Annotated in this window: 44 protein-coding genes, 2 tRNA genes and 1 pseudogene; 38 read left to right on the top strand and 9 right to left on the bottom strand. The window is 72.6% G+C overall.

The features are described 5' to 3' along the window. Positions 1-127: 127 nt before the first annotated feature. Positions 128-541 (bottom strand): SsgA family sporulation/cell division regulator, encoded by a 414-nt coding sequence (locus ABZY91_RS20825; RefSeq protein ID WP_030056266.1) that lies wholly within the window; start codon positions 539-541, stop codon positions 128-130. A gap of 194 nt (positions 542-735) precedes the next feature. Between ABZY91_RS20825 and ABZY91_RS20820 the strand changes: the two genes are divergently transcribed. From ABZY91_RS20820 to ABZY91_RS20810, 3 genes are all read left to right on the top strand, one after another. Beyond that, complete coding sequence (locus tag ABZY91_RS20820; protein ID WP_355404257.1) at positions 736-1,260, top strand: TIGR02611 family protein; 525 nt, start codon at positions 736-738, stop codon at positions 1,258-1,260. Positions 1,261-1,416: 156 nt separating this feature from the next. Next, positions 1,417-1,488, top strand: a tRNA-Val gene (locus ABZY91_RS20815). Between the two features lie 209 nt (positions 1,489-1,697). Further along, positions 1,698-1,769, top strand: a tRNA-Val gene (locus tag ABZY91_RS20810). A 94-nt stretch (positions 1,770-1,863) separates the two neighbouring features. Here ABZY91_RS20810 and ABZY91_RS20805 read toward each other — a convergent pair. After that, a complete protein-coding gene (locus ABZY91_RS20805) occupies positions 1,864-2,631 on the bottom strand; it encodes an exonuclease domain-containing protein (protein WP_355404255.1) in 768 nt (255 codons plus the stop codon). Positions 2,632-2,784: 153 nt separating this feature from the next. On the opposite strand from ABZY91_RS20805, the gene ABZY91_RS20800 reads away from it, so the two are divergent. The 4 genes from ABZY91_RS20800 (at position 2,785) to ABZY91_RS20785 (ending at position 7,263) form a co-directional block, all read left to right on the top strand. Then, positions 2,785-3,339 (top strand): DUF4365 domain-containing protein, encoded by a 555-nt coding sequence (locus ABZY91_RS20800; protein WP_329882274.1) that lies wholly within the window; start codon positions 2,785-2,787, stop codon positions 3,337-3,339. Positions 3,340-3,371: 32 nt separating this feature from the next. Further along, positions 3,372-4,544, top strand: coding sequence for a hypothetical protein (locus ABZY91_RS20795; RefSeq protein ID WP_355404253.1), 1,173 nt, complete (start codon positions 3,372-3,374; stop codon positions 4,542-4,544). A gap of 99 nt (positions 4,545-4,643) precedes the next feature. Next, on the top strand, positions 4,644-6,623 hold the full coding sequence (thrS, locus tag ABZY91_RS20790; RefSeq protein WP_355404251.1) for a threonine--tRNA ligase: 1,980 nt from the start codon (positions 4,644-4,646) through the stop codon (positions 6,621-6,623). A gap of 79 nt (positions 6,624-6,702) precedes the next feature. Then, positions 6,703-7,263 (top strand): HIT domain-containing protein, encoded by a 561-nt coding sequence (locus ABZY91_RS20785; RefSeq protein ID WP_329882271.1) that lies wholly within the window; start codon positions 6,703-6,705, stop codon positions 7,261-7,263. Between the two features lie 67 nt (positions 7,264-7,330). Here ABZY91_RS20785 and ABZY91_RS20780 read toward each other — a convergent pair whose 3' ends face one another. Then, complete coding sequence (locus ABZY91_RS20780) at positions 7,331-8,977, bottom strand: hypothetical protein (protein ID WP_329882270.1); 1,647 nt, start codon at positions 8,975-8,977, stop codon at positions 7,331-7,333. Between the two features lie 204 nt (positions 8,978-9,181). On the opposite strand from ABZY91_RS20780, the gene ABZY91_RS20775 reads away from it, so the two are divergent. Then, complete coding sequence (locus tag ABZY91_RS20775; protein ID WP_329882269.1) at positions 9,182-9,649, top strand: DUF393 domain-containing protein; 468 nt, start codon at positions 9,182-9,184, stop codon at positions 9,647-9,649. 75 nt (positions 9,650-9,724) lie between these two features. Here ABZY91_RS20775 and ABZY91_RS20770 read toward each other — a convergent pair whose 3' ends face one another. Beyond that, the gene (locus tag ABZY91_RS20770; RefSeq protein ID WP_329882268.1) at positions 9,725-11,779 is read right to left on the bottom strand and encodes an elongation factor G-like protein EF-G2; all 2,055 of its coding nucleotides are present in this window, start codon (positions 11,777-11,779) and stop codon (positions 9,725-9,727) included. A 257-nt stretch (positions 11,780-12,036) separates the two neighbouring features. On the opposite strand from ABZY91_RS20770, the gene pgsA reads away from it, so the two are divergent. The 16 genes from pgsA (at position 12,037) to ABZY91_RS20690 (ending at position 28,348) form a co-directional block, all read left to right on the top strand. Further along, positions 12,037-12,684, top strand: a complete 648-nt coding sequence (gene pgsA / locus ABZY91_RS20765) for a phosphatidylinositol phosphate synthase (RefSeq protein WP_327683718.1) — start codon at positions 12,037-12,039, stop codon at positions 12,682-12,684. A 15-nt stretch (positions 12,685-12,699) separates the two neighbouring features. Continuing rightward, positions 12,700-13,662 (top strand): phosphatidylinositol mannoside acyltransferase, encoded by a 963-nt coding sequence (locus tag ABZY91_RS20760; RefSeq protein ID WP_355404247.1) that lies wholly within the window; start codon positions 12,700-12,702, stop codon positions 13,660-13,662. 31 nt (positions 13,663-13,693) lie between these two features. Then, positions 13,694-14,878: a glycosyltransferase family 4 protein gene (locus ABZY91_RS20755; RefSeq protein WP_355404263.1), complete on the top strand. Its 1,185-nt coding sequence runs from the start codon at positions 13,694-13,696 to the stop codon at positions 14,876-14,878. Between the two features lie 102 nt (positions 14,879-14,980). Then, positions 14,981-15,349: an isomerase gene (locus ABZY91_RS20750; protein WP_355404245.1), complete on the top strand. Its 369-nt coding sequence runs from the start codon at positions 14,981-14,983 to the stop codon at positions 15,347-15,349. Positions 15,350-15,378: 29 nt separating this feature from the next. After that, entirely contained in the window at positions 15,379-15,924 is a 546-nt protein-coding gene (locus ABZY91_RS20745) for a hypothetical protein (RefSeq protein WP_329882264.1), read from the top strand. A 324-nt stretch (positions 15,925-16,248) separates the two neighbouring features. Continuing rightward, positions 16,249-17,160: a pyridoxal 5'-phosphate synthase lyase subunit PdxS gene (gene pdxS, locus ABZY91_RS20740; protein ID WP_329882263.1), complete on the top strand. Its 912-nt coding sequence runs from the start codon at positions 16,249-16,251 to the stop codon at positions 17,158-17,160. A gap of 89 nt (positions 17,161-17,249) precedes the next feature. Then, complete coding sequence (gene pdxT, locus ABZY91_RS20735) at positions 17,250-17,867, top strand: pyridoxal 5'-phosphate synthase glutaminase subunit PdxT (protein WP_329882262.1); 618 nt, start codon at positions 17,250-17,252, stop codon at positions 17,865-17,867. A gap of 108 nt (positions 17,868-17,975) precedes the next feature. Beyond that, positions 17,976-18,734, top strand: a complete 759-nt coding sequence (locus tag ABZY91_RS20730) for a YebC/PmpR family DNA-binding transcriptional regulator (protein ID WP_329882261.1) — start codon at positions 17,976-17,978, stop codon at positions 18,732-18,734. Between the two features lie 157 nt (positions 18,735-18,891). After that, entirely contained in the window at positions 18,892-19,491 is a 600-nt protein-coding gene (ruvC, locus tag ABZY91_RS20725; protein ID WP_355404242.1) for a crossover junction endodeoxyribonuclease RuvC, read from the top strand. After that, entirely contained in the window at positions 19,488-20,099 is a 612-nt protein-coding gene (gene ruvA / locus ABZY91_RS20720; RefSeq protein WP_329882259.1) for a Holliday junction branch migration protein RuvA, read from the top strand. The genes ruvC and ruvA overlap by 4 nt, the downstream gene beginning before the upstream one ends. A gap of 162 nt (positions 20,100-20,261) precedes the next feature. After that, entirely contained in the window at positions 20,262-21,338 is a 1,077-nt protein-coding gene (gene ruvB, locus ABZY91_RS20715) for a Holliday junction branch migration DNA helicase RuvB (RefSeq protein ID WP_329882258.1), read from the top strand. Positions 21,339-21,585: 247 nt separating this feature from the next. Beyond that, positions 21,586-21,993, top strand: coding sequence for a preprotein translocase subunit YajC (gene yajC / locus ABZY91_RS20710; protein WP_355404240.1), 408 nt, complete (start codon positions 21,586-21,588; stop codon positions 21,991-21,993). Positions 21,994-22,227: 234 nt separating this feature from the next. After that, complete coding sequence (secD, locus tag ABZY91_RS20705; protein WP_355404261.1) at positions 22,228-23,967, top strand: protein translocase subunit SecD; 1,740 nt, start codon at positions 22,228-22,230, stop codon at positions 23,965-23,967. A 4-nt stretch (positions 23,968-23,971) separates the two neighbouring features. Then, positions 23,972-25,078 carry a protein translocase subunit SecF gene (secF, locus tag ABZY91_RS20700; protein ID WP_329882255.1) on the top strand — a complete coding sequence of 369 codons (1,107 nt, stop codon included), beginning with the start codon at positions 23,972-23,974 and terminating at the stop codon, positions 25,076-25,078. A gap of 26 nt (positions 25,079-25,104) precedes the next feature. Beyond that, a complete protein-coding gene (locus tag ABZY91_RS20695; RefSeq protein ID WP_355404238.1) occupies positions 25,105-25,656 on the top strand; it encodes an adenine phosphoribosyltransferase in 552 nt (183 codons plus the stop codon). Positions 25,657-25,930: 274 nt separating this feature from the next. Continuing rightward, the gene (locus ABZY91_RS20690) at positions 25,931-28,348 is read left to right on the top strand and encodes a bifunctional (p)ppGpp synthetase/guanosine-3',5'-bis(diphosphate) 3'-pyrophosphohydrolase (protein WP_329882377.1); all 2,418 of its coding nucleotides are present in this window, start codon (positions 25,931-25,933) and stop codon (positions 28,346-28,348) included. 101 nt (positions 28,349-28,449) lie between these two features. Here ABZY91_RS20690 and ABZY91_RS20685 read toward each other — a convergent pair whose 3' ends face one another. Next, positions 28,450-29,679 (bottom strand): DUF349 domain-containing protein, encoded by a 1,230-nt coding sequence (locus ABZY91_RS20685; RefSeq protein WP_329882253.1) that lies wholly within the window; start codon positions 29,677-29,679, stop codon positions 28,450-28,452. Between the two features lie 264 nt (positions 29,680-29,943). After that, positions 29,944-30,780, bottom strand: a complete 837-nt coding sequence (locus ABZY91_RS20680; RefSeq protein WP_329949839.1) for a peptidylprolyl isomerase — start codon at positions 30,778-30,780, stop codon at positions 29,944-29,946. Between the two features lie 273 nt (positions 30,781-31,053). Here ABZY91_RS20680 and ABZY91_RS20675 point away from each other — a divergent pair, with 273 nt between their 5' ends. The 4 genes from ABZY91_RS20675 (at position 31,054) to ABZY91_RS20660 (ending at position 35,431) form a co-directional block, all read left to right on the top strand. Next, entirely contained in the window at positions 31,054-31,761 is a 708-nt protein-coding gene (locus ABZY91_RS20675; RefSeq protein WP_329949840.1) for an MBL fold metallo-hydrolase, read from the top strand. A gap of 11 nt (positions 31,762-31,772) precedes the next feature. Further along, positions 31,773-33,035, top strand: a complete 1,263-nt coding sequence (gene hisS / locus ABZY91_RS20670; protein WP_355404235.1) for a histidine--tRNA ligase — start codon at positions 31,773-31,775, stop codon at positions 33,033-33,035. Further along, positions 33,032-34,822 carry an aspartate--tRNA ligase gene (gene aspS, locus ABZY91_RS20665; protein ID WP_355404232.1) on the top strand — a complete coding sequence of 597 codons (1,791 nt, stop codon included), beginning with the start codon at positions 33,032-33,034 and terminating at the stop codon, positions 34,820-34,822. The genes hisS and aspS overlap by 4 nt, the downstream gene beginning before the upstream one ends. Positions 34,823-34,924: 102 nt before the next feature. Then, positions 34,925-35,431 (top strand): N-acetyltransferase, encoded by a 507-nt coding sequence (locus ABZY91_RS20660; protein WP_329882246.1) that lies wholly within the window; start codon positions 34,925-34,927, stop codon positions 35,429-35,431. Between the two features lie 90 nt (positions 35,432-35,521). Here ABZY91_RS20660 and ABZY91_RS20655 read toward each other — a convergent pair whose 3' ends face one another. Beyond that, positions 35,522-36,427 (bottom strand): LysR family transcriptional regulator, encoded by a 906-nt coding sequence (locus ABZY91_RS20655; RefSeq protein ID WP_355404230.1) that lies wholly within the window; start codon positions 36,425-36,427, stop codon positions 35,522-35,524. 295 nt (positions 36,428-36,722) lie between these two features. Here ABZY91_RS20655 and ppk2 point away from each other — a divergent pair, with 295 nt between their 5' ends. The 4 genes from ppk2 to rpsD all read left to right on the top strand — a co-directional run bounded on the left by ppk2 (position 36,723) and on the right by rpsD (position 40,759). After that, a complete protein-coding gene (ppk2, locus tag ABZY91_RS20650) occupies positions 36,723-37,511 on the top strand; it encodes a polyphosphate kinase 2 (RefSeq protein ID WP_329882375.1) in 789 nt (262 codons plus the stop codon). A 248-nt stretch (positions 37,512-37,759) separates the two neighbouring features. After that, a complete protein-coding gene (locus ABZY91_RS20645) occupies positions 37,760-38,380 on the top strand; it encodes a hypothetical protein (protein ID WP_355404228.1) in 621 nt (206 codons plus the stop codon). A gap of 99 nt (positions 38,381-38,479) precedes the next feature. Continuing rightward, positions 38,480-39,829, top strand: a complete 1,350-nt coding sequence (locus ABZY91_RS20640) for a replication-associated recombination protein A (protein WP_329882243.1) — start codon at positions 38,480-38,482, stop codon at positions 39,827-39,829. Positions 39,830-40,144: 315 nt separating this feature from the next. Next, entirely contained in the window at positions 40,145-40,759 is a 615-nt protein-coding gene (gene rpsD, locus ABZY91_RS20635) for a 30S ribosomal protein S4 (RefSeq protein ID WP_063346792.1), read from the top strand. A 108-nt stretch (positions 40,760-40,867) separates the two neighbouring features. Here the strand turns inward: rpsD and ABZY91_RS20630 are convergent, their stop codons facing one another. Next, a complete protein-coding gene (locus ABZY91_RS20630; protein WP_329882373.1) occupies positions 40,868-41,161 on the bottom strand; it encodes a tetratricopeptide repeat protein in 294 nt (97 codons plus the stop codon). A gap of 179 nt (positions 41,162-41,340) precedes the next feature. Next, on the bottom strand, positions 41,341-43,533 hold the full coding sequence (locus ABZY91_RS20625; RefSeq protein WP_355404226.1) for an AAA family ATPase: 2,193 nt from the start codon (positions 43,531-43,533) through the stop codon (positions 41,341-41,343). A gap of 229 nt (positions 43,534-43,762) precedes the next feature. Here ABZY91_RS20625 and ABZY91_RS20620 point away from each other — a divergent pair, with 229 nt between their 5' ends. The 6 genes and pseudogenes from ABZY91_RS20620 to ABZY91_RS20595 all read left to right on the top strand — a co-directional run. Continuing rightward, positions 43,763-44,239: a DUF948 domain-containing protein gene (locus ABZY91_RS20620; RefSeq protein ID WP_329882241.1), complete on the top strand. Its 477-nt coding sequence runs from the start codon at positions 43,763-43,765 to the stop codon at positions 44,237-44,239. A 4-nt stretch (positions 44,240-44,243) separates the two neighbouring features. Further along, entirely contained in the window at positions 44,244-44,684 is a 441-nt protein-coding gene (locus ABZY91_RS20615; protein ID WP_329882240.1) for a DUF6167 family protein, read from the top strand. Further along, positions 44,684-47,353 (top strand): alanine--tRNA ligase, encoded by a 2,670-nt coding sequence (alaS, locus tag ABZY91_RS20610; protein ID WP_329882239.1) that lies wholly within the window; start codon positions 44,684-44,686, stop codon positions 47,351-47,353. Before ABZY91_RS20615 ends, alaS begins: the two co-directional genes overlap by 1 nt. Then, the gene (gene ruvX, locus ABZY91_RS20605) at positions 47,353-47,838 is read left to right on the top strand and encodes a Holliday junction resolvase RuvX (RefSeq protein ID WP_355404223.1); all 486 of its coding nucleotides are present in this window, start codon (positions 47,353-47,355) and stop codon (positions 47,836-47,838) included. Before alaS ends, ruvX begins: the two co-directional genes overlap by 1 nt. A 107-nt stretch (positions 47,839-47,945) precedes the next feature. Next, complete coding sequence (mltG, locus tag ABZY91_RS20600; protein ID WP_355404221.1) at positions 47,946-49,187, top strand: endolytic transglycosylase MltG; 1,242 nt, start codon at positions 47,946-47,948, stop codon at positions 49,185-49,187. Between the two features lie 285 nt (positions 49,188-49,472). Continuing rightward, positions 49,473-50,028 (top strand): annotated as a pseudogene (locus tag ABZY91_RS20595) (hypothetical protein); the annotation flags it as partial.

Raw genomic sequence — 50,028 nt, 5'->3', positions numbered from 1 at the left:
ACGGCACGCCGCTGCGCTACATGGACAAGCCCTCCAGGGACGGCGGATCGGCCGACTCCTGGTCCTCGGGCGTCGGCAGCCTGGACGTCCACTACCGACAGCGGGGCGTGACCGCCTCCGGTCGGGGTCAGCTTTCGGCGAGGATGTGGGACAGCTCCCGGTCGAGGTCGAAGTGACGGTGTTCGGTGCCGGGGGGTACGGCGGCGTCCGTCCGCTTGAGGAACGACTCAAGCGCTCGGGCCGGGGCCTCCAGCAGGGCTTCTCCTTCCGGAGAGCTCAGCGCGATGCAGACCACCCCTTGCCCGTGGCTGCGCGACGGCCAGACCCGGACGTCGCCGGTACCCGTGGGTCGGTGCAGCCCCTCCGCAAGGAGATCTCGGGCGAACACCCACTCCACGGTCTCGTCGGCGCCGGTGTGGAACGTGGCGTGCACGGCATAGGGGTCGGCGGTGTCGTAGCGCAGACCCGCGGGGACGGGCAGTGAGGACTCGCTGGACACGATGAGGCGCAGGTGCAGCTCGCAGCTGACCGTGGTGTTCATAAGCGCCATGGCCTTTCGCTCAGTGTGCGCTCGGGGAATCGCACGTCGGCGAACGGACCATCCCACCTCCAAGACCGATGTAAACCCCTCTGTCCCGATTCGGGCGCGAGTCGTACCCCTTACGGCGCATTGCGGAATCGCCACAGAGTGCCCCGCAGGGCATTACCGGCCCGCTTCTCGGTTAGTTTCCTGGCATGACTGTGCGAAGCGACAAGGCACGCGGTGACGCGGGCGGGAACACGGGAACGGGGGATGTGATCGTGCCGGACGACACGGGGGTGCCGACGGGGTCGGGGAACGACGACGGCGACGGTGGGGGTACGGGGGCGGACACGGACGGTGGCCGGCCGCTGGGCTCACGCGCGCCGCACTTCATCCGCCGCTCCCGCCCGCTGCACCTGAGCTGGCAGGTGGCCGTCTTCCTGATCGGCCTGGCGGTGGTGGTGCTCGGCGTGATCATGCTGCCGTTGCCCGGGCCCGGCTGGGTGGTCATCTTCCTGGGCATGGGCATCTGGGCGACCGAGTTCGTCTGGGCCCAGCTGGCGCTGCGCTGGACCCGGCGGAAGGTGGCCGAGGCGGCCCAGAAGGCCCTGGACCCGCGGGTCCGCCGCCGCAACATCACGCTCACGGTGATCGGCCTGACGGTGATCGCCGGGATCGGCGGCTGGTACCTGTGGAAGTACGGGCTGGTCATGCCCTGGAAGATCGACGAGGACTGAGCGGGGGTCCGTCGCGGACCGGGTACGGACCGTGTGCGGTCCGGCCGGGGAGCGGGGGCCGGCCGGTGCGCCGTCCGGGTGAGGCGGCCGTTCCGGGGGCCGGGGTGAGCGTGTTCGGACCACCCCGTGGGATGCGGTAATGTTTTCCCTGCACCCGGGCGATTAGCTCAGCGGGAGAGCACTTCGTTCACACCGAAGGGGTCACTGGTTCGATCCCAGTATCGCCCACCGGAATGCATTGTGATATGTGAGGCCCAGCCGATTATCGGCTGGGCCTTACATGTATTTCCACAATCCGGTGAACATCGTCCGAGAATGAACTGAGGCGCAGTCATCTTCCGTGCGGAGTGCGAGTTCTGCGGATGTGTCGACCGGCACCCCGGGGAAGCGAGTTGTACCGCACCCCCCGAATGGTGCTACAGTTCTTCTCGTTGCCCGGGCGATTAGCTCAGCGGGAGAGCACTTCGTTCACACCGAAGGGGTCACTGGTTCGATCCCAGTATCGCCCACCGGACAGCATGCAGGCCCCGACCGGAGACCGGTCGGGGCCTGCGGCGTTCGCGCGCACACCGAGCGCCGGGCGCCCGGACCGGCCCCGCCGCGCTACGCCGCCATCTCGCACCTGTGGTCCGGGGACAGCCGTCGCCCGCATCCGCACCGGGCCGGCCGCAGCGGCCAGGACAGGTCCACCCGCTCGTCCGCCCCCGACTGGTCGAACCACGCCTGCAACCCCCGGGCCTGTGCCGCGTGCCAGACCGCCTGCCGCAGGTGCAGCTCCGCCACCGTCAGCCCGCCCAGCGCGGCCGGATGGCGCGCACCGATCGTCCGGACCACCGCCAGCGTCGCCGCCGCGTCCGCCGCCGCGTCGTGCGCCCCGGCCAACTGCACCCCGTAGTGCGCGCACAGGTCGGTCAGCGTCCGGCGGCCCTTGCGGTACCGGTCCACGTGCTTGTCCAGCACCCGGGGATCCAGTATCAGCAGGCCGGCCGGGCCCACCGCGTCCGTCAGCGTGACCCCGCGGTGCCGGCGCAACTCCCGGTCGAGCAGGGTCAGATCGTAGGGCGCGTTCATCACCGCGACCGGGCGGCCGGCCCGGGCCTGCGCCGCCAGTGCGGCGGCGATCTCCGCCACGACCGTCCGCGCCGGGCGGCCGAACGCCCGGACCCGTTCGTCGGTGATGCCGTGCACCGCGCGGGCACCGTCCGGTATCGGCACGCCGGGGTCGGCCAGCCAGGTGGTCGCCTGCGGGGCGGCGCCCGGGGCGAGTTGGACCACCAGGGCGGCCGACACGATGCGGTCGGTCTCGACGTCCACGCCGGTGGTCTCGGTGTCGAAGGAGGCGATCGGGCCGGTGAACCAGTGCTGCTGCATGACTGCCCCTCGGATACAGCGCGTTCCCGCCCTGGTGATACCCGCTCCTGACGTCCCCTCAACCGTTTGGCGCACCACCGGTCGGGCACCCTGCCGACAGGTGCCCTGTTCGAATCGGGACGGGCCCGGGGGGACGGGGGGAGGAACCCGGCGATGGCACTGACCCAGCCGCAGCCCGACGAGGCGGAGGCCGCCCTGCGGGGCAACCTGGCGGTGACCGCCTGCATGGAGACCCTGCAGGTCGGCTACCTGCACGCGGTCGCCGCCGCGGCCGGCTGCTCGCTCTCCCAGCCGTTCCCCGACAACGGCATCGACTGGCAGGTCAGTCACGGCTCCCGGGTCCACGAGATCGACGACGAGGTGACCGTCAAGATCCAGCTGAAGGCCACCCAGCAGATCGCCCCCGATCCGCGCGGCCCGTACTTCAGCTTCACCCTCGACAACGACCACCTGCGCAAGCTCGCCCGCCCCCGGGTCGCGGTGCCCCGCATCCTCGTCGTCATGCTGCTGCCCCGCCGGGTCGACCACTGGCTCGCGGCCCGGCCGGACGCGCTGGAGCTGCGGCACTGCTGCTACTGGGTCAACCTGGCCGGCCACCCGGTCACCGGGCAGCGCCGGACCAACGTCCGGGTACCCACCGCGAAGGTCTTCGACGACCGCGCACTGTGCGACATCATGGCCAGGGTCGGCGCGGGCGGCAGCCCGTGACGGCCCGGCCCCCGGCCGGGAGGAGCCGCACCATGACACTGCCCCACGGGCCACTGCGCCCCGGTCCCGGCGAGCCGCAGGCCCGGGCGCTGCCCGACCCGGCCGCCGTCGACCCCGCGGTGCTCGCCACCCTGCTGGCCCGGCACGGCTGGGTCCGGCGCGGCGGGCCCTCCGCCCGGTACGGCCGCTGGACGCCCCCCGACGGCACCGACCCCGGCACCAGCCTGATCGTCCCCGCCGGTGACGGCTTCGACGACGCCGTCGACCTCCTCGCCGACGCCGTCACCGCGCTCTCCCGCTCCGCCAGCCCCTCCGCCCGCGCGATCCTGCTCGCCCTGGCCGTCCCCGGCGACGAGCTCCAGTGGCGCCGTGACCTCGCCGGCCCGCCGGGCTCCGCTCCCGCGACGGTGCCCTGGGACGACACCGAACGGCTCCAGCGGGCGGCGCGCGCCATGCTCGCGGCCGGCGCCAAGGCCGGACGCACCCGGGCCGCGTACTTCGGAGCCCGCCTCGACAGCTGGGCCGGGGACTTCCTCGACCGCGTCCTGGTGGTCTCCGGCGGGCCCGGCCTCACCGCCTACACCCCCGCCCCCGAGGGCCGGGCCGCGGTCACCACCCTGGTCCGCGCCCTGGAGGCGCTGCGCGACGCCGTCGACTACCGCCGGGTCAGCGGCGGCGCGGAGGCCTTCGAGAACGCCGTCCAGTCCGGCGTCAGCCGCGAGCTGGTCGAATCCGTCGAGGAGCTGGTGCGCGGCGCCACCGCGAGCCGGCTCACCGTCGCCTGGTCGGCCGCCGCCGGGACCCCCGGCGGTTTCGGCGACCGCCGGATCGCCCTGGAGTTCTCGCCCGGCGACCTGCCCGCCCTTGCGGAGGCCGCGGAGCTGCTCGAACGCATCGAGCCCGCCGTCGCCGTCACCGTCGTCGGCGTCGTCGTCCGGCTCAAGCGCGCCGACCCGGCGGGCCCCGGCAGCGTCCGCCTGCGGGTGCTCGGCGGCGCCGAGGTCGACGAGGTCAAGGTCCGCCTGCCCGATCCCGCCTACCGGCTGGCCGCCGAGGCCCACCTGGCCGGCACCCCGGTCAAGGTCAGCGGCCGGCTCGAACGGCGCGGCGGCTTCCGCCGGCTCACCCGGCCCACCGGCCTGGAGCCCTGCGGGCTGGAGGAGGCGGAGCGGGAGCGGCTGCTCAAGACGCTGGGCGACGGGTAGGGAGGATACGGAGGTGACGGCGGGGCCACCGGTCTCGGTACCATCGTCACGCGCAGCGAAGTGTTGCGTCCTATGAATCCAGCACGTCAGGAGAGACCGGTGACGGACGTCCGGGTAATCATCAGCCGCGAACCCGATCGGGAAGAGCGCGTGGTGACCACGGGTACCACGGCCGCCGAGCTCTTCGCCGACGACCGTTCGATCATCGCCGCCCGCGTCGGCGGCCAGCTCAAGGACCTCGCGTACGCCGTCCAGGACGGCGACGAGGTCGAGCCGGTCGAGATCGGCAGCAAGGACGGCCTCGACATCCTGCGCCACTCCACCGCGCACGTCATGGCGCAGGCCGTGCAGCAGCTCTTCCCGGAGGCCAAGCTCGGCATCGGCCCGCCGGTCAAGGACGGCTTCTACTACGACTTCGACGTCGAGAAGCCGTTCCACCCCGACGACCTCAAGGCCGTCGAGAAGAAGATGCAGGAGATCATCAAGCGCGGGCAGAAGTTCTCCCGCCGGGTGGTCACCGACGAGGCCGCCCGCGAGGAGCTGGCCGGCGAGCCGTACAAGCTGGAGCTGATCGGCCTCAAGGGCTCCGCCGCCACCGCCGGCGAGGGTGCCGACGTCGAGGTCGGCGCCGGCGAGCTGAGCATCTACGACAACCTGGACCCGAAGTCCGGCGAGCTGTGCTGGGGCGACCTCTGCCGCGGCCCGCACCTGCCGTCGACCCGGATGATCCCGGCGTTCAAGATCATGCGCTCGGCCGCCGCCTACTGGCGCGGCAGCGAGAAGAACCCCATGCTCCAGCGCCTCTACGGCACCGCCTGGCCGACCAAGGACGCGCTCAAGGCGCACCTGGAGTTCCTGGAGGAGGCCGCCAAGCGCGACCACCGCAAGCTCGGCAGCGAGCTCGACCTCTTCTCCATCCCCGAGGAGATCGGCTCCGGCCTCGCCGTCTTCCACCCCAGGGGCGGCATCATCCGCCGCGCCATGGAGGACTACTCGCGCCGCCGGCACGAGGAGGAGGGCTACGAGTTCGTCTACACCCCGCACGCCACCAAGGGGAAGCTCTTCGAGAAGAGCGGCCACCTCGACTGGTACGCGGACGGCATGTACCCGCCCATGCAGCTCGACGAGGGCGTGGACTACTACCTCAAGCCGATGAACTGCCCGATGCACAACCTGATCTTCGACGCGCGTGGCCGCTCGTACCGCGAACTGCCGCTGCGTCTCTTCGAGTTCGGCACGGTGTACCGGTACGAGAAGTCCGGCGTGGTGCACGGCCTGACCCGCGCCCGCGGCTTCACCCAGGACGACGCGCACATCTACTGCACCCGTGAGCAGATGGCCGACGAGCTCGACTCGACGCTCACCTTCGTGCTCAACCTGCTGCGCGACTACGGCCTGAACGACTTCTACCTGGAGCTGTCCACCAAGGACCCGGAGAAGTTCGTCGGCTCGGACGACGCGTGGGAGGAGGCCACCGCCGTCCTCGCCGCCGTGGCCGAGAAGCAGGGCCTGCCGCTGGTGCCGGACCCGGGCGGCGCGGCCTTCTACGGCCCGAAGATCTCGGTGCAGGCGAAGGACGCCATCGGCCGCACCTGGCAGATGAGCACCATCCAGCTGGACTTCAACCTGCCCGACCGCTTCGACCTGGAGTTCACCGCGGCGGACGGCTCGCGCCAGCGGCCGGTCATGATCCACCGGGCGCTGTTCGGCTCGATCGAGCGGTTCTTCGCGGTGCTGCTGGAGCACTACGCCGGTGCCATGCCGCCGTGGCTGGCCCCGGTCACGGTGACCGGCATCCCGATCACCGACGAGCACGTGCCGTACCTGCTGGAGGTCGCGGCCGAGCTGAAGAAGCGCGGCATCCGGGTCGAGGTCGACACCTCGGACGACCGGATGCAGAAGAAGATCCGCAACGCCCAGAAGAGCAAGACCCCGTTCATGCTGATCGCCGGCAACGACGACGTCGAGGCGGGTGCGGTGTCCTTCCGCTACCGCAACGGCGAGCAGAAGAACGGCGTCCCGGTGGCCGACGCGGTCGCCGAGATCGTGGACGCCGTGGAGCGCCGCATCCAGGTGTGACACCACGGTCACGCGTGAGCGCGGGGCGGGCTCCTCGGGAGTCTGCCCCGCGCTGCTTTGCAAGAACGGCCGGGCGAATATGCTGATCAGCATGACGACTGAGCCGGAACTGCAGCGGGGCGTCGGCGAGCCGGACGGCTTCCGCCGCCTGTGGACCCCCCATCGGATGGCCTACATCCAGGGCGAGAACAAGCCCACCGGCCCGGCTCCGGACGACGGTTGCCCGTTCTGCTCGATTCCGTCGCTGAGTGACGAGGACGGGCTGGTCGTCGCACGCGGCGGCTCCGTGTACGCGGTGCTCAACCTCTACCCGTACAACGGCGGTCACCTGATGGTGGTCCCGTACCGGCACGCGGCGGACTACACCGAGCTGGACGAGGCGGAGACGGCCGAGCTGGCGGTGTTCACCAAGAAGGCGATGACGGCGCTGCGCGCGGCCTCGGGCGCGCACGGCTTCAACATCGGGATGAACCAGGGGACGGCGGCAGGTGCCGGGATCGCGGCGCACCTGCACCAGCACGTGGTGCCCCGCTGGGGCGGGGACACCAACTTCATGCCGGTGGTCGGCCACACCAAGGTGCTGCCGCAACTGCTGGCGGACACCCGCAAGATGCTGGCGGAGGCCTGGCCGCAGGACTGAGCCGGGACGGACCGGGGCCCCTGCCGACCGTGTGTCGGCAGGGGCCCCGTCGTGCCCGGTGCGGCCGTCAGCCGGCGTCGTAGTGGTCGACCTTGAACGGGCGGCTGCCCTGGGCCTCGGCCTTGAGCCCGGCGGCGCGGCCCTTGAAGGCGCGGTCGGTGTCCAGGTCGTGCTCGGCGAGGAACTCCAGGGTGGCGGTGTGGACGGCGCCGAGCACCGGGTGGGCCGAGTTGAGCGCGTTGTCGGCCATGGTGCGGGTGCCCCACGGCAGGCCGGCCCAGATGTGCCGCAGGCCGAAGGGCTCGGGCAGGCCGAGGCCGCCGCCGAGCCAGCCGAGCAGGGCGGGCATCCGGTAGAAGGGCGCGCGGACGGCCTGCCGGACGACCTCGTCGTTGTCGATCAGCGGGAGCTTGACCGTGCGCTCCTCCCAGAACCGCACGGTCTTGGCGACCGACTTCTCCTTGGCCTTGGGCTTGTCGAAGAAGAAGCCGTTGATCGGGCCGAGGGCGTAGCCGGCGACGGTGATGTTGAGGGTGTTGGCGAGCAGCACCACGGTGACGGTGAAGGTCAGGACGAGCTTGCCGTCGTGGGTGATGAACTGGGTGGCGAGGTAGTGGCGGGGGCCGCCGCCGAAGGTCTGCTTGTCGGCGACCGCCTGGACGGCGAAGTCGCGCATGTGGTCGCCGTCCATGTCGGCGCCGCCGGGGCGGCTGATCTCGTCGGCGCTCTCGCCGACCTCGAAGACGACCCACTGCTTGACCCGGACGCCGGGCATCCCGCTGTTGGCGACCTCGCTGATGCCGAGCGACTTGAGGTGGCCGGAGATCTTCCGGACGAGGTCCCAGGGGTGGAACTGGCGGAAGTCGATCTGGCCCTCGGCGGGGCGCAGGGTGTCGATGAGCTTCCACTCGCCCCAGCGGCGGCCGACGCCGAGGATCCCCTTGGGGCCGGCGTAGTGCTGGATGTTGGTCTCCTGCTCGGAGTCCAGCCGGCCGAGCTTGGCCCGCAGGTCGGCGGCCTTCTTGTCGAGGTCGTCGCGCGGGACGGCCATCGGGACGGTCGCGGCGACGGCGTTGCCCTCGACCAGCTGCAGCCAGCGGGCGCGCAGGTCGACGGCGGTGCGTTCGACGATGCGCTTCGCGAGGTACCAGCCGATGACCGGGGCGAGCATGACCAGGCGCAGGTAGATGCCGAGGACGCCGCCGACCGGGGGCTTGATCGCGAGCAGGGCGGCGAGGGCGGCGACGAGGACGAGGACGACGGCCCCGTACACGCCGGCGTTCTTGGGGTTGTCGCGCCGGAGCCAGGCACGGAGCTGGAAGGCGCCCAGCCAGACGAGGGCGCCGGGCAGGCAGAGCACGCCGGTGACGACGGAGATGGTGGACAGCTGGCGGTCGCGGTTGCGGCGGATCTCCTCGGCGGCGAGGCAGTGCTCGACGACCTGGCGGGTCTCGACGCCGAAGGCGGGGACCAGGGGCTTGCGGTCGCCGCCGAGCGCGCGGGAGATGAGCGCCTTGCTGAAGGCCTCGCCGAAGTTGGGGGCGAAGAGGGCGAAGCGGCCCTTCTTCGCGGTGGCTCCGTCGAGCTTGCCGGCGTCGTCGGCGAGCTTGCCGTCGCGGTACGCGGCCGAGGAGAGTGCCTGCGTGCCGGCGGTCTGCGGGCCGACGTCGGTCCGGGGTATCTGCGCACCCGGGGTCATGTCGAGTGTCGTCACGGTGGCGTCCCCTCCTCCCCTTGTCCTGCGGCAGATTACCGTGCCGTGGTGCCGCTGTGTGGATGATCGTCTGAAGTGCCGTCACGATCGGGCCATGGTGGACCTGTGGGGCATGATGCCCAGGTTTCGGGAGCGCGATGCGCCGGGGCGGACCCCGGCTGCCCTGTCCGCCGGCGGTGGCGTCGGATGGTGCACGATGACGGTATGAACAACGTGGTGGTGAGGGATCCGGTACTGGTCTTCGACGGGGACTGCGCGTTCTGCACGACCTGCAAGAACTGGGCCGAGCGGTACCTGCGGCAGACCCTGGCGTCGGGCGGCTGGGACGCGGTGCCGTTCCAGTTCGCGGACCTCGCCGGCCTGGACGGGGCGGCCGGGGGGCGCGGGGAGGTGTCCTGGGAGCGCGCGGAGCGCGAGCTGCTCTGGGTGACCCCGGCCGGCCGCGTCTACGGCGGGGCGCAGGCGGTGGCGCGGCTGCTGCTGCGCTCGGGCGGGGCGTGGGCCTACCTGGGCGGAGTCCTGGCGTCGGCGCCGGTGCGGCCGGTCGCGGCGCTGGCCTACCGGTGGGTGGCGCGGAACCGGCACCGGATGCCGGGCGGGACGCCGGCCTGCGCACTGCCGCAGCGCCCGGCCGCCGCCGCGCCCGACGGCCGGGGTGACACCGACGCCTGACGGGCCGACGGCCGGCGGACCGGGGCGGCCCGCCCCGGCGCTCGGCCCGCCGGGGCGACCGGCGCGTTCCGGTGGTCAGTCCTTCCCGGTGAAGCGGGCGGCGAGCGCGGCGGGCATCGGTTCGTGGCGCAGGTGGGCGCGGCTGAACCCGGCGGTGCCGTGGGTGAGCGAGCGCAGGTCGACGGGGTAGCGGGCGAGTTCGAGCTCGGGGACCTCGGCGCGGAGCAGGGTGACGCCGGGGCCCGCGGTCTCGGTGCCGAGGACGCGGCCGCGGCGGGCCGAGAGGTCGCCGAGGACGGCGCCGAGGTAGTCGTCGGGGAGCAGGATGCCGACCGCGGCGACGGGTTCGAGCAGCCGGATGACGGCGTGCTCGGCGGCGTCGCGCAGGGCGAGGGCGGCGGCGGTCTGGAAGGCCGAGTCGGAGGAGTCGACGGAGTGCGCCTTGCCGTCGGTGAGGGTGACCCGGATGTCGACGAGCGGGTGTCCGGTGGAGACGCCCTTGGCGAGCTGGGCGCGGACGCCCTTCTCCACGGAGGGGATGAAGTGCCGGGGGACGGCGCCGCCGACGACGTGCTCCTTGAACTCGAAGCCGGAACCGGCCGGCAGGGGTTCGACCTCCAGCTCGCAGATGGCGTACTGGCCGTGGCCGCCGGACTGCTTGACGAGGCGGCCGTGGCCGGCGGCGGCGGTGCCGAAGGTCTCGCGCAGGGCCACCCGGTGTTCCACGGTGTCGACGTGGACGTTGTGCCGGGTGCGGAGGCGGTCGAGGACGACCTCGGCGTGGGCCTCGCCGGTGCACCAGAGGACGAGCTGGTGGGTGTCGGGGTTCTGCTCCAGCCGGAGGGCCTGGTCCTCGGCGGCGAGCCGGGTGAGCGCCTGGGAGAGCTTGTCGTCGTCGGCCTTGCTGTGGGCCTCGACGGCGATCGGGAGCAGCGGTTCGGGGAGGGTCCAGCCGTCGAGCTTCACGGGGTGGCCGGGGTCGTGGGCGGTGTCGCCGGCCCGGGCGGTGGTGAGCTTGGCGGCGCAGACGAGGTCCCCGGCGACGGCGTGCGGGACGGGGCGCTGGAGTTTGCCGAAGGGGCTGGTGAGGGCGGTGACGCGTTCCTCGGTGTCCTGGTCGGCGGGGTGGTCGGGGCCGGCGAGGTGGATCCGGGTGTCGGGGCGCAGGGTGCCGGCGTAGAGCCGGAGGAGGCTGATCCGGCCGACGTAGGCGTCGCCGGTGACGCGGACGACCTGGGCGGCGAGGGGGGCGTCGGGGTCGCACTCGGGGGCGGGGCGGGTGCGTTCGGTGGGGTCCGGGAAGGACGCGGCGATCAGGTCCAGGAGTTCGGTGGCACCGAGGCCGTTCTCGCTGGTGGGGACGGCGGGGTGGAGGGCGCACGCGAGGACTTCGCGGCGCAGGCCCGCTTCGAGGGCGTCGGTGTCGAGGGGGTCGCCGGAGAGGTAGCGCTCCATGAGGGTGTCGTCCTGGCCGGAGATGGCCTCGACGAGGCTCTCGCGGGCCGGGGCGGTGTCCGGCAGCGGCTCGGTCCGTCCGTAGGTGTGGCCGGTGAGCAGGTCGACGCTGCCGTCGGGGTGCCCGTCGTGGTGGACGGGCAGGAAGAGCGGCCGGAGGGTGTCGGGTCCGAGACCGAAGGCGTCGTGGCAGGCGGCGAGGATGTCGTCGAAGCTGCTGCGGGCGACGTCGAGCTTGGCGACGGCGATGGCGCGGGGGATGCCCTCGGCGGCGCACTCGCGCCAGAGGGCGCGGGTGGGGGCGGTGACCGGGTCGGTGGCGGAGACGACGAACACGGCGGCGTCGGCCGCGTGCACGGCGGCGTGCAGCTCGGCGGCGAAGTCGGGGTGGCCGGGCGGGTCGATCAGGTTGATCTTGACGCCGTTCCAGGCGAGGGGGAGGACCGAGAGCTGGACGGAGCGCTGCTGCTGGTGCTCGACGGGCTCGTGGTCGGCGACGGTGGTGCCGTCGGCGACGCGGCCGGGGCGCCCGACGGAGCCCGCGGCGTGGGCGAGGGATTCGGCGAGGGTGGTCTTGCCCACGCCGGCGCAGCCGATGAGGACGACGTTGCGCAGGTCGCGAGGTCCGGTCACGGCGGGTGCCTGGCCGGCTCGGGCGGTGCTGCGGTCGGGCATCGGGGTCTCCTCCCGTCGCGCCGAGACTGACGGTGAAAGTCTAGGTGCGACGGTCCGCACGCGCCGGGTCGGCGGGGTGCGGGCGCCGGGACGGCCGGTGCCGGGGGCACGCGGGGGCCGGTCGGGCGGTGCGTGGGCGGGGTCGGTTCCCCGGCGTGGCTACCATGGGTGCGCCGGGTGGGCTGATCCATTCGGTCGTCTGCCGCGCACTCTGGCCGCAGGCGGGTACCAGGCAGATCGGAGCGGTCCGGAAGGCCATGCTGAACAAATACGCGCGTGCCTTCTTCACACGTGTCCTGACCCCGTTCGCCGCGTTCCTGATCCGGCTGGGTGTGAGTCCCGACACGGTGACGCTGGTCGGTACGGCCGGTTCGGTGACGGGTGCGCTGGTGTTCTTCCCGCGGGGGGAGTTCTTCTGGGGCACCGTCACGATCACGCTGTTCATCTTCTCGGACCTGGTCGACGGGAACATGGCCCGGCAGCTGGGGCGGTCCACCAAGTGGGGGGCGTTCCTGGACTCGACGCTGGACCGGGTCGCCGATGCGGCGGTCTTCGGCGGTCTGGCCATGTGGTACGCGGGCAAGGGTGACAACGACCTGCTCTGCGCGGTGGCGGTGTTCTGCCTGGCGAGCGGGCTGGTGGTGTCGTACACCAAGGCCCGGGCCGAGAGCCAGGGGCTGCCCTGTGACGTCTCGGGGCTGGTGGAGCGGGCCGAGCGGCTGGTGATCAGTCTGGTGGCGGCCGGTGTGGCGGGTCTGGCCACGTTCGGGGTGCCGTACGTGGAGTGGCTGCTGCCGGTGGCGCTGTGGCTGGTGGCGGCCGGCAGCCTGGTGACGGTGGTCCAGCGGATGGTGACCGTGCGCCGTGAGGCGTTCGAGGCGGACCGCGTGGCGGCCGGGAGCTGAAGGGGCGGGCCTGCGGTGAAGGACCGACTGGTGTACGCGGCGTACGCGACGGGCTGGGGCGTGCTCAAGCACCTGCCCGAGCCGGTGGCGCGAGGGCTGTTCGACCGGCTGGCGGACTACGCGTGGCGGCGGCGCGGCCCGCGGGTGCTGCAGCTGGAGGCGAATCTGCTGCGGGTGCGCCCGGGGGCGGACGAGGCGCAGCTGCGGGAGCTGTCGCGGGCGGGGATGCGCTCGTACATGCGGTACTGGCTGGAGTCCTTCCGGCTGCCGGTGTGGAGCCGGCAGCGGGTGGCCCGGGACGTCCGGGTGGACGGCTTCGACCAGCTGCGGGAGACGCTGGAGTCGGGGCGCGGCGCGGTGATCACGCTGCCGCACATGGGCAACTGGGACCTGGCGGGCGCCTGGGTGGCGCTGGAGGGCTTCCCGTTCACGACGGTCGCGGAGCGGTTGGAGCCGGAGCGGCTGTTCGACCGGTTCGTGGCGTTCCGCGAGAGCCTGGGCATGGAGGTGCTGGCGCTGACCGGCGGCTCGGTGAACGTGGTCGGCACGCTGGCGCGGCGGCTGCGGGAGGGGAAGCTGGTCTGCCTGGTGGGGGACCGCGACCTGTCCGAGGCCGGCGTCGAGGTGTCGTTCTTCGGCGAGGCGACCAGGATGCCGGCGGGCCCGGCGGCGCTCTGCCAGCGGACCGGTGCGGCGCTGATGCCGGTGTCGCTCTGGTACGAGGGCACGATGCTCCGGGCGCAGATCCACCCGGAGATCGCGGTGCCCGCCGAGGGCGACCGCAAGGAGAAGACCCGGGTGATGACGCAGGCGATGGCGGCGGTCTGGGAGGACGCGATCCGCGAGCACCCCGAGGACTGGCACATGCTGCAACGGTTCTGGCTGGCCGACCTGCCCGTCCGTGAGACGGTGGGGGCACCGGCCCGTCCGGCGGGTCGTCCCGTCGAGGAGCCCACCGCCGAGGCCTCCGGGGCCTGATCGGCCCGCCCGAAGGAGCATGAGGAGACCTGTGAAGATCGGCATCGTCTGCCCGTACGACTGGGACGTCCCCGGCGGGGTGCAGTTCCACATCCGGGACCTCGCCGAGCACCTGATCGGCCTGGGCCACGGGGTGTCGGTGCTGGCCCCGGCCGAGGACGACGAGGCGCTGCCGCCGTACGTGGTCTCGGCGGGTCGGGCGATGGCGGTGCCGTACAACGGCTCGGTGGCGCGGCTGAGCTTCGGCCTGCTGTCGGCGGCCCGGGTGCGGCGGTGGCTGCACGAGGAGCGGTTCGACATCCTGCACGTGCACGAGCCGGCCGCGCCGAGCCTGTCGATGCTGGCCGCCTGGTCGGCGTCCGGGCCGATGGTGGGCACCTTCCACACGTCGAACCCGCGGTCGCGGGCGATGATCGCGGCCTCGCCGATCCTCCAGCCCGGGCTGGAGAAGATGCGGGCCCGGATCGCGGTGAGCGAGTACGCGCGCCGGACGCTGGTGGAGCACCTGGGCGGCGACGCGGTGGTGATCCCGAACGGCGTGGACGTGGGGTTCTTCGCCGAGGCGGAGCCGGACGACCGCTGGACCGGCGGGGCGGAGCGCGGGGAGCCCGGCACGATCGGGTTCGTCGGCCGGATCAACGAGCCGCGCAAGGGCCTGCCGACCCTGCTGGCGGCGATGCCGCGGATCCTGGCCGAGCGGCCGGGGGTGCGGCTGCTGGTGGCGGGCAAGGGCGACGAGGAGGAGGCCGCCGCGGGCCTGGCGCCGGAGGTCCGGGCGCAGGTGGAGTTCCTCGGCATGGTGAGCGACCGGGAGAAGGCCCGGCTGCTGCGCAGCGTCGACCTGTACGTGGCGCCGAACACCGGCGGCGAGAGCTTCGGGATCATCCTGGTCGAGGCGATGTCGGCGGGTGCGCCGGTGCTCGCCAGCGACCTGGACGCGTTCAAGCAGGTGCTGGACGGCGGGGACGCCGGCGAGCTGTTCCCGGTGGAGGACGCGGACGCGCTGGCCCGGTCGGCGCTGCGGCTGCTGGCGGATCCGCAGCGGCTGCGGGAGCTGAGCGGGGCGGCGTCCCGGCACGTGCGGCGGTTCGACTGGTCGACGGTGGGCGCGGACATCCTGGCCGTGTACGAGACGGTGGCGTCGGGGGCCGCGGCGGTGGTCGAGGCGGACGAGCGCGGCGGACGGTGGGGCCGGTTCGGGCTGGCCCGGGACTGAGCCCGGGGCGCCGGGGCCGGTCCGGGCCCGGTGCGGGGATTGCCCGGGGGCCTGCCGCGGTTAGGGTCTGCCAGACCCGTTCCCGCGTACTGGAGGCATCCGATGCCGCAGATCTCCGTCGACTACTCGCCGAGCCTGGACGGCTCCTTCGACCGCCGGGCGCTGGGCCTGGCGATCAACCGGCTGGCGGTGGAGACGATCGCCGCGAAGCCCGAGGGGTGCAAGACGATCTTCCGCCGGAACGAGCCGGAGATCGTGGTGGGGGAGAGCGAGCGCCCCGAGGCACAGGTGTTCGTGCAGTTCGCGATCTTCCCGGGGCGCAGCCCGGAGGCGAAGACGGCGCTCACCGAGGGGGTCCTGGCGCTGCTGGCCGAGCACGTCGCGCCGGCGCCGGGGGAGCGGCTGCACCTGGCGGTGGACGTCCGGGACATGGACCGCGAGGTGTACCGCAACACGGCGATCGAGGGGTGAACCGGGAGCACCCGGTAGCGTAGCGCCCCGTGACTACCTGGATCTGGGCCGGCGTGGCCGTGGTGCTGTTCGGCATGTATCTGAGTTGGACGGCCGGCCGGCTGGACCGGCTGCACGCCCGGATCGACGCCGCCCGCGCGGCGCTGGACGCGCAGCTGGTCCGCCGGGCGTCGGTGGCGGTCGAGCTGGCCACGTCCTCGCTGCTGGACCCGGCGGCCTCGTTGCTGCTGCTGGACGCCGCGCACGCGGCCCGGCAGGCGGAGGACGAGCAGCGCGAGGTGGCGGAGAGCCAGTTGAGTCTGGCGCTGCGGGCGGTGTTCGCCGACCCGGAGCAGGTCGCCGTGCTGGTGGCCGAACCGGGCGGCGAGGAGGCGGTCAAGGACCTGACGGCGGCGGCGCGGCGGGTGCCGATGGCGCGGCGGTTCCACAACGACGCGGTGCGGGCGGCCCGGGCGGTGCGTGAGCACCGGCTGGTGAGGTACTTCCGGCTCGCGGGCAAGGCCCCGTTCCCGATGGCCTTCGAGATGGACGACGCGCCTCCGGCGGCGCTGACGCCGGAGGGCTCGCCCTCGTAGGGCGGGCCGTCGGCGGGGGGTCCTCGCGCGGGCCTTCCGGGGCCGGTTCCCGCGGGGCCGGGGCCTCGGGGCGCCCTCGGGAAGGCACCCCGCAGGGGGGCTCCTAGGGGTGTCCCTTTCCGGACACCTCTTCCCGGAGGGTTCTTTGCGGGGCGTGTCGGACACGTCCGGGTGTCCGCTCTTTAGCCCGTCGGAGCGGGGGGCCGGATCCGGCCTGTTTGTCGTAACCCGACGGTCGGGCTGGACCGGGTGGCGCATGGAGACGCCGTTTCTTCCGCCTACCATAGGGCGATAGCACTGGTTCATCTTCGAGTGAGGTCTCACGTGTCCACCACCCCCACCACCGCAGACCAGCCGCAGATCGGTACCGCCCGGGTCAAGCGCGGCATGGCCGAGCAGCTCAAGGGCGGTGTGATCATGGACGTGGTCAACGCCGAGCAGGCCAAGATCGCCGAGGACGCCGGCGCTGTCGCCGTCATGGCGCTCGAGCGGGTCCCGGCGGACATCCGCAAGGACGGCGGCGTCGCGCGGATGTCGGACCCGAACATGATCGAGGAGATCATCGAGGCGGTCTCCATCCCGGTCATGGCCAAGTCCCGGATCGGCCACTTCGTCGAGGCCCAGGTCCTGCAGTCGCTCGGTGTCGACTACATCGACGAGTCCGAGGTGCTGACCCCGGCCGACGAGGTCAACCACTCCGACAAGTGGGCCTTCACGACCCCCTTCGTCTGTGGTGCCACCAACCTGGGCGAGGCGCTGCGCCGCATCGCCGAGGGCGCGGCCATGATCCGCTCCAAGGGTGAGGCCGGTACCGGCAACGTCGTCGAGGCCGTTCGCCACCTGCGCCAGATCAAGAACGAGATCGCCAGGCTCCGCGGCTTCGACAACAACGAGCTGTTCGCCGCCGCCAAGGACCTGCGCGCCCCGTACGAGCTGGTCAAGGAGGTCGCCGAGCTCGGCAAGCTGCCGGTCGTGCTGTTCTCCGCCGGTGGTGTGGCCACCCCGGCCGATGCCGCGCTGATGCGTCAGCTGGGCGCCGAGGGCGTCTTCGTCGGCTCCGGCATCTTCAAGTCGGGCGACCCGGCGAAGCGTGCCGCCGCGATCGTCAAGGCGACCACCTTCTTCGACGACCCGAAGATCATCGCCGACGCCTCCCGCAACCTGGGCGAGGCCATGGTCGGCATCAACTGCGACACCCTGCCGGAGAGCGAGCGCTACGCCAACCGCGGCTGGTAGTCCCGCCGGACGGCCCGCCGCGCGGTGTGACCATCTGCGCGGCGGGCCGCTGCGCGTCGTCCGAACGAGAGTCTGAAGAGGTAGTGAGAGTGTCCACTCCAGTGATCGGCGTCCTCGCCCTGCAGGGTGACGTCCGCGAGCACCTGGTCGCGCTGGCCGAGGCCGACGCGCTGGCCCGCCCGGTCCGCCGTGCCGAGGAGCTGGCCGGGGTCGACGCCCTGGTGATCCCCGGTGGGGAATCCACCACGATGTCCAAGCTGGCGCTGCTGTTCGGCGTGATGGACCCGCTGCGCGAGCGCGTGGCCGCCGGCATGCCGGTGTACGGCACCTGCGCGGGCATGATCATGCTGGCCGACAAGATCCTGGACGGGCGCGAGGACCAGGAGACGGTGGGCGGCATCGACATGACCGTGCGCCGCAACGCCTTCGGGCGGCAGAACGAGTCCTTCGAGTCGGGTGTCGTCTTCCAGGGCCTGGACGACGCGCCGGTGCACGGCGTCTTCATCCGCGCCCCCTGGGTGGAGGGGGTCGGCGCCGGCGTTCAGGTGCTGGCCGAGCTGCCCGCCGCCGACGGCCCGGAGAGCCGGATCGTGGCGGTGCGCCAGGGCAACCTGCTGGCCACCTCGTTCCACCCCGAGCTCACCGGCGACCACCGGGTGCACGCCTACTTCGTGCGGATGGTCGAGGAGCACCTCGCCGCCGCGTGACCGCCCCGCCGCGTGAAGGTCCGCCGGTGACCGTGTGCGAGGGACCGGTGGCGGCACCGGTAAGATCTCATCTGTTCATTTCCCTTTGGCGACGTAAAGGAGCTGGCGATGTCCGGCCACTCTAAGTGGGCTACCACCAAGCACAAGAAGGCCGTGATCGACGCCAAGCGCGGCAAGCTCTTCGCCAAGATGATCAAGAACATCGAGGTGGCGGCGCGCACCGGCGGTCCCGACCCGGCCGGCAACCCGACGCTCTACGACGCCATCCAGAAGGCCAAGAAGAGCTCGGTCCCGATCGACAACATCAACCGCGCCGTCAAGCGCGGCGGTGGCCTGGAGGCCGGCGGCGCCGACTACCAGACGATCATGTACGAGGGCTACGGCCCGAACGGCGTCGCGGTGCTCATCGAGTGCCTCACCGACAACCGCAACCGTGCCGCCTCCGACGTGCGCGTCGCGATGACCCGCAACGGCGGCTCGATGGCCGACCCGAACTCGGTGTCCTACCTGTTCACCCGCAAGGGCGTCGTGATCGTCCCCAAGGCGGACGGCGTGGACGAGGACAAGCTCTTCGAGGTCGTCCTCGACCAGGAGCCCGAGGAGATCAACGACCTCGGCGACTCCTTCGAGATCGTCTCCGAGGCCTCCAAGATGGTCGCCGTCCGCACCGCCCTGGTGGACGCGGGCGTCGACTACGACTCGGCCGAGGCCAACTTCCTCCCGAGCATGCAGGTCGAGGTGGACGTCGAGGGCGCCCGCAAGATCCTGAAGCTGATCGACGCCCTGGAGGACAGCGACGACGTGCAGAACGTCTTCGCCAACTTCGACATCAGCGACGAGGTCGGTGCGCAGCTCGACGCCGAGTGATCGGACCCACGTCCCGGCCCGGTGGTCCCACGACCACCGGGCCGGTGTCGTTCGAGCCGTTGTCCGACCCGGGCGGTAGCCTTCGCAGGTTGCCGCCGGTCGCGGCGGGTCGCAGTGCCCGAGGACGAGCGGCGGGTTAGCGAGAGGCGGGGCAGGAGTGCGGGTACTGGGTGTGGACCCGGGGCTGACCAGGTGCGGGGTCGGCGTGGTCGACGGCGCGCCCGGCCGGCCGCTGCGGATGGTCGGGGTCGGGGTGGTGCGCACGCCGGCCGACGCCGAGATCGGGCACCGGTTGCTGCTGGTCGAGCAGGGCATCGAGAGCTGGCTCGACGAGCACCGGCCCGACCTGGTCGCCGTCGAGCGGGTCTTCGCCCAGCACAACGTGCGCACCGTGATGGGCACCGCGCAGGCCAGCGCGGTCGCCATGCTCTGCGCCACCCGGCGCGGCATACCGGTCACCCTGCACACGCCGAGCGAGGTCAAGGCCGCCGTGACCGGCTCCGGCCGGGCCGACAAGGCCCAGGTCACCGCCATGGTGCAGCGGCTGCTGCGGTTGGACGCCCCGCCCAAACCGGCCGACGCCGCCGACGCGCTGGCGCTGGCCATCTGCCACATCTGGCGCGGCGGCGCCACCGACCGGATCGCCGCCGCGCTCGCCAAGGCGGCCCCGAAGGCGGCCGCTGCCGGGGCGGCGCCCGCGAAGGCGCCCGCCGCCCGCCCGTACTCCGCCCGTCCCACCCGAGGAGCCGCCCGATGATCGCCTTCGTCCAGGGACCGGTGGCCGTGATCAGCGGCTCCACCGTCGTCGTCGAGGTCGGCGGCGTGGGGATGGCCGTCCAGGTCACCCCGGCCACCGCAGCCGGACTGCGTCCCGGGGAGCCCGCACGGCTCGCCACCTCGCTGGTCGTCCGGGAGGACTCGCTCACCCTCTACGGCTTCGCCGACGACGACGAGCGCGCGGTCTTCGAGATCCTCCAGGCCGCGCCCGGTGTCGGACCCCGGCTCGCCCAGGCGATGCTCGGCGTGCACAGCCCGGACGCGCTGCGCACCGCCGTCGCCGCGGGCAACGAGAAGGCGCTGATCGCCGTCCCCGGTATCGGCAAGGCCAAGGCCGCCAAGCTGCTGCTGGAGTACAAGGACAAGCTGGGCGCCCCGCACGGCAGCGTCCCGGCGCAGAAGCCGATCGCCACCGGTCCTGCACCGTGGGGCGAGCAGTTGCACGCGGCCCTGGTCGGCCTCGGCTACGCGCCGCGCGAGGCGGACGAGGCGGTCACCGTCGTCACCCCGGAGGCCGAGGCGCAGGCCGTCCCGGACGTCGGTACCCTGCTGCGGTCCGCCCTGCGCTCGCTCAACCGGGCGCGCTGACCGGGGGTGCCGACCGGGGACCCGCGGTCGTCCTACCGCCCTACCGCCCTACCGATCTGACCACCTGTCACCTTGTCGACATTGGAGCCCGCACCAAGTGAGCGCGCGAACCACCCAGAGGGGCGCCGGTGACACCGCCGGCGAGCGGAGCGGGGAGAGGGCATGAGCCCGTACGACTCCGACCCGACCGACCGGCTCGTGGCGGGCGCCGCCGACGGCGAGGACCAGGCCGTCGAGGCGGCGCTGCGGCCCCGGCAGCTCGACGAGTTCATCGGCCAGGAGCGGGTGCGCGAGCAGCTGTCACTGGTGCTCCAGGCCGCCCGTCAGCGTGGCGCCGCCCCTGACCACGTGCTGCTCAGCGGTCCGCCCGGGCTGGGCAAGACCACCCTGTCGATGATCATCGCCGCCGAGCTGGGCGCGCCGATCCGGATCACCTCCGGCCCGGCGATCCAGCACGCCGGCGACCTCGCGGCGATCCTCTCCTCGCTGACCGAGGGCGAGGTGCTCTTCCTCGACGAGATCCACCGGATGTCCCGGCCCGCCGAGGAGATGCTCTACATGGCGATGGAGGACTTCCGGGTCGACGTGATCGTCGGCAAGGGCCCGGGCGCCACCGCCATCCCGCTGGAGCTGCCGCCGTTCACCCTGGTCGGCGCCACCACCCGGGCCGGACTGCTGCCGCCGCCGCTGCGCGACCGGTTCGGCTTCACCGGGCACATGGAGTTCTACGCCCCGGCCGAGCTCCAGCGCGTGGTGCACCGCTCGGCCGCCCTGCTGGACGTCGAGATCGACACGGCCGGCGCCGCCGAGATCGCCGGCCGCTCCCGGGGCACCCCGCGCATCGCCAACCGGCTGCTGCGCCGGGTCCGCGACTACGCCCAGGTCCGGCACGACGGCGTCGTCACCGTGGAGATCGCCCGCCACGCGCTGGACGTCTACGAGGTCGACGCCCGCGGGCTGGACCGGCTTGACCGTGCGGTGCTGGACGCGCTGCTGCGGCTGTTCGGCGGCGGCCCGGTCGGGCTGTCGACCCTGGCCGTCGCGGTGGGGGAGGAGTCCGAGACGGTCGAGGAGGTGGCCGAACCCTTCCTGGTCCGCGAGGGTCTGCTGGCCCGGACACCGCGCGGTCGGATCGCCACCGCCGCCGCCTGGCAGCACCTCGGTCTCACCCCGCCGGTCCAGACCACCAGGGGGGCCGTACCGGCACAACCGGACCTTTTCCGGCCGGAACAGGGCTGAACGGGTGAGGTCGGAGCGTGTGTGCACCGTGCACGCCCGCGCCGGGGGCAGTCGGAGAAGTCGTGAGGGAAGTCCCGGGAAACAGTGCAGGCGGAGGGTCGCCACTTTCGGCGGCAGGATGCGATGCTTGGCGTTGTCCGATCAGTTCGGGGTCGCCTAGACTCCGCCGGACCGCCCCTCTCACCCGACGGGACGACCAATACCACACAGGCCGCCGGCCGGCGGCCCGCTAAGGACCCTGGCTGCAGTGAACCTCATCATCCTTCTCCTCCCGATCATCGCGATCGTGCTCATGTTCCGGTCGCAGAAGAAGCGCCAGCAGCAGATGCAGAAGATGCAGACCGCGCTGGAGCCAGGGGCGGGGGTGCGCACCATCGGCGGCCTGTACGCCCAGGTGAAGGCGGTCAACGACGAGACCGTCGAGCTGGAGATCGCGCCCGGCGTGGTCACCTACTTCACCAAGAGCGCGATCGCCGCCGTGCTGGACCCCGCGGAGTACGACGCGATCATCAACGGCCGCCCGGTCGACGACGAGCTGTCCGAGGCCTCCGACGAGGACGCCGAGATCGAGCCGGCGGACGAGAAGCCGCTGTCGCTCAGCAAGGACGGCGCCGAGAAGGCCGAGGCCGAGGGCGGGGCTCCCGCGAGCAAGTAGTACGGTCGGGCACCCGCCCGGTCGCGCGGCGAATCGCCGCGAGCCCACAGGACTCAGGGCCGCAGTTCCGCCACACCCCGTCCAGCCACGCGCAGGGCGGGGTCCGGTGGGGGGAAGTGGCATGGACAGGGAGAAACGAGCAAGGTGGCAACACCCAAGTCGCGCCCGCGCGACGGCTACCCAGGGAGGGCGCTGGCCCTCATCCTGGTCGTCACCGTCGGACTGGTCGCCCTCATGTTCGGGACGGGTCACACCAAGCCCCGCCTCGGGATCGACCTCGCAGGCGGCACCAGCATCACGCTGAGCGCGAAGTCGACCGACCCCAAGGCGATCAACAAGTCCAACATGGACATCGCCACCGGGATCATCGAGCAGCGGGTCAACGGGATGGGTGTCTCCGAGGCGGAGGTCCAGACCCAGGGCGACCAGAACATCATCGTCAACATCCCCAAGGGCGGTGACAAGCAGACCGCGGCCGACCAGGTCGGATCCACCGCGAAGCTGTACTTCCGCCCGGTCCTCGCCCTCGCTCCGAGCGGCCTCCAGGCCCCGGCGCCGTCCGCGACCCCCTCGGCGAGCGGCAGCGCCGCCCCGAGCGCCACGGGCACCCCGAGCGCCGCCGCGTCGGCCTCGGCCGGAACCACCGCGGCCGCGCCCGGCGCGAGCGCCACCAAGCAGGGCCGGCCGGTCGGCGAGGCCCTCGCGGCCGACGCCACCCCGACCGCTGCCGCCACCGGCGCCGCGGCCACCGGTACCCCGTCCGCGGCCGCCACGGGCGCCGCCGCGACCGGTACCCCGAGTGCCCCCGCCACCGCCCCCGTCACGCCGGACCTCTCCGCCGCGATGACCTCGGGCACGGTGCCGCCGGAGCTGGCCGCCGAGTTCGCCGCGCTCGACTGCACCAAGCCCGAGCAGCGCCAGAACCACCAGAAGTCCGAGGGTGCGCCGGCCGTCGCCTGCACCCAGAAGGACGAGAACGGCATCTTCTACAAGCTCGCTCTCGGCCCGGTCGCGGTCTTCGGCGCGGACGTCTCCAAGGCGCAGGCCAGCATCGACACCCAGCAGGGCGGCGGCTGGCAGGTCCAGCTGCAGTTCAACGGCAAGGGCACCGACGCGTTCACCGCCGTCACCGGCCAGCTGGCCACCCAGCCCGACCCGACCAACCAGTTCGCCATCGTGCTGGACGGCCAGGTCGTCTCCCACCCGTACGTGCGCAGCGCCATCCCCGGCGGCTCGGCCGTGATCTCGGGCAGCTTCACCCAGTCCGAGGCGCAGGGCCTCGCCAACCAGCTGAGCTTCGGCGCACTGCCGCTGGAGTTCGCCACCAGCGACGTCACCACCGTCTCCCCGCAGCTCGGTGGCGACCAGCTGAAGGCCGGTCTGGTCGCGGGCCTGATCGGCATGGTCCTGGTGGTCCTCTACTCGCTGGTCTACTACCGGGGTCTGGGCCTGGTCTCGATCGCCGGTCTGCTCGTCTCGGCGGCCCTGACCTACTCGATCATGAGCCTGCTCGGCGCCGGGATCGGCTTCGCGCTGAACCTGCCGGCGATCTGCGGTGCGATCGTCGCGATCGGCATCACCGCGGACTCCTTCATCGTGTACTTCGAGCGCATCCGTGACGAGGTCCGCGAGGGGGCCCCGCTGCGGCCGGCCGTCCAGCGTGCCTGGCCGCGCGCCCGGCGCACCATCCTGGTGTCGGACTTCGTCTCGTTCCTCTGTGCCGCCGTGCTCTACGTGGTCTCGGTCGGCAAGGTGCAGGGCTTCGCGTTCACGCTGGGCCTGACCACCGCGCTCGACGTCGTGGTGATCTTCCTCTTCACCAAGCCGCTGATCACGCTGCTGGCGCGCCGGAAGTTCTTCTCCGACGGCCACCCGTGGTCCGGCCTGGACCCGAAGCGGCTGGGTGCCCGCCCGCCGCTGCGCAGCACCCGTCGTCGCACCCCCTCGTCCTCCGCCGCCGTGAAGGGGGCCTGACACCGTGTCACGCTTCTCCAATCTGGGCCACAAGCTCTACCAGGGCGAGGTCAGCTTCGACTTCGTCGGGCGCCGCAAGCTCTGGTACAGCATCTCCGGGGTGATCGTCCTGGTCGCCGCGATCGGCCTGGCGATGGGCCTCCACCTCGGCATCGAGTTCAAGGGCGGCTCGGTCTACACCGTGTCCAAGCCCGGGCTCTCGGTCTCGCAGGCTCAGGAGTCGGTCGACAAGATCGTCGAGTCGCACCCGCTGGTGCAGTCGACCGAGAACGGCAAGATCCGCATCCAGGTCTCCTCCGAGGAGAAGGTCAGCTCCTCGGTCATCACCGAGAACCTGGCGAAGGAGCTCGGTGTCCCGGTCCAGGAGATCGAGGCCCAGGTGATCGGCCCCAGCTGGGGTGAGCAGATCTCCAACAAGGCCCTCACCGGTCTGGTCATCTTCATGATCCTGGTGACGATCTACCTGGCGATCGCCTTCGAGTGGCGGATGGCGGTGGCCGCCCTGGTCGCCCTCATCCACGACCTCCTGATCACCATCGGCGTCTACGCCCTGGTCGGTTTCGAGGTCACCCCGGGCACCGTGATCGGCTTCCTGACCATCCTCGGGTACTCCCTCTACGACACGGTCGTCGTCTTCGACACCGTGAAGGAGAACACCAAGGACCTCACGAAGCAGAACAAGATCACCTACAGCGAGGCGGCCAACGCGGGCCTCAACCAGACCCTGGTCCGCTCGCTCAACACCACGGTGGTCGCCCTGCTCCCGGTGGCGGCGCTGCTGTTCATCGGTGGCGGCTTCCTCGGGGCCGGCACGCTGAACGACATCTCGCTCGCGCTGTTCATCGGCCTCGCGGCCGGTGCCTACTCCTCGATCTGCGTCGCCACTCCGCTGCTGGCGCAGCTGAAGGAGGAGCAGCCGGAGATGAAGGCCCTCGCCAAGCGGGTCGCCCAGCGGCGCGCCGCGGAGGCCAAGGCGGAGGCGGCCAAGGACGCCGTCGTCGAGGACGGGGAGCCCTTCTCCGACGAGGACCAGCCGGCGGGTATGGTCGGTCAGCGCGGCAGGGCGGCCGGCACCACGCGTGCCAAGGGCCGTCCGTCCACCAAGCGCTGATCCCCGCTGACCCCTAAGGACCCTTCGTGACCACCGCCGACACCGCACTGGCCGAGCTGTTGAACAGCCGGATCAGGGACGTCCCGGACTACCCGAAGCCGGGCGTGCTGTTCAAGGACATCGCGCCGCTGCTCGCCGACGCCGAGGCCTTCGCGGCGCTCACCCGGGCGCTGGCGGACCGGGCCAGGGAGCTCGGGGCGACCAAGGTGGTCGGCCTGGAGGCGCGCGGTTTCGTGCTGGCGGCCCCGGCGGCCTTCGCGGCCGGGCTCGGCTTCGTGCCGATCCGCAAGCAGGGCAAGCTCCCCGGCGAGGTGTACCGCCGCTCGTACGAGCTGGAGTACGGCTCGGCGACGCTGGAGGTGCAGTGCGACGCCTTCGCGCCCGGCGAGCGGGTGCTGGTGGTGGACGACGTGCTGGCCACCGGCGGGACGATCGGTGCCTCGCTGGACCTGGTGAAGGAGGCCGGCGCCGAGCTCGTGGGCGTCGTGGTCCTGATGGAGCTGGGCTTCCTGGACGGGCGCGAGCGGTTGGCCCCGCACCTGGGCGGCGCTCCGCTGGAGACGCTGGTCACGGTCTGAGTCCTCCTCGGTCAACGCTGCGACGGGCGGCGGTCGGAATCATCCGGCCGCCGCCCGTCGGCGTTCCGGGCCGGGCAGGACCGGGCAGGACCGGACAGGACCGGGCTGTTCGTGTCGGTCGTGTGTCCGGTGCGTGTCCGGGGGCGGCCGACCGAACGCCCCGGCGCCCGGCTCGGTACCATGAAGATTCATCCCCTCCCGGTTGTGCGAGTCGCGCGATCCGCGCGGAGGGGCAGGCCGAGCGCCCCGAGGAGTGTCCTTGCCCGACGAGGTTGTGCCCACGGCCGCTGCGGCCGCCCCCGAGAACCGGCCCACGCCCTCGGGGGCCACCCCGGCACGCCCGGCGTCGACCCCGTCCCGCCAGGTCGCCCCGGCGGGTCGCCCGTCCACCGCCGGTGGCATGCGCGCGCGCCTCGCCCGGCTCGGCGGCCAGCGCTCCAGCGTGCTCAACCCGGTGCTGGAGCCGCTCTTCCGGTCCATCCGGGCCAACGACCCGAAGGCCGACCCGGCGCTGCTGCGCGACATCGAGAAGGCGTACGCGGTCGCCGAGAAGTGGCACCGGGGGCAGAAGCGCAAGAGCGGCGACCCGTACATCACCCACCCGCTGGCCGTGGCCACCATCCTGGCCGAGCTGGGCATGGACGCCCCGACCCTGATGGCCGGGCTGCTGCACGACACCGTCGAGGACACCGACTACGGGCTGGAGACCCTGCGCAAGGACTTCGGCGACTCCGTGGCCCTGCTGGTGGACGGCGTCACCAAGCTGGACCGGGTGAAGTTCGGCGAGGCCGCGCAGGCCGAGACGGTCCGCAAGATGGTCGTCGCGATGGCCAAGGACCCCCGGGTCCTGGTGATCAAGCTGGCCGACCGCCTGCACAACATGCGCACCATGCGCTACCTCAAGCGGGAGAAGCAGGAGAAGAAGGCCCGCGAGACGCTGGAGATCTACGCCCCGCTGGCGCACCGGCTGGGCATGAACACCATCAAGTGGGAGCTGGAGGACCTCGCCTTCGCGATCCTCTACCCCAAGATGTACGACGAGATCGTCCGGCTGGTCGCCGAGCGCGCCCCCAAGCGGGACGAGTACCTGGCCACCGTCATCGACCAGGTCCAGGGCGACCTGCGCGGTGCCCGGATCACCGCCTCCGTCACCGGCCGGCCGAAGCACTACTACTCGGTCTACCAGAAGATGATCGTCCGGGGCCGGGACTTCGCCGAGATCTACGACCTGGTGGGCATCCGGGTCCTGGTCGACACCGTCCGCGACTGCTACGCGGCGCTGGGCACCATCCACGCGCGGTGGAACCCGGTGCCGGGGCGGTTCAAGGACTACATCGCGATGCCCAAGTTCAACATGTACCAGTCGCTGCACACCACGGTGATCGGTCCCGGCGGCAAGCCCGTCGAGCTGCAGATCCGCACCTTCGACATGCACCGCCGGGCCGAGTACGGCATCGCGGCGCACTGGAAGTACAAGCAGCGCGCGGTGGCCGGCGCCTCCAAGGTCCGCACCGACACCCCGACCCAGACCCGCAAGGACGACAAGGCCGGCGCCGTCAACGAGATGGCCTGGCTGCGGCAGCTGCTGGACTGGCAGAAGGAGACCGCGGACCCGAGCGAGTTCCTGGAGTCGCTCCGCTTCGACCTGGCCAGCAACGAGGTCTTCGTCTTCACGCCCAAGGGCGACGTCATAGCGCTGCCGGCCGGCGCCACCCCGGTGGACTTCGCCTTCGCGGTGCACACCGAGGTCGGCTACCGGACCATAGGGGCCCGGGTGAACGGGCGGCTGGTGCCGCTGGAGTCGACCCTGGAGAACGGCGACGCCGTCGAGGTCTTCACCTCCAAGGCGGAGAACGCCGGCCCCTCGCGGGACTGGCTCGGCTTCGTCAAGTCGCCGCGGGCCCGCAACAAGATCCGCGCCTGGTTCTCCAAGGAGCGCCGCGAGGAGGCGATCGAGCAGGGCAAGGACGCCATCGCCCGGGCGATGCGCAAGCAGGGCCTGCCGATCCAGCGGATCCTGACCGGCGACTCGCTGGTCACCCTGGCCCACGAGATGCGCTACCCGGACATCTCCTCGCTCTACGCGGCGATCGGCGAGGGCCACGTCGCGGCGCAGAACATCGTCCAGAAGCTGGTGCAGGCGCTGGGCGGCGAGGAGGGCGCGACCGAGGACCTCGCCGAGACGGCGACGCCGACCCACGACAACCGCCGGGCGGCGCGCCGCCGGGCCAAGGGCGACCCCGGCGTGATCGTCAAGGGCGTCGAGGACGTCTGGGTCAAGCTGTCGCGCTGCTGCACCCCGGTACCGGGCGACACCATCGTCGGCTTCGTCACCCGCGGCAACGGTGTCTCGGTGCACCGCGCCGACTGCGTCAACGTGGAGGCGCTCAGCCAGCAGCCCGAGCGGATGATCGACGTCGAGTGGGCGGCCACCCAGTCCTCGGTCTTCCTGGTGGCCATCCAGGTCGAGGCGCTGGACCGCTCCCGGCTGCTCTCGGACGTCACGAGGGTCCTCTCGGACCAGCACGTCAACATCCTGTCGGCGGCGGTGCAGACCTCCCGCGACCGGGTGGCGATGAGCCGGTTCACCTTCGAGATGGGCGACCCGAAGCACCTGGGCCACGTGCTCAAGGCGGTCCGCGGCGTCGAGGGCGTCTACGACGTCTACCGGGTCACCTCGGCCCGCAAGTAGCGGTACGCGCGGCGGCAGCCGCCGCGCGGCCGGCGGCGACGGAAAGGCCCCCGGGAACTGGCGAGTTCCCGGGGGCCGTCCTCGTGTCCGGCGGCCTCGGATCAGCCGCTGAACTCCTCCTGGCTCTTGTGCGCCTGCTCCAGCAGGGTCCGGACGCCCGACAGCTCGGACTCCAGCTTGGCGGTCCGGCCGGCGTTGCCGGCCGCGCGGGCCTTGTCCAGGTCGGCCTGGATCTTGTCCGCCTTGGCCTGGAAGAGGCCGACCATGCCGGCGGCACGGGCCTTGGCCTCCGGGTTGGAGCGCTTCCACTCGGAGTCCTCGACCTCGCGGATCGCCCGCTCGACCGTGTTCAGCCGGCCGTCCAGCTTCGGCCGGGCGTCGCGCGGCACGTGACCGATCGCCTCCCAGCGCTCGTTGATCTCGCGCAGGGCCGCCTTGGCGGCCTTGAGGTCGGTGATCGGCAGGATCGCCTCGGCCTCGGAGGCCAGGGCCTCCTTGAGCTTCTGGTTGGCGACCTGCTCGGCGTCACGCTCGCTGAACACCGCCGAGCGCGCCTGGAAGAAGACGTCCTGGGCGCCGCGGAACCGCGCCCACAGCTCGTCCTCGACGTCGCGCTGCGCGCGGCCGGCGGCCTTCCAGCGCGCCATCAGGTCGCGGTAGCGGGCCGCGGTGTCGCCCCACTCGGTGGAGGAGGAGAGCGACTCGGCCTCGACGGCCAGCGCCTCCTTGGTGGCCCGGGCCTGGTCACGCTCGGCGTCCAGGGACGCGAAGTGCGACTTGCGGTGCTTGGAGAACACCGAGCGGGCGTGCGAGAAGCGGTGCCACAGCTCGTCGTCGCTCTTGCGGTCCAGCCGGGGCAGGCCCTTCCAGGTGTCGACCAGGGCGCGCAGGCGGTCGCCGGCCTCCCGCCACTGGGTGGACTCGGCGAGCTGCTCGGCCTCGGCGACCAGCGCCTCCTTGGCGGTGCGGGTCTCGTCCTGGGCCTTGGCCCGGGCGGCCTTGCGCTCCTCGCGGCGGCTCTCGATCTCGCCCGTGAGCGTGTCCAGCCGCTTGGCCAGCGCCGCCAGGTCACCGACCGCGTGCGCCTCGGTGACCTGCTCGCGCAGGTGCTCCAGCGCGGCCTGGGCGTCCTTGGCGGCCAGGTCGGTGGTGCGCACCCGCTTCTCCAGCAGGCCGATCTCCACCTCGATGCCCTGGTACTTGCGCTCGAAGTAGGCGAGCGCCTCCTCGGGCGAGCCGGCCTGCCAGGAACCCACGACGCGTTCGCCGTCGGCCGTCCTGACGTAGACCGTGCCCTGCTCGTCGACACGGCCCCACGGGTCGCTGCTCATAGCGCGTCCTCCACATGACGTCGCGTCCGCGCCGGGGCGGTCCGCATCCGTCGTCCACAGTTGATGTGCGGCGGACCGATGAGTCCGCCGTCCCCGTCCGCCGAGTACTGCTGCCGAGGGTGACGGCCGGCGGGTCTGGGCACCCTATACAAAGCCAACATAGGCGACCAGTCCCGGTGCTGTCCGCATCCGGGCCGGGCGATTTCGGGCCGGGACCGCGCCGGCGCGCCCCTCACGGGCGGCGCCGGGCGGTCCCGGGACCGGTCAACCCTTCGCGGTCGTCACCGTGTTGAAGGTGACGTCGGCCATCGGGTGGCCGTCCCCGCCGCCCTCCAGGGTGCCCGCGGCGGCGATCTTCTGGACCACGTCCAGACCGCCGGTGATCTTGCCGAACGGCGTGTAGTTCGGGCCGAGCTGCGTGTCCTTGTAGACGAGGAAGAACTGGCTGCCGTTGGTCCCCGGGCCGGAGTTGGCCATGGCCACGGTGCCCGCCGGGTAGGTGGCGCCGGTCAGGTTCTCGTCGGCGAACTTGTAGCCCGGGCTGCCGGTGCCGCCGGGCGTGGTGGCGCTGGCGGTCGGGTCGCCGCACTGCAGCACGAAGATGCCGCTCGTGGTCAGGCGGTGGCACTTGGTGTGGTCGAAGAACTGCTCGCCGGAGAGGAAGGCGAAGGAGTTCACCGTGTGCGGGGCCTTGGCCGCGTCCAGGGTGAGCGTCACCTTGCCGCAGTTGGTGTCCAGCGTCGTGGTGTAGGTGGCCGCGGTGTCGATGCTCATGGCCGGCTCGGCCTGCCACTGCTTGCCGTTCGGCGCGCCCGGCGCCGGGTCCGCGCACCCCTCGACCGGCTTGCGGGTCGGGACGGTGGGCTCGGTCGGGGTCGAGGTCGGAGCGGCCTGGGCGGAGGCCGAGTCCTTCTTGTCGTCCGAGTCGAAGGCTCCGGTCGCGATGAGCGTGCCGCCGCCGGCCAGCACGACCACGGCGAGCGAGGCGCCCAGAATCGTGTTGCGGCGCTTGCGCGCGGCCCTCTCGGCGACCCGGCGCTCCATCTGGCGCTCGTACTTGTCGCGGGCGAGCTGCCGCCGCCGCTGTTCGCTGCTGACCACCGGCTCAGTCTCCTACGGATGTGCGGTCTCGGACGTGGGGGCTTCGTGTGCGGATGTCGATGCGGATCATCGCATCCATCGGCGGCCAAGTGTAGGGACCGCGACCGTAAGAACGGGGTGAACCTGTCAGGTCGAGGTGAACCTGTCACGCGGATCTGGTTCGCAACCGGGCCCGCCCCGCCGGTAGGCTGCCCCTACATCACAGTTCGTAGCCGCATCCCGTAGCCGCCGCTGCGACCGACGCCCGAAGACCGACACCCGAAGGACGCGCGCGTGTTCATCGCCGGATTCCCCGCTGGAGCCTGGGGCACCAACTGCTACCTGGTCGCTCCGGCGCCGGGCGAGGAGTGCGTCATCGTCGACCCCGGCCACCAGGCCGCGCAGGGTGTCGAGGAGCTGATCCGCGAGCACCGCCTGAAGCCGGTCGCGGTCCTGCTCACCCACGGCCACATCGACCACGTCGCCTCGGTGGTCCCGGTCTGCGGCGCCAAGGGCGTCCCGGCCTGGATCCACCCCGAGGACCGCTACATGATGAGCGACCCGGAGAAGGCGCTCGGCCGCTCGCTCGGCACCCAGCTGATGGGCGAACTCACCGTCGGCGAGCCCGACGACGTGCGCGAGCTGACCGACGGCAGCGTGCTGGAGCTGGCCGGCCTCGCCCTCACCGTCGACCACGCCCCCGGCCATACCGGGGGGTCGGTGACGTTCCGGACACCCGGCGCCGAGGACCTCCCTCCGGTGCTCTTCTCGGGTGACCTGCTCTTCGCCGGCTCCATAGGGCGAACCGACCTCCCGGGCGGGGACGGCGAGGCGATCATGCGCTCGCTGGCCCGGGTGTGCCTGCCCCTCGACGACGCCACCGTGGTCCTCTCCGGCCACGGCGGACAGACCACCATCGGCCGTGAGCGCGCCACCAACCCCTACCTCCGACAGGCAGCGGGGGCGTCCGGCGCCCCGGCCTTCCCGCGACGAGGAATGTGACGGAAGAGAAGTTGAGCACCTTCACCGCCCCCAAGGGCACCTACGACCTGCTGCCCCCCAGCTCCGCGACCTTCCTGGCGATCCGCGAGGCGATCGCCGCGCCCGCCCGCCGGGCCGGCTACGGCTACGTCGAGACCCCGGTCTTCGAGGACGTGAAGCTCTTCTCCCGCGGCGTCGGCGAGTCCACCGACATCGTCTCCAAGGAGATGTACAGCCTCACCACCAAGGGCGGCGACGAGCTCGCACTGCGCCCCGAGGGCACGGCCTCGGTGCTCCGCGCCGCGCTCCAGGCGAACCTGCACAAGCAGGGCAACCTCCCGGTCAAGCTCTGGTACTCCGGCTCGTACTACCGCTACGAGCGCGCGCAGAAGGGCCGCTACCGCCAGTTCTCGCAGGTCGGCGCCGAGGCGATCGGCGCGGAGGACCCGGCGCTGGACGCCGAGTTGATCATCCTGGCCGACGACGCCTTCCGGTCGCTGGGCCTGAGCGACTACACGCTGCTGCTCAACAGCCTCGGCGACAAGCAGTGCCGCCCGGTCTACCGCACCGCGCTGATCGAGTTCCTGGACGGCCTGGACCTCGACGAGGACACCCGCCGCCGCGCCGGGATCAACCCGCTGCGCGTCCTGGACGACAAGCGCGAGTCGGTGCAGGCCCAGCTCGTCGGCGCCCCGATGCTGCGCGACTTCCTCTGCGAGGACTGCAAGGCGTACGACGAGAAGGTGCGCGAGCTGCTCACCGCCAACGGCGTGGCCTTCACCGACGACCCCAAGCTGGTCCGCGGCCTGGACTACTACACCCGCACCACCTTCGAGTTCGTGCACAACGGCCTCGGCGCCCAGTCCGCGATCGGCGGCGGCGGCCGGTACGACGGCCTCTCCGAGATGATCGGCGGCCCCGCGCTGCCGTCCGTCGGCTGGGCCCTGGGCGTGGACCGCACCTTCCTCGCGCTGGAGGCCGAGGGCGTCGCCCTCGACCTGCCCGCCGCGACCTCCGTCTACGCCGTCGCGCTCGGCGAGGAGGCCAAGAACGTCCTCTTCGCCAAGGTGGTCGAGCTGCGCCGGGCCGGCGTCGCCACCGACCTCGCCTTCGGCGTCAAGAGCATCAAGAACGCCATGAAGTCCGCCGACCGGTCCGGCGCCCGCTTCGCGCTCGTCGCCGGGGACCGGGACCTCGCCGAAGGCGTCGTCCAGCTCAAGGACCTGACCACCGGCGAGCAGAACCCCGTCGCCCTCGACGCACTCGTCACCACCCTGAAGGAGAAGCAGCTGTGATCCGCACGCACGACGCGGGCACGCTCCGCCCGGAGCACGCAGGCACCACCGTCACCCTGGCCGGCTGGGTCGCCCGCCGCCGCGACCACGGCGGCGTGGCCTTCATCGATCTGCGCGACGCCTCCGGCACCGTGCAGATCGTGGTCCGCGACCTCGACTCGGTGCACGGCCTGCGCGCCGAGTACTGCGTCAAGGTGGTCGGCGACGTCCGCGTGCGGCCCGAGGGCAACGAGAACCCGGACATCCCGACCGGCGCCGTCGAGGTCGTGGTCAGCGAGATCGAGGTCCTCTCCGAGGCCGCGCCGCTGCCCTTCCCGGTCGCCGAGTACGAGCCCGGCACGGTCAACGAGGAGGTCCGCCTCCGGTACCGCTACCTCGACCTGCGCCGCGAGGGCCCGGCCAAGGGCCTGCGCCTGCGCTCCAAGGTCAACAACATCATCCGCCGGGTGATGGAGGACAACGACTACCTCGACATCGAGACGCCGTACCTCACCCGCTCCACCCCCGAGGGCGCCCGCGACTTCCTCGTCCCGGTCCGCCTCCAGCCCGGCCACTGGTACGCGCTGCCGCAGTCGCCCCAGCTGTTCAAGCAGCTGCTGATGGTGGCCGGCATGGAGCGCTACTACCAGATCGCCCGCTGCTTCCGCGACGAGGACTTCCGCGCGGACCGTCAGCCGGAGTTCACCCAGCTGGACATCGAGGCCTCGTTCGTCGACCAGGAGGACATCCTGGCCCTCGGCGAGAAGATCATCGGCTCGATCTGGCGCGAGGTGCACGGCTACGAGGTCCCGAACCCGCTGCCGCGGATGACCTACGCCGACGCCATGGGCCGCTTCGGCTCGGACAAGCCGGACGTCCGCTTCGGCCAGGAACTCACCGACCTCACCGAGTACTTCCAGGGCACCTCGTTCCGGGTCTTCCAGGCCCCGTACGTCGGCGCCGTGGTCATGCCGGGCGGCGCCTCGCAGCCGCGCAAGCAGCTCGACGCGTGGCAGGACTGGGCCAAGGCGCGCGGCGCCAAGGGCCTCGCCTACGTGCTCATCGACGCCGAGACCGGCGAGCTGCGCGGCCCGGTCGCCAAGAACCTGTCCGAGGAGCACCTGGCCGGCCTGGCCGCCGCCGCGGGCGCCAAGAACGGCGACGCGATCTTCTTCGCGGCCGGCAAGCAGCGCCCCTCGCAGGAGCTGCTCGGCGCCGCCCGTCTGGAGATCGGCCGCCGCTGCGAGCTGATCGACGAGTCCCAGTGGGCCTTCCTCTGGGTCGTCGACTTCCCGATGTTCGAGCCCATCGAGGACGACAAGGGCGAGTTCCAGGGCTGGCACGCGGTGCACCACCCGTTCACCGCCCCGACCGCGGAGTCGCTGGCCACCTTCGACACCGACCCGGGCTCGGCGCTCTCCAACGCCTACGACCTGGTGCTCAACGGTTCGGAGCTGGGCGGCGGTTCGATCCGTATCCACCAGCGGGACGTCCAGAAGCGGGCGTTCGACGCGATCGGCCTCTCCGAGGAGGAGACCGCCTCGCAGTTCGGCTTCCTGCTGGACGCCTTCAACTACGGCCCGCCGCCGCACGGCGGCGTCGCCTTCGGCCTGGACCGGATCGTCACCCTGCTCGGTGGGTACGACACGATCCGGGACGTCATCGCGTTCCCGAAGACGTCCACCGGCGGCGACCCGCTGACCGGTGCGCCCACCCCGATCACCCCGGCGCAGCGTCGCGAGGCCGGCGTCGACGCCCAGCCGAAGGTCCGTGAGGACGCCAAGTCCGAGGCCCAGCCGAAGGCCTGACGCCGCATCCGCCGACATCGGCTAACCTTTCACGGCCCCGGACGGCATCACCGTCGTCCGGGGCCGGTCCACAACGGTGTGTGACAGAGAGAGGGTTCCCCCATGAAGGTCAGTACCAGAGTCGAGTGTCCCGAGGACGCACCCGCCACCAGACGCGTCCACATGGCCGCGTTCCCCGGCCCGGACGAGGCCGACCTGGTGGACGCGCTGCGCCGCGATCCCGCCTGGCTGCCCGGCCTGTCCGTGGTCGCGGTCGACGGCTCCGGGCTCGTGGTCGGGCACGCGCTGCTCACCCGGCTGCGGGTCGGCGAGGGCGAGGGCCTCGCGCTCGCGCCGGTCGCGGTCGCCCCGGAGTGGCAGCGCAAGGGAGTCGGCGAGCTGGTGGTCAAGGCGGCGCTGACCGCCGCCGAGGAGGCCGGCGAGACCCTGGTCGTCGTCCTCGGCGACCCGGAGTACTACGCGCGGTTCGGCTTCCTCCCGGCCCAGCGGCACGAGGTCACCGGCCCCTTCGAGGTGCCGGACGCGTACTTCCAGGTGCTCGCCCTGTCCGGGTACGACGGGTCTCCGCGGGGCCTGTGCCGGTACCCGGAGCCCTTCGTGGCCGTCTAGCCTCCCGGCCGCCCAGGGCCTGACGCCTGGGTCCCGATGCCTGCGGGCCGCTGCCGACGGTCCGACGCCCGGGGCCCGGCGCCGACGGTGCTAGGGCCTGGCGCCGAAGCCGACCGTCGCCCGGCAGCTGCGGACGAACGCGGCCATGGCGGGCGTCAGCCTCCGGTCCTTCGGCCAGTACAGCCCGACCTGGCTCGGGCTGAGTCCCCGCACCGGCCGGTACGCGACATCCTCACGCGGTGCCAGCCGGCTCATCGTTCCCGGGGCGAAACCGACGCCCTGGCCGCACACCACCGCGGCCAGCCACTCGTCGGTGTTGTGCGCCACCGCGCCGATCCGCACAGGTCGCCCGCCCCGCTCCCGGACCGCCAGCCAGTAGTCCCGCCAGTGCCCGGACTCGTGCGGAATCGCCACGAAGGGCTCGTCGAGCAGCTCCTCGAAGTCGATGACCGCACGGTCGGCCAGCCGGTGCCCGGCGGGCAGCGCCGCACAGCGCGGCTCCTCGCCCAGCACGGCGACGTTGTACCGCTCGGACAGCGACGGCGGGGCGTGCCAGAGCGTCAGGTCGATCTCGCCGGTCGCCAGGCCCGAGGTGGGGTCGAACCAGTTGTTCTGCCGCAGCTCCACCTGCCAGCCCGGCATCCGCCGGGTGAAGTCGGCGACCGTGCGCTGGGTCATCAGGTTGATGATGCCGCCCTCGAACCCCACCCGCAGCGTCGAGCCCTGCTCCGCCGAGGCAGCCCGGGTCGCGCGCAGCGCCTCGTCCCACCCGGACATGATCGCGCCGGTGTGCGCGGCCAGCGCCCGGCCCGCCCGGGTGGGCGCCATGCCGCGCCTCGACCGTTCGAACAGCTCCACCCCGAGCAGGGCCTCCAGCTGGCGGATCTGCTTGGTCAGCGTCGGCTGGGAGACGAACAGCCGGGCCGCGGCTGCGGTCAGCTGGCCCTCCTCGCAGACCGCGGCGAAGCTGCGCAGCAGCCGGGTGTCCACATCCATGCCCCAAGGTTATGGAACCGGAAATTGGACCCGTCCGGCAGGTCTGGGTCAAGGTTGACCGTCCGGCCTCCGGGCCGGCCCACGGGGGAGCCCGGCAGCGGCGGTTCAGGGGGCCGCCGCTGCCGCGCCGGGCACCCGGACCTGCGGGAGCCGCGTTCACCGCCTACCGTGAGGGGTCATCAGCACCCCGCCGAACGGAGGCACCCAGGTGGCAGCCAAGGCCAAGCGCGAGCAGACCGGTCAGGGCGGGAGGGCCGACAGCGGCGGGCGGCCGGACGCTCCGGCGGCCGGGCGGCTGGAGCGGAAGCCCTACGAGCGGGAGCTGCTCCGGCTCCAGGAGGAGCTGGTGAAGCTCCAGGAGTGGGTGCGGGCCGAGGGCGCCCGGCTGGTCGTGGTCTTCGAGGGGCGGGACGCGGCCGGCAAGGGCGGCGCGATCAAGCGCGTGACGGAGTATCTGAACCCCCGCATCGCCAGGGTCGTCGCCCTGCCCACACCCACCGAGCGCCAGCGCACCCAGTGGTACTTCCAGCGGTACGTCGAGCACCTGCCGGCCGCCGGGGAGATCGTGCTGTTCGACCGCAGCTGGTACAACCGGGCCGGGGTGGAGAAGGTGATGGGCTTCTGCACCGACGAGGAGTACTGGCAGTTCCTGCACCAGTGCCCGATCTTCGAGCGGATGCTCGCCGAGTCCGGCCTGCTGCTGCGCAAGTACTGGTTCTCGGTCAGCGACACCGAGCAGGAGCGGCGCTTCCGGGACCGGCTGGCGGACCCGATGAAGCGGTGGAAGCTCTCGCCGATGGACGTCGAGTCGGTCGCCCACTGGGAGGACTACTCGCGGGCCAAGGACGAGATGTTCCTCCACACCGACACCCCGGAGTCGCCCTGGCACGTGGTGGAGAGCGACGACAAGCGGCGGGCCCGGATCAACATGATCGCCCACCTGCTCTCCACCGTCCCCTACCGGGAGGTCAGCCCCCGGGAGATCGTCCTGCCGCCCCGGCCCGCCTCGCGCGGCTACCAGCGGCCCCCGCGCGACCTGCAGAAGTACGTCCCGGACCACGCGGCGGGCCTCGGCCGGTCGTAGGGCTCGCCCGGCCGGGGCCCGCCGTGCCCGCCGGGGCCCGCCGTGCCCGCCGGGGCCCGCCGGGGCCCGCCGGGGCCCGCCGTGCCCGGCCGGGGACCGCTCCGGGAACGGGGAGGGGCCGGGAGGGGCCGTACTGCTCCGAACGGCTCCGCGGCGTTGCCGGACTCCCGCCCTCGGCGTGCGATGGACGTGCTCGGGAAGGCGCGGGCGGCCGGCACGGCGCCCGCCGGAGGTCAGGAGACCCGCCCATGTTCGTTCGCACGGTCTACGCCACCGGCGACCCGGCCGCACTGGACCGGACCCTCGACGGCCTCCGCGCCGAGGCCGTCGGGCTGCTCGCCCCGCAGCCCGGCTACCGCGGCTTCGGGCTCTTCGCCGACCGGGAGCTCGGCATCCTCACCATGGGCTCCTGGTGGGAGAGCGCCCGGGCGGAACGCGAGAGCGACGAGCGGCTGCGCGGACGGCGGGCCGAACTGCTGGGGCCGTTCGCCGGGACGGTGACCACGGACCTCTGGCAGGCGGTGGTCGCCGCCCGGCCCGTGCAGGCCGGTCCGGGGGCCTGGTTCCGGCTGGCCCGGTTCGACTTCGACCGGGCGCAGGGCGACCGGATCGCCGCCGCCTTCCGCGAGCGGGCGCTGCCCGCGATGCAGCGGATCGACGGGTTCCTCGGCGGCTCCATGCTGTTCGCCGTCGAGGACGAGCGTGGTTCGGTGGGCGGGCTCTTCGCGGACCGGGCCGCGCTGGTGGCCTCCCGCGGCGCGGTCGCGGAGGCCCGGGCCCGGGCGGTGGCCGGCGGCGGGGTGAGGCTGCGCTCGCTGGAGGAGTTCGAGGTGATCCTGCTCGACCTGCCGAAGCAGTCGTCGCCGTAGTCGTACGCCGTGGCCGTGGTCGTACGCCGTGGTCGTGGCCGGGGCGCCCGCGGGCGGCGGGCGGGCCGGGCTGTCGGCGGGCTCGCATAGGCTTCCGGTGTGGACGAACCGGACCTCTTCACCGCCGCCGCCGAGGAACGCCAGGCCAAGGAGCCCGGCCGGGCCCCGCTCGCCGTGCGGATGCGCCCGCGCACCCTCGACGAGGTGGCCGGCCAGCGGCAGCTGCTGAAGCCCGGCTCGCCGCTGCGCCGCCTGGTCTCCGGCTCGCGCGGCCCGGCCGCGACCAGCTCGGTGATCCTCTGGGGCCCGCCCGGCACCGGCAAGACCACGCTGGCGCACGTGATCAGCCAGGCCGTCGAGGGCCGCTTCGTCGAGCTGTCCGCGATCACCGCCGGGGTGAAGGAGGTCCGCGCGGTCATCGACGGCGCCCGCCGCGCCGTCGGCATGACCGGCCGGGAGACGGTGCTCTTCCTGGACGAGATCCACCGCTTCTCCAAGGCCCAGCAGGACTCGCTGCTGCCCGCCGTGGAGAACCGCTGGGTCACCCTGATCGCCGCGACCACCGAGAACCCGTACTTCTCGGTGATCTCCCCGCTGCTCTCCCGCTCGCTGCTGCTCACCCTGGAGTCGCTGACCGACGACGACGTCCGGGCCCTGCTGCACCGCGCGGTGGCCGACGAGCGCGGGCTGGCGGGCGCGGTGGAGCTGACCGCCGAGGCGGAGGACCACCTGGTCCGGCTGGCCGGCGGGGACGCCCGGAAGGCGCTCACGACGCTGGAGGCCGCGGCCGGGGCGGCGCTGGAGAAGGAGGAGGCCGCGATCACGCTGGCCACCACCGAGACCGCCGTCAACCAGGCCGCCGTCCGGTACGACCGGGACGGCGACCAGCACTACGACGTGGCCAGCGCGCTGATCAAGTCGATCCGGGGCAGCGACGTGGACGCCACGCTGCACTACCTGGCCCGGATGATCGAGGCGGGGGAGGACCCGCGGTTCATCGCCCGCCGGCTGATGATCTCGGCGAGCGAGGACGTCGGCCTCGCCGACCCGACGGCGCTCCAGACGGCGGTGGCGGCGGCCCAGGCGGTGGCCCTGATCGGGTTCCCGGAGGCGCGGATCATCCTCTCCCAGGCGGCGATCGCGCTGGCGCTGGCGCCCAAGTCCAACGCCGCCTACCTGGCGATCGACGCGGCGCTGGCGGACGTCCGGCAGGGGATGGCCGGGTCCGTCCCGCCGCACCTGCGGGACGCGCACTACGGCGGCGCCGGCAAGCTGGGGCACGGCCAGGGGTACCAGTACCCGCACGACCTGCCGGAGGGCATCGCGACGCAGCAGTACGCGCCGGACGCGGTGCACGGCAAGGAGTACTACCGGCCGACCCGGCGCGGCGGCGAGGCCCGGTACGCGGACGTCGTGGAGTGGACCAGGGGGCGGCTCAGGGGAGAGTGATCCCCGGGTATACTCGTGCGAAGTGCCATGTCCCGGGACGGCGGCAGGGGAGACCCTGACCGACCGGCCGCACCAGCGGGACACCGGCCACGGCCCTCCTCGGAGGGCCCAGGAGCGTCGCGCACCGTTTCGGTGTCGCGTGCAGCCCACCAGAGCACTGTGGTGGGCCACTCGTGTGCAAGCACTTCCGTGCCCGGCTCCGGAGAGCGGCTGATCGCACTGCCTTCAGGGCGGTGGGGTTGTCTCCGGGTCGCGACGAGCGACCTCCGTCAACACCTGGTGAAGCCGTAGTCGGAAGCAAGGAAGGTTTGGTTCATGGCGAACCAGAAGCGTCCCAAGGTCAAGATCGCGCGTGCGCTCGGCGTGCCGCTGACCCCGAAGTCCGTCAAGTACTTCGAGGCCCGCCCGTACCCGCCCGGCCAGCACGGCCGTGGCCGCAAGCAGAACTCGGACTACAAGGTCCGTCTGCTGGAGAAGCAGCGTCTGCGCGCCCAGTACGACCTGAGCGAGAAGCAGATGGCGCGCGCGTTCGACCGCGCGAAGAAGGCCGAGGGCAAGACCGGTGAGGCGCTCGTCGCCGAGCTGGAGACCCGTCTGGACTCGCTGGTGCTGCGTTCGGGCATCGCCCGCACCATCTACCAGGCCCGCCAGATGGTCGTCCACGGCCACATCGAGGTCAACGGCGGCAAGGTCAACAAGCCGTCGTACCAGATGAAGCCGGGCTTCGTGGTCACCGTCCGCGAGCGCAGCAAGGAGAAGGTCCCGTTCCAGGTCGCCCGTGAGGGTGGCTACGCGGGTGAGGGCCAGACCCCGAAGTACCTCGAGGTCAACCTGAAGGCCCTGGCCTTCCGCCTGGACCGTGCGCCGCAGCGCAAGGAGGTCCCGGTGATCTGTGACGAGCAGCTGGTGGTCGAGTACTACTCGCGCTGACCCGCGAGCGGTACGCCTGTCGTACCCAGCGAGCCCCCGTCGCCTTCGTGGCGACGGGGGCTCGCCCCTTTTCCGGTGCCCCGGGGGCGGTGCGTCACCCGGACCGGTTCAGTACTCCTCGCCGGTCATCGCGGCGACGAGCCGCAGGTGCGGGCGGGCCTCCTCGGCGCGGTTCTGGCGCTCCAGGGTGCGCCCGAGCATCAGCCGGGCGTAGTCCTCGGCGGGGTTCGCGTCGAGCACCCGGCGCAGCTCGGCCTCGGCCCGGGACAGCTGGGCGGAGTGGAAGTAGCTGCGGGCCAGGAGCAGCCGGACCGAGAGGTTGGCCGGCTCCTCGGCCAGCACGTCCTCCAGCATCCGGGCGGCGTCCGTGTACGCCTTGGAGTCGAAGTAGAACGTCGCCATGCGGTAGTCGTCGGCGGTGTGGGTGGCCACGGGGTGCTCCTTCCGTACGGGACGGGTGTCTCTGGCCGCTCCAGCAATGGACAGGATTCAACTATTCCCGCCCGGATCCTCGCCCGCGGCCGACGGCGCCGCCCGGCCCGGCGGCGGTGCGGGCCCCCGCCGTCCCGGCCGCCGCGGGCTCAGCGCCAGACCGGTGACGGCCGCGGCGTCGGCGGCATCGGCCCGGGGCCCGGCCCCGGGCTCGGCCCCGGGCCCTCCGGACGCCCGCCGCCGAGGGCCCGGCGCACGGCCGCGTCCAGGTCCAGCCGGGCGCCGCTGGCGAAGAAGTCGGTGAACTCCTGCTCGGTCAGCCCCGCGCCGGCCCGCTCCTCGCAGGCCCTGTGCGGACCGTTGAAGGTCCGCGAGCCGAAGAAGGGCTTGCCCACCGTCTGCCAGATCCGGTGCGCCGCGCCCTGCAGCACCCGGGCCTCCCGCAGGTCGCCGGGCTCGCCCGGGCCGCCCGGCTCCGTCTCCAGCAGCGCCAGCAGGTCGATCGCCAGCACGATCCCCAGCAGGTCGTTGAACAGGTGGTTGAGCCGGACGCTCTCGCGGGCCAGGGCCCGGGCCGGCCGCACCTCGCCGTTCAGCCAGTGCGAGTACGCGAGGGCGTAGAGCGCGTACGCGTACGCCCACTGCTCGCCGTGGTCCTCGCACAGCTCGCGGACCTGCGCCAGCCAGAGCTCGCCGCTCTCGCGGTCGCCCTGGAAGAGGTAGGCGATGCCCAGCTCGAACATCGCCATCAGCACGTTGCTGTTCAGCTCGCCGATGGTCCGGTAGTGCCAGAGCGCCTCCTCGAACAGCTCGGCCGCGCGGACCGGCTCGTCGCCGATCAGCGCCGCGCAGCCCTGCCGGTGCACGGCGTAGGCGAGCGCCCGGTCGTCCCCGGTGGCCAGCGCCTGCCGGCGGCACTGCTCCAGCGCGGGGCGGGCGGCGACCAGGTCCCCCTGGAGGGTGGCCGTGTAGCCGGTGACCCAGAGCGCCTTGGCCCGGGCCTCGGTCGGTTCCGGGTCCAGCGCCAGCGCCCGGTCCAGCCAGTGCCGCCCCTCGCCGAGGTGGCCGCAGCCGACCCAGTAGAACCAGAGGGTGCCGGCCAGCAGCAGCGCGAGCTGCTCCTCCCCGGGCTCGGCCAGGCAGAACTCCAGCGCGGCCCGCAGGTTGGCGTGCGCCAGCTCGGTGCGTTCGGCGGTCTCCGCCTGTCGGGGGCCGAACCACTCGACCTCGCCCCAGGTGGCCACGCCCAGGTACCAGTCGCGGTGCCGGCGCAGCAGCCGCTGCTCCTCGCCGGCCGCGCGCAGCCACTGCAGCCCGTACTCGCGGACGGTGTCCAGGAGCCGGAACCGGACACCGAAGGCGCAGTCCTCGCGGAGCACCACGGACTTGGCGACCAGCTCGGTCAGCAGGTCGAGCAGCTCGTCCGGATCGACGCCGCCGCCGGCGCAGACGTACTCGGCGGCGTCCAGGTCGAAACCGCCGGCGAAGACGGAGAGGCGGGCCCAGAGTAAACGTTCCTGCACCGTGCAGAGCTCGTGACTCCAGCCGATCGTCGTGCGTAAGGTCTGATGGCGCGCGAGCGCCGTCCGGTCGCCCCCGGTCAGCAGCCGGAACCGGTCGTCCAGCCGGGCGCCGATCTGCGCCACCGACAGCGTCCGCAGCCGTCCGGCGGCCAGCTCCACCGCCAGCGGGATGCCGTCCAGCCGCCGGCAGAGCTGGGCGATCGTCTCCGCGCTCTCGGCCGTGACCTCGAAGGACGGCACCACCGCCCGGGCCCGGTCCTCGAACAACCGCACCGCGTCCGGCAGCGCCCCCGGGTGCACCGGGCCGACCGGCAGCGGCGCCAGGGTCAGCAGGTGCTCGCCGGCCGTCCGCAGCGCCACCCGGCTCGTGGTCAGCACCCGCAGGCCGGGCAGCGCCCGCAGCAGCGCCCGGACGAGCTCCGCACAGGCCTCCGCCAGGTGCTCGCAGCCGTCCAGCACCAGCAGCAGCCGGCGGCCGGCCAGCTGCTCGGTCAGCACGTCCAGCGGCGACCGTGCGGTGCCGTCCGTCAGCCGCAGCGCCTCCAGGACGGCGTGCCCGAGCAACTGCCGGTCCTGGACGGGCGCGACCTCGACCAGCCAGGTGCCGTCCGGGAACGCCCCGCCCGCCCGGGCCGCCGCGCGGAGCGCCAGCCGGCTCTTGCCGACCCCGCCCGGGCCGGTCACCGTCACCAGCCGCTGCCCGGCCAGCAGCCGGGCGAGTTCGGTCAGCTCCGGCTGCCGGCCGACGAAGCTGGTGACCTCCGCCGGCAGCCGCCCCGGTGCGGTCGCCCCGGGCCGCGGTGTGGATTCCCCGTCCAAGCGCTGCTCCCCGTGTGTCCCGGCCCGGGCCTGCGGTCCGGGCGTCCGTCGGGCCGCGTGGATGGCGGCCTGCCTGGCAGAACGAGGTGACCGGCGGGTAGGTTACGCGCGCGGATCGCACACCCGACCGGATCGCCGGGCGGTCCCGTCCCGGCAACCCGGTCCGGAAACCGGGCGTGGTCGCGATAGGGTTCCCCTGGAGAACCGCAAGGCGAGGGAGCGCGTCGAAGTGTCCGTGGGAGAGCTGGCCGGTCTGCTCGTCGCCGTGTTCTGGGCGGTCCTGGTCACCCTGCTCGCGGTCGTCCTGGTCCGGCTCTCGCGGGTGCTCAAGGAGGCCACCGTCCTGGTCTCCGCCGTCACCGAGCAGGCCGTGCCGCTGCTGACCGACGCCGGAGCGGCCGTGCGCAGCGCCAACGAGCAGCTGGAGCGGGTGGACGAGATCACCGCCAACGTGCAGGACGCCGCCGCCAACGCCAACGCGCTCTCCTCCACCGTCGCGGCCACCCTGGGCGGGCCGCTCGTCAAGGTCGCCGCCTTCAGCTACGGCGTGCGCAAGGCCGTCGCCAAGCAGCAGGGCGGACCGGTCCTGCCCACCCAGCCGTCCGAGCGCGAGGAGCTGGCCCGGCTGATCCGGGCCGAGGTGCGCGCCGCGACCGTCCCCAAGAGCGGCCTGCTCGCGAGGGTCCGGCGTGCGGTGAGGAGCTGACGGCATGGTGCGACGCATCTTCTGGATGGCGGTCGGCGCCGGTGCCACCGTCTGGGCCATGAACAAGGCCAACGAGGCGGTCCACCGGCTCACCCCGGACAGCCTCTCCGGCACCGCCGCGCGCGGCGCGCTGAACCTGGGCGACGCGGCCAAGCGGTTCGCGCTGGACGTGAAGGCCGGGATGGCCGAGCGCGAGGAGCAGCTGCGCGAGGACCTCGGACTGGACGGCACCGCCGTCGTGGAGCCCCGTCACCGCCGCGTCCTGCGCGGCGAGCCCCAGTACCGAGCTATCTCGGCGGCGCCCGGCAGCCCGGCCGCCGCCCTGCCTCCGTCCAGCAGCGCCCGCGCACCGTCCGACGGTGCCCGCACCACCCCCCAAGCCATCGAAAAGACGCCCCGACGTGCGCTTCCGCCGCGGGGCGGTACTGACCGGAAGGACCACTAATGGAGTCGGCAGAGATCCGCCGCCGCTGGCTGCGCTTCTTCGAGGAGCGCGGCCACACCGTCGTTCCGTCGGCGTCCCTGGTCGCCGACGACCCCACCCTGCTGCTGGTCAACGCCGGCATGGTGCCGTTCAAGCCGTACTTCCTGGGCGAGGTCAAGCCGCAGTTCTCGCGCGCGACCAGCGTGCAGAAGTGCGTCCGCACCCTGGACATCGAGGAGGTCGGGAAGACCACCCGGCACGGCTCCTTCTTCCAGATGTGCGGCAACTTCTCCTTCGGCGACTACTTCAAGGAAGGCGCCATCAAGTTCGCGTGGGAGCTGCTCACCGGCTCCGTCGCGGACGGCGGCTACGGCCTGGAGAAGGAGAAGCTCTGGATCACCGTCTACCAGGACGACGACGAGGCCGAGCAGATCTGGCGTGACGTCATCGGCGTCCCGTCCGAGCGCATCCAGCGGCTCGGCATGAAGGACAACTTCTGGTCGATGGGCGTCCCCGGCCCGTGCGGCCCGTGTTCGGAGATCAACTACGACCGCGGCCCCGCGTACGGCGAGGAGGGCGGCCCGGCCGTCAACGGCGAGCGCTACCTGGAGATCTGGAACCTGGTCTTCATGCAGTACGAGCGCGGCCACGGCGACGGCAAGGACGGTTTCGAGATCCTCGGCGACCTGCCGAGCAAGAACATCGACACCGGCCTCGGCCTGGAGCGCCTCGCCGCCATCCTCCAGGGCGTCGACAACCTCTTCGAGATCGACACCAGCCGGATGATCCTGGACCGGGCGGCCGAGCTGACCGGCCACACCTACGGGGCGGACCGCCGCTCGGACGTCTCGCTGCGCGTGGTCACCGACCACATCCGCACCGCCCTGATGCTGATCGGTGACGGCGTCACCCCCGGCAACGAGGGCCGCGGCTACGTGCTGCGCCGCATCCTGCGCCGCGCCATCCGCAACATGCGGCTGCTGGGCGCCACCGGTGTGGTCGCCAAGGACCTCACCGACGTCGCCATCAAGGCGATGGCCCCGCAGTACCCGGAGCTGGAGGCCGACCGCAAGCGCATCGAGACGGTCGTCGTCGGCGAGGAGGCGGCCTTCCTGCAGACCCTGAAGGCCGGCACCAGCCTGCTGGACGCCGCGGTCACCGAGACCAAGCAGGCCGGCGGCGCGGTGCTCTCCGGCGACCAGGCCTTCAAGCTGCACGACACCTACGGCTTCCCGATCGACCTCACCCTGGAGATGGCCGAGGAGCAGGGCCTCCAGGTCGACGAGAGCGGCTTCCGCCGCCTGATGCAGGAGCAGCGGGACCGCGCCAAGGCGGACGCCAGGGCCAAGAAGATGGGCCACGCCGACGTCGCCGCCTACCGCGAGGTCGCCGACAGCTCCGGTGCCAGCATCTTCACCGGCTACACGCGCACCGAGGGCGAGGCCACCGTGGTCGGCCTGCTGGTGGACGGCGTGCCGTCGCCGGCCGCGTCCGAGGGCGACGAGGTCGAGATCATCCTCGACCGCACCCCGTTCTACGCCGAGGGCGGCGGCCAGCTCGCCGACCACGGCCGGATCCGGCTGGACTCCGGCGCGGTCGTCGAGATCCGTGACGTGCAGCAGCCCGTCCCGGGCGTGGTCGTGCACTCAGGCGGCGTGCTGTTCGGTGAGGTCGTGCTCGGCTCCGCCGCGTACGCCACGATCGACGTCGAGCGCCGCCGGGCCATCGCCCGCGCCCACTCGGCCACCCACCTGACCCACCAGGCGCTGCGCGACGCGCTCGGCCCGACGGCCGCCCAGGCCGGTTCGGAGAACGCGCCGGGCCGCTTCCGCTTCGACTTCGGCTCGCCCGCCGCCGTGCCCGGCAGCGTGCTGGTCGACGTCGAGCAGAAGATCAACGACGTGCTGACCCGCGAGCTGGAGGTCACCGCCGAGGTCATGACGATGGACCAGGCCCGCAAGGCCGGCGCCATCGCCATGTTCGGCGAGAAGTACGGCGACGAGGTCCGGGTCGTCACCATCGGCGACTTCTCCAAGGAGCTGTGCGGCGGCACGCACGTCGGCAACACCGCCCAGCTGGGCCTGGTGAAGCTGCTCGGCGAGTCCTCGATCGGCTCCGGCGTGCGCCGCGTCGAGGCGCTGGTCGGCGCCGACGCGTACCGCTTCCTGGCCCGTGAGCACACCGTGGTCGCCCAGCTCACCGAGCTGGTCAAGGGCCGCCCGGAGGAGCTGCCGGAGAAGATCTCCGGCATGCTCGCCAAGCTCAAGGACGCCGAGAAGGAGATCGACCGCTTCCGCGCCGAGAAGGTGCTCGCGGCTGCCGCGGGCCTCGCCGACTCGGCCGAGGACGTGCGCGGCATCGCCGTGGTGGCCGCCAGGATCGGCGACGGCACCGGCGCGGACGAGCTGCGCAAGCTGGTCCTGGACGTGCGCGGCCGGCTGGGCTCGCGCCCGGCCGTGGTCGCCGCGTTCACCGTGGCGAACGGCCGCCCGCTGACCGTGATCGCCACCAACGAGGACGCCCGCGGGCGCGGCATCAAGGCCGGCGAGCTGGTCCGCACCGCGGCCAAGACCCTCGGTGGCGGCGGTGGCGGCAAGGACGACGTCGCCCAGGGCGGCGGCACCGACCCGGCCGCGGTCGACGCGGCCATCGCCGCCGTGCGCGGCCTGGTCGCGGAGCGCGCCTCCTGATGGACGAGCAGGTCGAGGAGCGGCCCTTCCGGCGCGGGCGGCGGATCGCCGTCGACGTCGGGGACGCCCGGATCGGGGTCGCGTCCTGCGACCCCGACGGGGTGCTCGCCACGCCGGTCGAGACCGTCCCGGCCGGGGCGAAGTCGCAGGCCAGGATCGCCGCGATCGTCGAGGAGTACGAAGCGGTCGAGGTGATCGTCGGACTGCCGCGCTCGCTCAGCGGCAAGGAGGGTCCGGCGGCGGAGAAGGTCCGGGGCTACGCGGCCCGGCTGGCCAACCGGCTCTGGCCGGTACCGGTCCGGCTGGTCGACGAGCGGATGTCCACCGTCACCGCGACCCACGGGCTGCGCGCCTCCGGGGTCAAGGCCAAGAAGGGCCGCTCGGTGGTCGACCAGGCCGCCGCCGTGGTGATCCTGCAGACCGCCCTTGAGTCCGAACGGGTGAGCGGACGCCCGCCCGGTGAGAGCGTCGAGGCGGACGGCTGACCGCCCTGGTCTAACGTCCCGGTGAGGGGCCCGTGCGGACGCGTCCGCACGGGCCCCTCTGCCGTTGCCGTCGTGCGCTTTCCGCGCGGGCCCGCCGAGGGGGCGCAGTGACCGACCTGGACTTCACGCCCGGACTCACCCCCGGCCACCTCGGTGCGCCGGTGCTCGAACCGGAGGGCCGCCCGCCGGGCGCGCCCCGCCCGAGACCTGACGCGCCGGACCCGCACCGCCGGCGCAACGGGCTGGCCTGCCTGCTGACCGCGCTCTCGCTGATCGCGGTGTTCGGCGGTGCCGGGCTGGCCGGGTTCAGCTGGATCCAGGGGCAGCGCAAACCGTCGGTCGCCGCGGACTACGCGGGCGCGGGATCCGGCTCCGTCCAGGTCTCGGTGCCGGAGGGCGCCGGGCTGAGCCAGATCGCCTCGGCGCTGGTGCGCAACGGCGTCGTCGCCAGCTCGACCGCCTTCACCCGGGCGGCCAAGGGCAGCGCCGCCGCCGCCGGGCGCATCCAGCCCGGCACCTACACGCTCCGGCAGAAGATGTCGGCGGCTGCCGCGCTCGCCGTGCTGGTCGACCCGGCCAACGCCAACGGCCTGACCATCCCCGAGGGGTGGCGCGGCAGCCAGATCTACGCGGCGATCGACCGGAAGCTCCAGCTGCCCGAGGGCAGCACCGAGAAGGCCGCGCAGGAGCAGGCCGCCGAACTGGGCCTGCCGGAGTTCACCAACGGCAGCCCCGAGGGGTACCTCTTCCCCGCGACGTACAGCGTCACCGAGGGCACCGACGCGGTCGACCTGCTCCAGCAGATGGTCGAGCGGGCCGGCAAGGAGTTCGCCCGGGACGACGCGGAGGTCGTCGCGCAGAACCTCGGCCAGAGCCTGTACGGGCTGGTGACCATCGCCAGCATGATCCAGGGCGAGGCCGACAACGCCGAGGACATGGGCAAGGTCGCCCGGGTCATCTACAACCGGCTGGCGAAGAACATGCCGCTCCAGCTGGACTCGACGATCAACTACGCGCTCGGGCGGTCGACGCTGAACACCAGCGTCACGGACACCCGGCTCGACTCGCCGTACAACACCTACCGGCACGCCGGGCTGCCGCCGACGCCGATCTCCAACCCGGGGCGGCAGGCGATCATGGCGGCGGTCGACCCGACGGCGGGGGACTGGCTCTACTTCGTCACGGTGAAGCCCGGGGACACCCGGTTCACCGACAGCTTCGAGGTGCAGCAGAAGAACGTGGCGGAGTTCAACGCCACCCGGGTGTCGGCGAGCCCGACGGCCACGGCGTCCGAGTCCTCCTCGGCGTCGGCCGGTGCGTCGGCGCCGTCCGGGGAGGCTGGGCACTGACGGTGTCGTCCCTGCCCCGCGAGGGTGAGGTGACGGTTCGGGGGTGGTGCGGCGCCGGTCCGGTGAAGGTCCGCCGGACCGGCGCGGCGGTCGTTCCCCCGAGGTCCACCGGCCGCGTACGGAGGGCCCCTTCGACGGCCGACGGCTCGGCCGGGAGACGGTCTGCGGTACGGTAGCGTCTCCGTCCAGGTGTTGCGCTAGCACGCCGGTTCGAGAATCAGCCGGGACACCGTCCCGGACGGCCGGGCCGATCCTCCGGTCGTCTCCGTCGGTATAAGGGGATCAATGACCGATCTGGGTCGGGGCTACGGCCCCCAGGGCTCCGAGCCGTGGAATCCGGACGATCCCGGGTACGGCGGTCAGCAGCCGGTCCCCGGCCAGCAGGACGGGCAGTGGCAGCAGCACTCCCAGCAGGCGCAGTACGGCGGCGGTGAACAGGGGTACCCGCAGCAGCAGATGCAGCCCGGCACGGGCCAGCAGGGCATGGGGCAGCAGGGTTACCCCCAGCAGGGTCAGCAGCAGGGGCACCAGCAGCAGGGCTACCCGCAGCAGAATCAGCAGCAGGGCTACCCGCAGCAGGGCCAGCAGCAGGGCTACCCGCCGCAGGGGCAGGGCCAGCAGCAGTTCGCCGGCGGCCAGCAGGGCTACCCGCAGCAGCAGATGCCGCAGGGCACGCCGCAACAGGGGTACCCGCAGCAGCAGATGCAGTCCGGTGCGGGCCAGCAGGGCTACCCGCAGCAGGGTCAGCAGCAGGGCTACCCGCCGCAGGGGCAGGGCCAGCAGCAGTTCGCCGGCGGCCAGCAGGGCTACCCGCAGCAGCAGATGCCGCAGGGCACGCCGC

It is taken from the genome of Kitasatospora sp. NPDC002965, from assembly GCF_040611255.1.
In the GTDB taxonomy this organism is placed as follows: domain Bacteria; phylum Actinomycetota; class Actinomycetes; order Streptomycetales; family Streptomycetaceae; genus Kitasatospora.
This window is presented reverse-complemented; position numbering and strand designations above follow the sequence as displayed.

Coding starts and splice junctions, on each gene's coding strand:
- ABZY91_RS20825 (WP_030056266.1), bottom strand. CDS start 541: ATGAACACCACGGTCAGCTGCGAGCTGCACCTGCGCCTCATCGTGTCC.
- ABZY91_RS20820 (WP_355404257.1), top strand. CDS start 736: ATGACTGTGCGAAGCGACAAGGCACGCGGTGACGCGGGCGGGAACACG.
- ABZY91_RS20805 (WP_355404255.1), bottom strand. CDS start 2,631: ATGCAGCAGCACTGGTTCACCGGCCCGATCGCCTCCTTCGACACCGAG.
- ABZY91_RS20800 (WP_329882274.1), top strand. CDS start 2,785: ATGGCACTGACCCAGCCGCAGCCCGACGAGGCGGAGGCCGCCCTGCGG.
- ABZY91_RS20795 (WP_355404253.1), top strand. CDS start 3,372: ATGACACTGCCCCACGGGCCACTGCGCCCCGGTCCCGGCGAGCCGCAG.
- ABZY91_RS20785 (WP_329882271.1), top strand. CDS start 6,703: ATGCTGATCAGCATGACGACTGAGCCGGAACTGCAGCGGGGCGTCGGC.
- ABZY91_RS20775 (WP_329882269.1), top strand. CDS start 9,182: ATGAACAACGTGGTGGTGAGGGATCCGGTACTGGTCTTCGACGGGGAC.
- ABZY91_RS20770 (WP_329882268.1), bottom strand. CDS start 11,779: ATGCCCGACCGCAGCACCGCCCGAGCCGGCCAGGCACCCGCCGTGACC.
- pgsA (WP_327683718.1), top strand. CDS start 12,037: ATGCTGAACAAATACGCGCGTGCCTTCTTCACACGTGTCCTGACCCCG.
- ABZY91_RS20750 (WP_355404245.1), top strand. CDS start 14,981: ATGCCGCAGATCTCCGTCGACTACTCGCCGAGCCTGGACGGCTCCTTC.
- ABZY91_RS20730 (WP_329882261.1), top strand. CDS start 17,976: ATGTCCGGCCACTCTAAGTGGGCTACCACCAAGCACAAGAAGGCCGTG.
- ruvA (WP_329882259.1), top strand. CDS start 19,488: ATGATCGCCTTCGTCCAGGGACCGGTGGCCGTGATCAGCGGCTCCACC.
- ruvB (WP_329882258.1), top strand. CDS start 20,262: ATGAGCCCGTACGACTCCGACCCGACCGACCGGCTCGTGGCGGGCGCC.
- secD (WP_355404261.1), top strand. CDS start 22,228: ATGTTCGGGACGGGTCACACCAAGCCCCGCCTCGGGATCGACCTCGCA.
- ABZY91_RS20685 (WP_329882253.1), bottom strand. CDS start 29,679: ATGAGCAGCGACCCGTGGGGCCGTGTCGACGAGCAGGGCACGGTCTAC.
- ABZY91_RS20660 (WP_329882246.1), top strand. CDS start 34,925: ATGAAGGTCAGTACCAGAGTCGAGTGTCCCGAGGACGCACCCGCCACC.
- ABZY91_RS20655 (WP_355404230.1), bottom strand. CDS start 36,427: ATGGATGTGGACACCCGGCTGCTGCGCAGCTTCGCCGCGGTCTGCGAG.
- ABZY91_RS20645 (WP_355404228.1), top strand. CDS start 37,760: ATGTTCGTTCGCACGGTCTACGCCACCGGCGACCCGGCCGCACTGGAC.
- rpsD (WP_063346792.1), top strand. CDS start 40,145: ATGGCGAACCAGAAGCGTCCCAAGGTCAAGATCGCGCGTGCGCTCGGC.
- ABZY91_RS20630 (WP_329882373.1), bottom strand. CDS start 41,161: ATGGCGACGTTCTACTTCGACTCCAAGGCGTACACGGACGCCGCCCGG.
- ABZY91_RS20615 (WP_329882240.1), top strand. CDS start 44,244: ATGGTGCGACGCATCTTCTGGATGGCGGTCGGCGCCGGTGCCACCGTC.
- alaS (WP_329882239.1), top strand. CDS start 44,684: ATGGAGTCGGCAGAGATCCGCCGCCGCTGGCTGCGCTTCTTCGAGGAG.
- ruvX (WP_355404223.1), top strand. CDS start 47,353: ATGGACGAGCAGGTCGAGGAGCGGCCCTTCCGGCGCGGGCGGCGGATC.